Source organism: Myroides indicus, from assembly GCF_004364575.1.
In the GTDB taxonomy this organism is placed as follows: Bacteria; Bacteroidota; Bacteroidia; order Flavobacteriales; family Flavobacteriaceae; genus Flavobacterium; species Flavobacterium indicum_A.
The window spans coordinates 123,343-177,424 of the sequence record NZ_SOAG01000001.1; the positions used below are offsets into that span (position 1 = coordinate 123,343).

At 35.4% G+C, this 54,082-nt stretch carries 42 protein-coding genes; 24 read left to right on the plus strand and 18 right to left on the minus strand.

The window, feature by feature from the left end:
* The first annotated feature begins 863 nt into the window (after positions 1–863).
* The 4 genes from C8P70_RS00570 to C8P70_RS00585 are packed head-to-tail and all read left to right on the plus strand — an operon-like array spanning position 864 to position 8,675.
* On the plus strand, positions 864–3,863 hold the full coding sequence (locus C8P70_RS00570; protein ID WP_133711404.1) for a SusC/RagA family TonB-linked outer membrane protein: 3,000 nt from the start codon (positions 864–866) through the stop codon (positions 3,861–3,863).
* A 12-nt stretch (positions 3,864–3,875) separates the two neighbouring features.
* Complete coding sequence (locus tag C8P70_RS00575) at positions 3,876–5,255, plus strand: RagB/SusD family nutrient uptake outer membrane protein (RefSeq protein WP_133711405.1); 1,380 nt, start codon at positions 3,876–3,878, stop codon at positions 5,253–5,255.
* A gap of 12 nt (positions 5,256–5,267) precedes the next feature.
* Complete coding sequence (locus tag C8P70_RS00580) at positions 5,268–6,050, plus strand: hypothetical protein (protein WP_133711406.1); 783 nt, start codon at positions 5,268–5,270, stop codon at positions 6,048–6,050.
* A gap of 30 nt (positions 6,051–6,080) precedes the next feature.
* The gene (locus C8P70_RS00585; RefSeq protein ID WP_133711407.1) at positions 6,081–8,675 is read left to right on the plus strand and encodes an alpha/beta hydrolase family protein; all 2,595 of its coding nucleotides are present in this window, start codon (positions 6,081–6,083) and stop codon (positions 8,673–8,675) included.
* A 49-nt stretch (positions 8,676–8,724) separates the two neighbouring features.
* Here C8P70_RS00585 and C8P70_RS00590 read toward each other — a convergent pair whose 3' ends face one another.
* Entirely contained in the window at positions 8,725–9,057 is a 333-nt protein-coding gene (locus C8P70_RS00590) for a hypothetical protein (protein ID WP_133711408.1), read from the minus strand.
* 339 nt (positions 9,058–9,396) lie between these two features.
* Positions 9,397–10,233 (minus strand): helix-turn-helix domain-containing protein, encoded by an 837-nt coding sequence (locus tag C8P70_RS00595; protein WP_208293369.1) that lies wholly within the window; start codon positions 10,231–10,233, stop codon positions 9,397–9,399.
* A 325-nt stretch (positions 10,234–10,558) separates the two neighbouring features.
* Here C8P70_RS00595 and C8P70_RS00600 point away from each other — a divergent pair, with 325 nt between their 5' ends.
* From C8P70_RS00600 to C8P70_RS00620, 5 genes are all read left to right on the plus strand, one after another.
* Positions 10,559–11,101, plus strand: coding sequence for an NADPH-dependent FMN reductase (locus C8P70_RS00600; protein ID WP_133711410.1), 543 nt, complete (start codon positions 10,559–10,561; stop codon positions 11,099–11,101).
* Positions 11,102–11,235: 134 nt separating this feature from the next.
* Positions 11,236–12,606 (plus strand): serine hydrolase domain-containing protein, encoded by a 1,371-nt coding sequence (locus tag C8P70_RS00605; protein ID WP_133711411.1) that lies wholly within the window; start codon positions 11,236–11,238, stop codon positions 12,604–12,606.
* Positions 12,607–12,677: 71 nt separating this feature from the next.
* Positions 12,678–13,274, plus strand: a complete 597-nt coding sequence (locus C8P70_RS00610; RefSeq protein WP_133711412.1) for a glutathione peroxidase — start codon at positions 12,678–12,680, stop codon at positions 13,272–13,274.
* 59 nt (positions 13,275–13,333) lie between these two features.
* Positions 13,334–14,986: a 2-succinyl-5-enolpyruvyl-6-hydroxy-3-cyclohexene-1-carboxylic-acid synthase gene (menD, locus tag C8P70_RS00615; RefSeq protein WP_133711413.1), complete on the plus strand. Its 1,653-nt coding sequence runs from the start codon at positions 13,334–13,336 to the stop codon at positions 14,984–14,986.
* A gap of 70 nt (positions 14,987–15,056) precedes the next feature.
* Positions 15,057–15,398, plus strand: coding sequence for a DUF2853 family protein (locus C8P70_RS00620; protein WP_133711414.1), 342 nt, complete (start codon positions 15,057–15,059; stop codon positions 15,396–15,398).
* A 52-nt stretch (positions 15,399–15,450) separates the two neighbouring features.
* On the opposite strand, the gene bshA is transcribed toward C8P70_RS00620, so the two are convergent.
* The 7 genes from bshA to C8P70_RS00655 all read right to left on the minus strand — a co-directional run bounded on the left by bshA (position 15,451) and on the right by C8P70_RS00655 (position 24,481).
* Positions 15,451–16,593, minus strand: coding sequence for an N-acetyl-alpha-D-glucosaminyl L-malate synthase BshA (gene bshA / locus C8P70_RS00625; RefSeq protein ID WP_133711415.1), 1,143 nt, complete (start codon positions 16,591–16,593; stop codon positions 15,451–15,453).
* 109 nt (positions 16,594–16,702) lie between these two features.
* Positions 16,703–19,591, minus strand: a complete 2,889-nt coding sequence (locus tag C8P70_RS00630; protein WP_133711416.1) for a glycoside hydrolase family 3 N-terminal domain-containing protein — start codon at positions 19,589–19,591, stop codon at positions 16,703–16,705.
* Between the two features lie 82 nt (positions 19,592–19,673).
* On the minus strand, positions 19,674–20,159 hold the full coding sequence (locus tag C8P70_RS00635; protein WP_133711417.1) for an ABC transporter ATPase: 486 nt from the start codon (positions 20,157–20,159) through the stop codon (positions 19,674–19,676).
* 3 nt (positions 20,160–20,162) lie between these two features.
* Positions 20,163–20,954, minus strand: coding sequence for a (Fe-S)-binding protein (locus C8P70_RS00640; RefSeq protein WP_133711418.1), 792 nt, complete (start codon positions 20,952–20,954; stop codon positions 20,163–20,165).
* 55 nt (positions 20,955–21,009) lie between these two features.
* The gene (locus C8P70_RS00645) at positions 21,010–22,335 is read right to left on the minus strand and encodes a (Fe-S)-binding protein (RefSeq protein ID WP_133711419.1); all 1,326 of its coding nucleotides are present in this window, start codon (positions 22,333–22,335) and stop codon (positions 21,010–21,012) included.
* 57 nt (positions 22,336–22,392) lie between these two features.
* Positions 22,393–23,340, minus strand: a complete 948-nt coding sequence (locus C8P70_RS00650; RefSeq protein ID WP_133711420.1) for an MlaD family protein — start codon at positions 23,338–23,340, stop codon at positions 22,393–22,395.
* A gap of 55 nt (positions 23,341–23,395) precedes the next feature.
* On the minus strand, positions 23,396–24,481 hold the full coding sequence (locus tag C8P70_RS00655; RefSeq protein ID WP_133711421.1) for an N-acetylmuramoyl-L-alanine amidase family protein: 1,086 nt from the start codon (positions 24,479–24,481) through the stop codon (positions 23,396–23,398).
* A 165-nt stretch (positions 24,482–24,646) separates the two neighbouring features.
* Between C8P70_RS00655 and C8P70_RS00660 the strand changes: the two genes are divergently transcribed.
* The 5 genes from C8P70_RS00660 (at position 24,647) to C8P70_RS00680 (ending at position 31,035) form a co-directional block, all read left to right on the plus strand.
* Positions 24,647–27,316: a putative LPS assembly protein LptD gene (locus C8P70_RS00660; protein ID WP_394346283.1), complete on the plus strand. Its 2,670-nt coding sequence runs from the start codon at positions 24,647–24,649 to the stop codon at positions 27,314–27,316.
* Positions 27,317–27,351: 35 nt separating this feature from the next.
* Positions 27,352–27,738 carry a Rid family detoxifying hydrolase gene (locus tag C8P70_RS00665; RefSeq protein WP_133711423.1) on the plus strand — a complete coding sequence of 129 codons (387 nt, stop codon included), beginning with the start codon at positions 27,352–27,354 and terminating at the stop codon, positions 27,736–27,738.
* 219 nt (positions 27,739–27,957) lie between these two features.
* Positions 27,958–29,295, plus strand: a complete 1,338-nt coding sequence (locus C8P70_RS00670; protein ID WP_208293370.1) for a KamA family radical SAM protein — start codon at positions 27,958–27,960, stop codon at positions 29,293–29,295.
* Positions 29,296–29,449: 154 nt separating this feature from the next.
* Positions 29,450–30,136, plus strand: coding sequence for a cell division ATP-binding protein FtsE (locus C8P70_RS00675; RefSeq protein ID WP_133711424.1), 687 nt, complete (start codon positions 29,450–29,452; stop codon positions 30,134–30,136).
* Positions 30,136–31,035: a glycosyltransferase family 2 protein gene (locus tag C8P70_RS00680; protein WP_133711425.1), complete on the plus strand. Its 900-nt coding sequence runs from the start codon at positions 30,136–30,138 to the stop codon at positions 31,033–31,035. Before C8P70_RS00675 ends, C8P70_RS00680 begins: the two co-directional genes overlap by 1 nt.
* Here the strand turns inward: C8P70_RS00680 and C8P70_RS00685 are convergent.
* Positions 30,986–32,080: a glycosyltransferase gene (locus tag C8P70_RS00685; protein WP_133711426.1), complete on the minus strand. Its 1,095-nt coding sequence runs from the start codon at positions 32,078–32,080 to the stop codon at positions 30,986–30,988. The genes C8P70_RS00680 and C8P70_RS00685 overlap by 50 nt on opposite strands.
* Positions 32,081–32,168: 88 nt before the next feature.
* On the opposite strand from C8P70_RS00685, the gene C8P70_RS00690 reads away from it, so the two are divergent.
* Together C8P70_RS00690 and C8P70_RS00695 are read left to right on the plus strand one after the other, a co-directional pair.
* Entirely contained in the window at positions 32,169–33,275 is a 1,107-nt protein-coding gene (locus C8P70_RS00690; protein WP_133711427.1) for a glycosyltransferase, read from the plus strand.
* A gap of 2 nt (positions 33,276–33,277) precedes the next feature.
* On the plus strand, positions 33,278–34,168 hold the full coding sequence (locus tag C8P70_RS00695; protein WP_133711428.1) for a glycosyltransferase: 891 nt from the start codon (positions 33,278–33,280) through the stop codon (positions 34,166–34,168).
* 26 nt (positions 34,169–34,194) lie between these two features.
* Here the strand turns inward: C8P70_RS00695 and C8P70_RS00700 are convergent, their stop codons facing one another.
* The 6 genes from C8P70_RS00700 to C8P70_RS00725 all read right to left on the minus strand — a co-directional run bounded on the left by C8P70_RS00700 (position 34,195) and on the right by C8P70_RS00725 (position 39,997).
* Positions 34,195–34,605, minus strand: a complete 411-nt coding sequence (locus C8P70_RS00700; RefSeq protein WP_133711429.1) for a sugar 3,4-ketoisomerase — start codon at positions 34,603–34,605, stop codon at positions 34,195–34,197.
* Positions 34,606–34,625: 20 nt separating this feature from the next.
* Positions 34,626–35,915, minus strand: coding sequence for an O-antigen translocase (locus C8P70_RS00705; protein WP_133711430.1), 1,290 nt, complete (start codon positions 35,913–35,915; stop codon positions 34,626–34,628).
* Between the two features lie 14 nt (positions 35,916–35,929).
* On the minus strand, positions 35,930–37,033 hold the full coding sequence (locus C8P70_RS00710) for a DegT/DnrJ/EryC1/StrS family aminotransferase (protein ID WP_317128241.1): 1,104 nt from the start codon (positions 37,031–37,033) through the stop codon (positions 35,930–35,932).
* A complete protein-coding gene (locus C8P70_RS00715) occupies positions 37,024–38,001 on the minus strand; it encodes a GNAT family N-acetyltransferase (RefSeq protein WP_133711431.1) in 978 nt (325 codons plus the stop codon). The genes C8P70_RS00710 and C8P70_RS00715 overlap by 10 nt, the downstream gene beginning before the upstream one ends.
* Before the next feature lie 159 nt (positions 38,002–38,160).
* Positions 38,161–39,201, minus strand: coding sequence for a glycosyltransferase family 2 protein (locus C8P70_RS00720; protein WP_133711432.1), 1,041 nt, complete (start codon positions 39,199–39,201; stop codon positions 38,161–38,163).
* 22 nt (positions 39,202–39,223) lie between these two features.
* Positions 39,224–39,997, minus strand: coding sequence for a hypothetical protein (locus C8P70_RS00725; protein WP_133711433.1), 774 nt, complete (start codon positions 39,995–39,997; stop codon positions 39,224–39,226).
* Positions 39,998–40,178: 181 nt separating this feature from the next.
* Between C8P70_RS00725 and C8P70_RS00730 the strand changes: the two genes are divergently transcribed.
* A complete protein-coding gene (locus C8P70_RS00730; protein WP_133711434.1) occupies positions 40,179–41,663 on the plus strand; it encodes an aminotransferase-like domain-containing protein in 1,485 nt (494 codons plus the stop codon).
* A 387-nt stretch (positions 41,664–42,050) separates the two neighbouring features.
* Positions 42,051–43,532 (plus strand): catalase, encoded by a 1,482-nt coding sequence (locus tag C8P70_RS00735; RefSeq protein ID WP_133711435.1) that lies wholly within the window; start codon positions 42,051–42,053, stop codon positions 43,530–43,532.
* Between the two features lie 83 nt (positions 43,533–43,615).
* Here the strand turns inward: C8P70_RS00735 and C8P70_RS00740 are convergent, their stop codons facing one another.
* The gene (locus tag C8P70_RS00740) at positions 43,616–44,635 is read right to left on the minus strand and encodes a quinone-dependent dihydroorotate dehydrogenase (protein WP_133711436.1); all 1,020 of its coding nucleotides are present in this window, start codon (positions 44,633–44,635) and stop codon (positions 43,616–43,618) included.
* Between the two features lie 165 nt (positions 44,636–44,800).
* On the opposite strand from C8P70_RS00740, the gene C8P70_RS00745 reads away from it, so the two are divergent.
* On the plus strand, positions 44,801–47,626 hold the full coding sequence (locus C8P70_RS00745; protein WP_133711437.1) for an FAD-binding and (Fe-S)-binding domain-containing protein: 2,826 nt from the start codon (positions 44,801–44,803) through the stop codon (positions 47,624–47,626).
* 62 nt (positions 47,627–47,688) lie between these two features.
* On the opposite strand, the gene glmM is transcribed toward C8P70_RS00745, so the two are convergent.
* Positions 47,689–49,077 (minus strand): phosphoglucosamine mutase, encoded by a 1,389-nt coding sequence (gene glmM / locus C8P70_RS00750; protein ID WP_133711438.1) that lies wholly within the window; start codon positions 49,075–49,077, stop codon positions 47,689–47,691.
* Between the two features lie 99 nt (positions 49,078–49,176).
* Between glmM and C8P70_RS00755 the strand changes: the two genes are divergently transcribed.
* The 5 genes from C8P70_RS00755 (at position 49,177) to cysK (ending at position 53,958) form a co-directional block, all read left to right on the plus strand.
* Positions 49,177–49,782: an acyl carrier protein phosphodiesterase gene (locus tag C8P70_RS00755; RefSeq protein WP_133711439.1), complete on the plus strand. Its 606-nt coding sequence runs from the start codon at positions 49,177–49,179 to the stop codon at positions 49,780–49,782.
* 72 nt (positions 49,783–49,854) lie between these two features.
* Positions 49,855–51,669, plus strand: coding sequence for a chloride channel protein (locus C8P70_RS00760; RefSeq protein ID WP_133711440.1), 1,815 nt, complete (start codon positions 49,855–49,857; stop codon positions 51,667–51,669).
* A gap of 120 nt (positions 51,670–51,789) precedes the next feature.
* Complete coding sequence (locus tag C8P70_RS00765; RefSeq protein WP_133711441.1) at positions 51,790–52,164, plus strand: winged helix-turn-helix transcriptional regulator; 375 nt, start codon at positions 51,790–51,792, stop codon at positions 52,162–52,164.
* Between the two features lie 4 nt (positions 52,165–52,168).
* Positions 52,169–52,996, plus strand: coding sequence for a serine O-acetyltransferase (locus C8P70_RS00770; protein WP_133711442.1), 828 nt, complete (start codon positions 52,169–52,171; stop codon positions 52,994–52,996).
* A 29-nt stretch (positions 52,997–53,025) separates the two neighbouring features.
* Positions 53,026–53,958, plus strand: a complete 933-nt coding sequence (gene cysK / locus C8P70_RS00775) for a cysteine synthase A (protein WP_133711443.1) — start codon at positions 53,026–53,028, stop codon at positions 53,956–53,958.
* Positions 53,959–54,082: the final 124 nt, after the last annotated feature.

The following is a 54,082-nucleotide window of genomic DNA, read 5'->3' on the forward strand; positions in this document are numbered from 1 at the left end:
GAAGGCAGGTGGAGCGAGAGGGGGTTTTGATTCTTTTGTACCCCTTACAAAAGAATAAGAAAAGAGATTCCGAACCAAGTTCAGCAGGACAAGGTTTCTTTTCTTTTATCTTGATATAAAAGAAACTAAAAATGACGCGAAGTTAATATTTCAACACTAAGGAACGTCGAATCTTACGATTTCAAGACTGCATTTCTCCTATCCGTCTTTCTAAGGCTTGTTTTGCAAACTATATGACAGTGGCTTCGCCCATATAGTTTGATGCAAAACTGCACCTAGAAGACACTCGACAGAAAAATGAGGTCATTGGAAAGGCATTAAAGAACATTTTAAAGTAAAAACGAGAAATTATGATTTATAAACCCAAAGTAAACATCCGCACCAAACCGCCTCAGCTGACAAGCGAACGTCTTTAAGCCGAAATGAAGTGCTAAGAATACAAGCCGTAGGCAGTTTGTATTCGTGCCTGAAAAAGGCGTAAAAAGACCGCGTAGGCAGGTGGAGCGAGAGGGGGTTTTGATTCTTTTGTACCCCTTACAAAAGAATAAGAAAAGAGATTCCGAACCAAGTTCAGCAGGACAAGGTTTCTTTTCTTTTATCTTGATATAAAAGAAACAAAAGATCAAGACTGCATTTCTCCTATCCGTCTTTCTAAGGCTTGTTTTGCAAACTATATGACGGTGGCTTCGCCCATATAGTTTTATACAAAACTACACCAAGAAGACACTCGACAGAGAAATGAGGTCATTGGAAAGGCATTAAAGAATATTTTGAGTTAAAAGAAAAACCCCCTAAAAAGCGGCAGCTTTTTAAGGGGCTGAATAGAAAAACAAATGTTTAACTAACCATTTCATTACAAAATTATGAAAACCATTACACAACCCAAAAGCAAACACAGGTTTTACCTGCTGCTGCTTATCCTACTTTGCAGTTTACACTCCCCTGCTTTATTTGCACAACAGCAAATCCGAGTTACGGGAACCGTAAAAGACACGGACGCTCCCCTGCCCGGGGTCACCGTTTGGGAAAAAGACACAAACAACGGCACGCTAACCGACGAAAACGGAAAATATTCGTTACAGATTACCCCCGGCAGTATCGTAACCTTTAGCTTTATCGGCTACAAAACCCAAACTCACATTATTAGCGGAACCACGCTCAACATTACCCTCCAACCCGATGAAGCTGTATTGGACGAAGTTGTCATAAACGCAGGATATTACAGCGTTAAAGACCGGGAACGCACGGGGAGTATTGCACGAGTTACCGCAAAGGACATTGAGTTTCAGCCGGTAGTTAATCCCCTGCAAGCCATACAAGGACGCATGGCAGGCGTGAATATTACACAAGAATCTGGAACGCCTGGTGGTGGATTTGAAATACAAATAAGAGGAATAAACAGCTTACAAAGAACTGGAAATGTTCCTCTATATATAATTGATGGTGTACCTATAAATAATGATTATGTTACTGCTAGTTTATCTAAAAGTATATTAAACACCGGTATTTCTCCACTCAATTCTATTAACCCTTCGGATATTGAAAGTATTGAAATTTTAAAAGATGCCGATGCTACGGCAATTTACGGTTCGCGTGGGGCAAATGGCGTAATTCTGATTACCACCAAAAAAGGCAAAGCAGGCAAAACCCGTTTTACGGTGTCTTCTTCCACAGCGTTCAGCAAGGTAAACCGCTTTATGAAACTGATGAATACCGAACAGTTTAATCAAATGCGGGACGAAGCCTTTGCCAACGACGGCATGACCGAATATCCGCCAAACGCTTACGATATGAACGGGGCGTGGGACAGAAACCGCTATACCGACTGGCAAAAGGAGTTGATAGGCAGAACAGCTATGAGTAATAATCTATCCTTAGGCATATCGGGCGGAAATGAATATACCGGATTTATAGTTTCTCTTGCTCACCACCAAAGTACAACTGTTTTTCCTACCGATAAAGGCTATAAACGCAACTCGGCATCTATTGGTTTTAACCACCGCAGCAAGGACAATCGGTTTCAATTGGGAACGTCTACCGTATATTCCGTCCAAAGCAATGATCTTCCGGCTGTAGATCTGACCAATCCGGCTTTAACGCTCGCTCCAAATGCACCGGAGCTCTACAACGAAGACGGTACACTGAACTGGCAGGACGGAACTTTTCAAAACCCGCTGGCACAGCTCAACAAAACCTATGGAAACGAAACAAAAACCTTGGTATTAAATACAAATCTATCCTATAACCTGCTGTCTGATTTTTATCTGAAACTCAATGCCGGAATAACAAATAATTATTTTGACGAACAGGTGCTTACACCTCATACGATTGTAAATCCTGCTTTAGGACACACCAGCGAGCGTTCGCAATCGCAAAAATCTTATCGTTCTTTTAATTCTTACCTTATAGAGCCTCAACTGGAGTGGAACAAAAAAACAGGAGTACATTCTTTTAGCGTTTTGATGGGAAGTACCTATCAGGTCAGCAATAACAACGGCTACACCCTAACCGGTAAAAACTTTAGCTCTAATGCCTTAATCACCAATATATCTGCGGCTAAAGAGCGAATCATCAATCAGATGAACAGTTCAGAATATAAATATGCCGCTGTGTTTGCCCGGGTTAACTATAGCTATAATAACAAATACATTATTAACCTCACCGGACGGCGCGACGGATCGAGCCGTTTTGGCAATAACAACCGCTTTGGCAATTTTGGAGCTATAGGAGCAGCGTGGATTTTTTCCGAAGAAAACGTTTTAAAAAACAGTAGGTGGCTCAGCTTTGGAAAACTGCGGGCAAGTTACGGAACCACCGGAAGCGACAATGTAGGCGATTATGCCTATCTGGACACTTATACCGCCGGAGGGGGGTATTACAACTCTGTTTTCGGATTATATCCTACGCGTTTATTTAACCCTGATTATCACTGGGAAAAAACAACCAAACGAGAGGTATCTGCTGAATTGAATTTTTTTCACGACCGCATTCGCACCTCTACAGCGTATTACAACAATCGTTCGTCCAATCAGCTGATCGGTTTACAGTTGCCAAGCACCACAGGATTTAATAGCATCACTGCCAATTCTCCGGCAACGGTAGAAAACTCCGGGTGGGAATTTACGCTTAATGCTACACCTTTAAAAACCAAAGATTGGATGTGGGAATTCTCCTTTAATATCTCTTTTCCCAAAAACAAGCTGATTGCCTTTCCCGATTTGGAAGACTCTACCTATAAAAACACCTATGTTATCGGAAAATCCATCAATCTGGTAAAACTGTATCACTATGAGGGAATTGATCCGGAAACCGGATTGTACCAATTTACCGATTACAACGAAGACGGAAAATTTACTGTGGATGACAAACAAATTGTCAAAGAACTGGATCCCAAATACTACGGCGGATGGCAAAACACGTTGTCTTACAAAAACTTCACTTTTGATTTTCTGTTTCAGTTTGTCAAACAAGACAATTATAACCTCAATGCCAATTACAATGTTCCGGGCATTGCTTTGCAAAATGCCCCCGAAGTTATGACTAACCGCTGGTCGCCGGATAATCCGGATGCCCCATATGGTGCGGCAGCTACTACCAAAAATTCAGAAGCAATCAATCAAATGACACCTTTTAGACAGAGTGACCGCACCGTAAGCGATGCTTCGTTTATCCGGCTCAAAAACGCATCGCTTTCGTACGTTGTTAATCTTCCAAAAGCTAAAATTGAATCGCTCAGATTGTATATTCAAGGACAAAACCTGCTCACCTTTACCCATTATCTGGGAATGGATCCGGAGTTTATTAATCTGGGATACATCCCTCCTCTTCGAACTTATGCATTGGGAATGCAGCTCACTTTTTAAAAATTGATGACCATGAAAAATATAAATATCCTTTTTAAAGTATATCATCCTGTTTGGATTGTACTTTTTATGTTGACATTATGCAGTTGCGAACAACTGATAGAAACAGACCTCCCTGACAATCAGGTAACCCGAGAAGATGTATTTAAAGATATGGCTACTGCAGAAGCGGCTTTGACCAATTTGTACATCAATGTGAGAGAAAATCCGTTTTTAACCAAAAACACCAATGGCATAAGCTATAACCTCAGCCTCTATACAGATGAACTGGATTATTTTGCCAATAACCTCAACGATTTTTACACCAATACGGTAGAAGCAGATCACACGCTCAACGCCAGCTGGTGGGACTATGCCTACTCCGGTATATATGCGGCAAATGATTTTATAGAAGGGCTGTCGCAATCGGCATTTATAGCAGAAGCAGACAAAAAAGCATTTTTGGGAGAAGCTTATTTTATCCGTTCACTCTATTATCAGTATCTCTGTCAGTTATACGGAGATATTCCCTACACCCTCACTACAGATTATGTTTACAATACCGCCATTGCTAAAACCAGCTATGCCGAAGTGTTGATACAGATTGAGAAAGATTTAAAAACCGCCGTTGATTTGTTGGACGACTCGTATAGAAATCAACAGCGCATTTATCCCAATCAGTCAGCAGCAAAATTATTGCTTGCGCAAAACTACCTGTTGCAAAAAAAGTATGAAGAAGCAGAAAAAACATGTTTGGAGATTATAAATAACAATACGTACCAGCTGGAAAGCGATTTGGACAAAGTATTTAAAAAAGAGGCAAAAAGTACGCTCTGGCAGCTCAGCTCTAATTCTGACACAGACAATACTCCCGAGGCTTCTGCCTATATTTTTGTTTCCTTACCACCTCCTACTGTAGCGCTGAGTACGGAGTTGTTAAATATTTTTGACGCTTCGGACAAGCGGAAACAGCAATGGATAAAAGAAGTAACAGACGGCAATCTTTCCTTTTTTCATGCGTATAAATACAAAAACAAAGAAAACAATACCGACGAATACGCTGTCTTTTTCAGGGTTGAAGAAGTTTATTTTATGCTTGCCGAAGCTTTGACTTATCAGAATCGCACGGCAGAAGCCATCGGTTATATCAATATTATCCGCCAAAGAGCAGGACTAAATCCTTTGCCTGACAGCTTAAATCAAGATGAGTTTATCGATGAAATACTGAAAGAAAGTCAAAGAGAATTTTTCACAGAAAACGGGCATCGGTTTTTTGATCTGAAACGCAACGGAAAATTAGAGATATTAAGTATAGTAAAACCCAACTGGCAAAACAAACACCAGTTATTCCCGATTCCGGAACGTCAACTTCAGATTAATCCCAACCTCCAACCCAATAATAACGGTTATTAAAAAAGTATAAACATGAAACATTTACAAATATTAATACTCTTGTCACTGACAGCAATTGCCTGTAAAAATAAAGATTACAATCAAGCAAATCCCGATGGCTCGATAACCATTAGCGGAAAAGTAACGGTGGCAGAAACCGGAAAGCCCCCTTTGGGCATTACAACAATGAATGTAGCTAACGAATGGGTATGGCAAGATTCCGAATTAAACGCATACGGCGATAACAAAAAAGTGTACGTGGATAAACAAGGACAGTATTCCATCACCATACAGCCCGGAGATACCCTGATGCTGATTCCCAATGCTCTTATTTACGGTAGAAAAAACCGTTATCTGTACACCGGTTTTAAACATAATCAAACGCTGGATATACAGGTAAAAGAAGATGCAAAAAACTACGCCAAACTCCAAAAGGAACTTCCTGAGGCTTATGACAACCTACAGAAGCATATTCAGCAATCCGATCCGGAACAGCTGATTACGGTTTCGGGTACTGTAGTTAGCGAAACTACAAATCGCCCCGTCTATAGAACTATAGTTTCGGTCGGATTTGTAACCAACACAAAAGGAACGGGAACCTATCACTTAACAGATAAAGAAGGAAAGTTCTCTATTCAATTGCCGAAAGGCAATCTTCTAAGCATTAACGGATTAATGCCAAATTCTGTTCAGTTTTATCCTCAATCCGATACGGTTGTGCAGATTAAATTGCCCAAAATAGACGAAAACAAACTTGCCAAACCCAAGGCAAAGTTCCCGCAGGCACCAAAAAGTATTATCCCTGAATTTAATTAATTTTTTAACCGCAATAACAATAAAAACACGATGAAAGTACTTACGTATAAATACCTTATCACCTATTTATTAGTGTTGTTTCCGCTATATAGTTTTGCCGGAGAAATAAAAGACAGCATCCGGTTAGACACAAGATGGAATACGCTGATGCCTATGACTCTTTCTGATGATGGCAAGTGGCTATTTTATGATCAGTATTACACTAACGCTCCTGCTCAGGATAAAAGCTGGGCTATCAATACGCAAAACGGAAAACAAACAGAGTTAACCGGTGTAAGAGGAAGTAAAATACTCTTAAATGGAGATATATTGCCCTATGTAAAAGGAGATACGCTTGTTTTAAAAAATCTTTCTAACTCCGCTCAATCGGAATATATACCGCAAATTAAAAAGTTTGAGGTTTTTAAGCACAAAAATATACTTGCCCTTTTAAACAAGCAAAATCAACTTCGCATACTCAAATTTAGCTCTAACGGGTATAAAGTAGTGCTTGAAATTGATGGAGTAGAAAAGTTTGAGTCGAATCAGATAAGCCTCAACAAAGGAAAAAAGCACTATAATAACAAACATCCTTTGTATATCCTCTATCAAAAAGATACCTCAACAAAAAATTTGTACTCACTCAATCTAGAATCACTACAATCTGAAAAACTAGGAGAACCGGGCGAAAATACAGGAGCCCTTACGTGGAATAATCAACGGGATGTGTTCGCTATTAAAAACATAGATAACGAACTGATGATCGTCGATTTAAAAAACAAAAGCACGAAAACCGTTTCTCTTCCTGAAAAAAACTTGGAGCGTTTTACCTTTAAGTTTTACAATAACAATGATCTTTATATCAGTTATCAGTACAACAGCGAGCAAAAAATACCGGAAAGTGAGTATACAGATATATGGTATGGCAATTCTGCTCTGCTTTATCCGTCAAACTTCCAGCCTAAATACAATAAAGTATATCAGGCATTTGTTTTCCAATACAATACACAAAAACTTGTTCCGCTGGACAAAGCACAGGATATTGAATACCTCCCGCTGGATAGACCTAATTATATTATTAGCTTTAATCCCTTTGAATTTCAAGATTATACAGAATCCAGTAGTAAAATACGTTTTGTGCTTGAACAAATTGAGCCTCAACAGGTAATTACTGAATTATCCATCACTCCGTATAGGTATTTCTTTTTTCCTTCTCCCGACGACAATTATTTACTATACCCTACAGAGGATTACGAGATATGGGAGATCTATGACTTTAGAACCGGAGAAAAAAACACATTCAGAGCCGATGTTTATCCTGCAACTCGAATGCAACCCATTTGGAGTTCAGACTCTAGGCAGGTATTTTTTCAAAGAGACCACAATCTTTATGTCTATGATCTGCAAAGCAAAAAATTCGAACAATTGACGGATTTTAAACCGGGAACTTCCATTTGGATAACCAATACACAAAACTCGCAAGGGTATAATGCCAAAAATATAGAACAATCAATGCCTGTTATTTTTACGGCATCACAAACAGAAAAAGGCACAAGAGAAATCTACAGTTACAGTAAAGGAAAATTAAAAAAGCTGACAAACACAACAAGTAAGCGAATTGATACTAAAATGTTGGACAGACTCACCAGTTTAGACACTCAAACTTTGGTATATACGGAAGAGGATTACAATCAGCCGGCTGAAATAAAAATTTATAAACACGGCAAAACAAAAACATTGGTCAAAAGTGATATGCCAGAAGAACTATACAATTGGAGAAAACGAAAAGTTGTCCAATACACCGATAAACATGGTGTAACCTTAAATGGTGTTTTATTTTATCCGAAAGATTTTAACACAAGCAAGAAATATCCGATGATTACCTGGATTTATGAAAAGCAGGGAAACCTTCGCACTGTGTTTGACATCCCCACTTACTTGCTTCGTTCGGGGTATGCAGGATTTAATCAATCACTCTTTAATGAAAGCGGGTATTTTGTATTCTACCCCGACACTTACGTATCAGAAGAAGGAACAGGACTTTCTTCTTTGGAATGCGTAACCAAAGGTATAGATGCCATAACCAAAGAGGAACCTGCAATTGACAAAGCAAAACTGGGGTTAATCGGGCATTCATTCGGAGGATATCAGGCGGGATTTATAGCGACTCAAACCAAACTTTTTGCAGCTGTGGTAGCCGGAGCAGGTAACCACAACCTAATAGCTTCTTCTTATTCCTATAACTACAATTTACACAAACCCAATCATTGTAGAGTTGAAGGTCATCAATATTATATGGAGAACTCATATGGAGAAAATCCAGATAAATACTTATCTAATTCCAGTATCCTTTTTGCCCAACAAACCTATACTCCTGTACTTTTATGGACCGGTTTAAAGGATATCATTGTGCCCTGGGAACAAACTCGGCAATTCTTTGTTGCACTTAAACGATATCAAAAGCCGGTTATTGCTCTTTTTTACAAAGAGCCCGAGCATTCTATAAGCTCTACACTTCCAAAAGAACAAAAAGATTTAGCAAATAGGGTAATGGATTGGTTTGACTACTATTTAAAAAATAAAAAAGATATTTTATGGATAAAGAAAGGAATAGATTATAACGAGTATAGTTTAAAAGTATTGTAAAAAAGAACGCCACATACAAAGTGGCGTTACTTTTTAAAGTTAATAATAATTATTCTATCATTTGAAAAAGAGGAGCGTAGTCTGAAGTAGAAGGGTCAATTCCATAAAGATTCTCCCATATACCATCAACAGATCTCTGACACTCAGGCTGCCTATCATCGTCTAAAGTACAACTTCCATCTCCATTTCCTAAATAGACATAATCATTGATAGCAATATCAAAATAATAGACTGCTCCGTGATAAGGAGTCGTAGCCAAGGTACTTTGTTCCGATTGATTATCTTCTGTAACTATATTTCCGGCATTTACTGTAAATGCACCTGTCAAAGCCATAGTGAGTATAACTACGGGTAACCACAGGATTTTAATAAATTTATTCATGGTAAATTAATTTAAATGTATTAATAAATAACTTTGATATCTGGGGGTTGGATAATACACCCACAATAGAAGTCCCGGGGCTTCTGCTAACGGTTATACATTCTCTGCTCACAATCCTAACCTTTTTAAAAGTGAATTGATATTCTCTTCTTTTCCGGAAAAAAGAGAAAGCTCATTTTGGAATTCCAATATCAATATTGCATTATCAAAGTTCCGGTAAGTAAACCCAATAAAATATACACAAAGTGATTAATAGTATACCTGTAGTGTCAAAAACTATACATAAAGTGTAGAAAAATATACATAGAGTGTAAATGACAGTAATTATGTTGGAAGGGGTTAAAAAAAAGTTGTTCCAAAACGCAACACTTCTTTGGGCGTTTTTGAAAAGTTTTTTACAAAGGAACGATAGTAGCTGATATAATTTTCATAACCCGCATCATAGGCTATTTCTTTCAGACTTTTATTGGTAAACATGATTTCCGCTAAAGACAAGATTAATTTAATTTGGTGGTGGTAACTGCAAAAAGTAGTTCCGAAACATTGACGAAAACCATTCTGAAGCTGCCGGTAGTTTAATCCCTGTTCCCGGATAAAATCTTGCAGGTTCTGTTCCGGATTTCGAATATACAGCTCATATAATTGCCTCAGCTTTTCTTTATCTGCAATATAAACAGGAGGCTGCTTTAGAGAATCCGTGTATTTGTTGACAAGGGAAAACAAAACAAAAACCAGCCTGTCCGGTGTTTGAAAACGGCGTACCGTACCGGAAATATAGTGAACCTCATCCGCAGCATCAGTCAGATACACACTGATTACTTGCGGAGCATCCGTACGATGCAAAAGGTGTTGTGTATAGCATTCCAACCGGTTTAAGACATTTTGTTTATACTTTTTGCTAAGCTTGCTGGCTTCCACCCATTTCCAATGGTGAGAAAGCGGGTTATACTCTATGGCAAAACGATGTTTTATCAGGTCTTGCAACGTATAATTGTGTAAACGCAAAAAGTTGGCGGCAATACAAAACCGGAGCAACGCAGACAGCACACTGTCGGACTGTTTAAAATAAGAAGTGCGCACAGGAATGGAATATTTAGACGTAAAAGGCAGCCCGGCATAGCGATGCCAAAAATAGTCTATAACGCTGATTAACTCTTCAAACAACTCGGGTTCCATAGCAAAACAAAAATGTACTATATGTTCAGACAACTGCGCTTCAAACTTTTGACTTACAGTTACCTATACAAATCAATTTACTGATACTAAGTTAATTATTTATTTTAACATTTAAGTTTAAACGGCTCAGAGTACAAAAATGGCAATGGAAATCTTGCCGGATTACAATGCTAATTGCGGAAAGTAAACTCATAAAACAACTTAAAAAAGCATTCTCAATTTTAATTGTTTTTTTAATTGCTTTGGTTGATAATTGAGTATGATTAATCTCATTCGTTCTTTTTTGTCGTATATTTAGCGATTAAAATTTCAACAAATAATTTATATGAAAGCTTTGATTTTTAACGGTTCGCAGGACACCGAATCGTTTCGTACCTCTCGAAGAATCGCAGAATTTTACGCTAATCAGTTTATAAAAGCTAACATTGAAGTCAAACAGGTTCATCTGTCAGATTATAATATACCTATATTTCACGCCGGATTAATGGAAAATGTTACTCAGGATATTTTGAATTTTGTTAACGCTTTTCGCGATGCCGATGTGATGATATGGCTTAGTCCGCTGTATCACGGCAGTATGACAGGTGCTATGAAGAATGCAATTGACTGGCTGGAACTTACCGCACAGGATAAACCTGCCTATTTAACAGGTAAAATAATAGGCTATACCTGCTGGTCGGCAGGCAATCAGGCTATGCAGGGTATTCAAACAATGGACAATGTAGCAAAGGCACTGCGCGCGTGGTCTTTGCCCTACTCTATTCCTATTAGCAATTCTGATTTATACGTAAATAATGAACTTGCCGATGTGTATAAAAAAAAGATGGAAATGCTGACAGCTTTGCTGATTGAAAGCAAAATACAATGATTAAAAGGCTTCAACAAAATTGAAGCCTTTTTTATACGAAAAGGATATTTTTTGCGTTACCATTTGCAAATGCCTTACCTGCGGAATTTAAATTAATTTTTTTAATTTTAACGTTTCTGTTTAATCCTTTTGCCATGAAAATTATAAGATTTTTCTTTTGCTGTATAGCAGGACTGTTATCCTTTTCTTTAACGGGACAAAATATAGATACCCAAAAAATTGACCAATACATAGATGTTATAGAAAGAAATAACCGCGGTATCGGATCTATCGGTATCTATAAAAATGACAAAGCTGTATATAAGAGAAATTTTGGACAGAGCAAAGTGTTTGAAAAAACAACCGCTGACGGCGAATACCAATACCACATCGGCTCAATTACTAAGCTTTTTACGGCAGTTATGATTTTTCAACTCGTAGATGAAGGCAAATTACAGCTGAGCGATCGGTTAATCCGCTATTTTCCGGATGTTGATATTATGAACTTTTTTCAACTTTCTATTCGCGATGTTTTAGAACACAGCAGCGGTTTGGATGATTTTACCTGTCGAAACGACGATCCTTACTGGCTGGGCACCAAAACAGATGACGAAACGATTATGCAGGAGATAGAGTCGCAAGGCATTCCGCATTACGGCACGGGTAAAAAGAAAACTTTTTTTTATTCAAGTACGGGGTATTATTTTTTAGCCAAGTTAGTTGAGCAAAAGAGAAAAATGTCTTATAACGAAGCCGTTAAAAAGTATATTATCAATAAAATAAAGCTTAATAACACGTATTCATACGATGAAAATCCAAATGATAACTTAAAATCTTATCAACTGTTTGACCATTGGCAGCCGATTGATGAGTTTGATTTTAGCAATGTAATCGGCGTCGGCGATATGGTATCTACAACAGATGACTTAGCTAAGTTTATCTATACCCTTTTCCGGACCAATAAGCTTATTTTTCCGGAAAGCTTAAGTAAAATGATGCCTACCGTTCACAAAGAAAAATTTGGAAGAGGATTGATGTACTACCTCGATCACAAAAAAGCATTTTACGGACATACAGGAGGAACTTTCGGTACGTTTTCTGCCGTATATTACAATGACTCCGATAAATTGGCTATTGTTTACGCCATTAACGGCGCAGGTTTTTCATACTATCAGATGTTTGAATCTATTTTGTCTATCATTTACCACAGAAAATACCAGTTGCCCGAATTTAAAACCGTTGTGCCCCAAAAAGAAGATTTGGATAAATATGTAGGAACTTATTATTCCTCAGAATTTGATGTACACGTTGATTTTACTCAAAAAAATAACCGATTGTTTTTAAAACCCGCCGGATGCTATCCTATTACTGTATTGGATGCTTATGATAATCGCACGTTTAAATCTGCCGAAGGCTCTGTTACTTATGAGTTTCACCCCGACAAAAATGAAGTAACCGTACATCAGGTAAAAGGCAGTTTTATAATGGTAAAACAAACAGAATCAGAATCGGAAAAATTAGAATAAAGCGTTAAAATATAAGGTTTTCTAAAATTCAATTCGTAACTTCATCTCTTTAATTTTTTTATTTTAAAGCCATGAAAAAGATACTATTAGTTTTAAGTTTATGCATTGCCGCCCCTGCTGTTGCCGGTAATTTACCCTTTTTCACTAACCCAACTCCCCAAGCCATGAAAAATATTCCTCAAAACTCCCAAACCATTTATCAGTTTAAAGTTACCGATTTGTACGGTAATGAATTTGATTTTGCCTCTTTAAAAGGGAAAAAAGTTATGATTGTTAACACTGCCTCAGAATGTGGTTTAACCCCTCAATACAAACAACTTCAAAGTATGTATGAAGAATTTGGAGGCGATAATTTTGTTATTGTAGGGTTTCCTGCCAATAATTTTGGCGGACAAGAACCAGGAAACAATACTGAAATTGCCCAATTCTGTCAGGCAAATTACGGCGTTACCTTTCCGATGATGTCCAAAATATCTGTCAAGGGAAAAGACATGGCTCCTATTTATCAATTTTTAACTCAAAAAGATAAAAACGGATTGGCAGACAGTGAAGTGGAATGGAATTTTCAAAAATATCTGATTGACGAAAGCGGACATCTTGTAAAAGTTATTAGTCCGCGAACTTTGCCCAATGATCCCGAAATAAAAGCGTGGATAAAGGGAAAATAACTTTTTTTTACGTTTATCATGCTTGCATAGTTTGTATCTTTGAGGTTTAGTTTTAGATTATGATTTATCCGGAAATAAAGTTAGCCCAAGCTATTATCAAAATATGTAAAGCAAAAAATATTCAGCAGATTATAATATCTCCCGGATCGCGAAACGCTCCCCTAACTATAGGTTTTGCCAGTGATCCTTTTTTTAAGTGCTACAGTATAGCCGATGAACGATGTGCTGCTTTTTTTGGCATGGGAATCGCTCAGCAAACCCAAACGCCTACAGCGTTGGTTTGTACTTCCGGTTCGGCTTTACTCAATTATTATCCTGCTGTTGCAGAAGCTTTTTACAGTCAGATTCCACTGATTGTTATCTCGGCAGACAGACCTTTGTCCAAAATAGATATTGGAGACGGACAGACCATCCGACAACAAAATGTATATGAAAATCATATTTTGTACAGTGCCAATTTAACCGAAGAAGAAAGTCCTGCTAATGATGCCTTGATTAATAATGCCATCAATACGGCTATTGCCAAAAAAGGTCCCGTACACATCAACGCCCCTTTTGAAGAACCTCTATACAATACCGTACCCGATTCTACAGTAAATCCATCGGTTATACAAATTGAGAGTTTACCACAAGACAATATTGACTATATTGATTATATTCAAAAGTGGAACAGCACTTCCAAAAAATTAGTTTTAGTTGGGGTAAACAATCCCAATATATTCTCTCAGGATATTATTGATTTTCTGGGAAATGATACTTCTGTCGTGGTTATGACCGAGACAATGTCTAATCTGCATCATAAGAACTTTGCTGCTCACATAGACAGAATTATTACCACTTTTGACGAGAGTGATTTTAAAGACTTTCAACCGGAGATATTAATTACATTGGGCGGCATGGTCGTGAGTAAACGCATCAAAGCTTTTTTGCGCAAATACAAACCGGCACAACACTGGCATATCGATACGCTTCGCCATTACAACACTTATGATGCTTTATCTGATAAAATTTTTGATACGCCCCAAAATTTCTTTACTGTTTTAAAAGAAAACGCAGCTTCTCCCCTTTCCGATTACCAACCCCGGATGTTGGCTATTGTCAAAAAGCGCAAAGAAAAACACGCTGCTTTTATCAAAAGCATTCCATTTTCCGACTTAAAGGTATTCGATCGCATATTGCCTCAGCTGCCTCCATACACTCAATTACAAATCGGAAACAGTTCTGCAGTTCGCTATACCCAGTTAATTCCGATAGATGAAACCATAACTGTATTCTGTAATCGCGGAACCAGCGGAATTGACGGAAGCACATCAACAGCCATAGGGGCTGCTATAGGTTCTCAAAAAACAACGGTTTTAATTACCGGAGATGTCAGTTTTTTTTACGACAGCAATGCTTTGTGGAATAATTATATTCCGTCCAATTTTAAAATTATTCTCATCAATAATAACGGCGGAGGAATATTCAGGATTTTACCCGGACATCAGGAGAATCAGATTTTTAATACCTATTTTGAAACCAGTCATCAATACAATGCTCAACATCTGGCTAAAATGTATGGTTTTGAATATCTGTATGCAGATAACGAGCAGGATTTAGAAGCTTCTTTAAGCAAGCTGTGGAAGATAAACAATAGTCCGTCGATCTTGGAAATTAAAACTCCTTCCGTTACTAATGACACCGTTTTAAGTAATTATTTTAAGAATCTATAATTTTTAACATCCGATATATTTTTAATTGATTGTTTTTTATTATCTTGTTTGTACTAATAAAAAAAACATTATGAGTAAAAGAGATGAACTTATTGAAAAGTACGCTGCAGATTTAAAAGAAAAATGCGGCGTTACACCAAACATGGAACTGTTAAAAAAAGTAACTATCGGATGTGGTCCTTCAATTTACAACAAAGACTCGTCTACAATAGCGGCTTCTCAGCCATCTGAAATCAGTACAGTAAAAAATAATTTTTTAATCAAAAAATTAGGACTAAAAGACGGTCCGAAACTGGATGAAGCAATTGATGCAGTTATGGATCAATACGGGAAATCCAACAAGAATAAATACCGCGCGGTTATTTACTATTTGCTTACGGTACACTTTAAAAAAGAAAGTGTTTATTCTTAATGAAAAATAAAATTGCCCTGTGTTCCAAAGAATATCAGGGCAATTTGTAATATTACATTCCTTTCTTTTTTAATTCAATTGCCTGTTGGTATAAATCTTCGTACAAAGGAAGTACTTTTTCTATACTAAATTTTTCCGCTACTTTTTTAGCGTTTTCTTTATATTTAAGCAGAGTATCTTTGTCTTTTAATACAATTAAAGCATTCTCTGTCATATTTTTAACATCGCCCACATCGCTTAAAAAACCTGATACTCCATTTTCATTCACCTCTGAAAGTCCTCCGGCATTACTTGATATAACCGGTACTCCGGATGCCATAGCCTCTAAAGCGGCTAAACCAAAACTCTCTGTCTCGGAAGGCAATAAAAACAAATCGGAATAGGATAAAATCTGTTCAATTTCTGTGCTGTTTCCAAAAAATATAATCTTGTCATAAATTCCCAATTCCATTGCCAAACGCTCTGCTCTCTCCTTTTCAGGTCCGTCTCCGACCATCAGTAGTTTTGTCGGAATCTGTTTTTGAATTCCATAAAAAATAGAAATTACATCCTCAATTCTCTTGACTTTTCTAAAATTACTGATATGCGTAACAATGTATTCTCCTTTACTGGCTATCGCACTTCTTTTACACGGCGTATCGTTAAACTCTGTATTTTCTTTAATCTCTATAAAATTAGGAATAACACAAATATTTTTCTTAATATCAAATAAATCGTACGTTGATTGTTTTAGCGAGCTTGAAACTGAAGTAACAAAATCTGAGTTGTTAATACTAAAACTCACTGCCGTTTTATAATTGGGATGGTTACCTACCAATGTAATATCCGTACCGTGCAGCGTGGTAATCATAGGCAGATCTATCCCCTGTTCTTTCAGCATTTGTTTTGCCATATACCCTGCATATGCGTGCGGAATGGCATAATGAACGTGTAAAACATCTATATCAAACTGTTTTACCATATCTACCAATTTACTGGACAAAGCCAGTTCATAGGGCTGATAGTGAAATAAGGGATATTCGGGAACATTTACTTCATGATAATAAATATTTGGATTTAATAACGCCAGGCGAACAGGCTGGCTATAGGTAATAAAATGGACTTCATGATTTCTTTTGGCCAGCTCAACTCCAAGTTCTGTGGCTACAACTCCGCTACCACCAAAGGTGGGGTAGCATACTATGGCTATTTTCATATATAATGCAAACTAATTTCGAAAGCTTAAATATAAACCGAATATTCAACAAAAAGAGCCACGAGGGCTCTTTTCTTCTATTTCTTATTTATTATTTAACATTTAGCTTCTACTCTGAACCGATGGAATTATAGATAACGGTTTGGATGTTTTCTCTTACATTTTCCTGAGATAATCTGTTTTTACCGCTATCAGGATAAGTGCGGTTAGACAAAAAAACATACACCAATTCTTGTTCAGGATCTGCCCAAGCCATAGTTCCGGTGAAGCCCGTATGTCCGAAACTTTGTGAAGATGTACAGTTACAGGTTGGTCCGGGGTTGCCTTTTAATTGAGGCTTGTCGAACCCTATTCCTCTGCGATTACCGTTTTTACAGTAGACACAATCGTTAAACGTTTTAAAGGTCTGTTTAGAAAAAAAATGCTCTCCTCCATATTCTCCTTCATTCAAATACATCTGCATCATCTTTGCCACGTCTAAAGCGGTTCCGAATAACCCTGCATGCCCCGAAACTCCACCCTGCATAGCCGCCGTCATATCGTGCACATACCCTTTTACAGTTGTATATCTGAAATACTGATCTTCTTCTGTCGGAGGTATTTCGCCAATATCGTACTTTCTCAATGGAAGATAAGTCAGTCTAGTTGTTCCCATTTTACTGTAAAATGCATTTTCTACAGCAACATCCATGGATTGATGGTAACTGTTTTCAATCCACTCTTTTAAAGCTATAAATCCTAAATCGCTGTATTTGTATTCTTTTTTCTTTGCCAGTTTGGACTCTGCAATATCTCTCAAAATCTGCTGGTTATAATTCGCTTTGAGAAACAGGTTTTCAGAAACCTGTATCGGATATTGCTGTGAATATACATAGCTGTAAAGCTCGTGTTTAGGCTTTCCGCTTTCGTCCAATGTTTTTTTGTAAAAAGGGATCCAAGCTGGGAGCCCCGATTGATGGGTCAGTAAATCTTCAAAAGTAATAGAAGCTTTATCTGAGTTTTTTAATTCGGGAACCAAGTCTCCTAATTTAGAATTCATATTGATCTTCCCCTCATCGTATTTTTTCATCAAAAGAGGTAAGGAACCCAAAATTTTCGTCAGTGAAGCCAAGTCGTATAAATCTGTATCTTTTACCGGATAATCCTCATTGTAGGTGTGATTGCCAAAGGATTTCTGGTAAACAACATTTCCGTGCCTCGCTATTACGATCTGAATACCCGGTGTTAACTGATCGGCAACTGCCTTTTGAGCGATACTGTCAATTTGCCGTAAAACAGAAGGATTCATTCCTTCATTTGCGGGAGTAGAAAATCCCAGCCGATGAACAGATTTTGTCTTTATTCCTTTTCCTGCTTCAAACTTGTCTTCAATCGTTACCGGAAGCTCTCCTTTGGCACCAATAGCACCAAAAATAACTTGTGCGGCAGCGCTTTGTGCAAATGCATTATTCTGGTATGCCTGCAATAGTCCGGATATATTGTCTATATTGCTTTTATCCAAACTCATCAAAGCATAAGCTTTAGAAAACGGCACTAAAATGACTTTAGTTTCCTTATTTAGTTTGCGGATGATATTTAATTCTTCTAATGAGAAATTGTGATTTCGCCATGGATTGTCTACTTTGTGATAGCCTACAACCATTACAGTATACCGCCCGGCACTACTTAAATCATCTGCTTTTACTTCGTCTACATCTGCATATTTTCTCAACATCTCTAAAAAATAAGTCCCGTCATCGTCACCTAATCTTAGATATCCTATTTTTTGTTTTTCTAAATGTTTTAAAGGGATGAGTTTATCTTCATTTTTAAGCAAAGTCATAGCATCTTTATACAGCTTAAGGTTTAAATCATCATATTCCTCTGCATTTAGATCTTGCACTAAATTATCTAAATTCACAAAATTTGATGTTATAAGTCCGGCTTCAAATTTATAAGCTAAAACCTTTTTAACCGAATAAGCCAGTCTTTTTTCGGAAATCTCCCGATTGGTATAAGCTTTCTTTATCATTTCAACCGCCGTAGGAACATCTTCGGGAAAAAGCAACAGATCATTTCCGGCTTTAAAAGCCGCTAATTCCACCTCTCCGGGTTTGAGATAATTTGCTGCTGCCTTCATATTTAATGCATCAGTAAAAATAAGCCCTTCATACCCCATTTCTTCACGCAATAATTTGGTAACAATATTGTATGACAACGAACTCGGTACATTTGTATCCGGTTCATAAGCGGGTACATTTAAATGGGCTACCATAATACTGGCGATATTCTCACCTATTAACTTCCGATACGGATAAAGCTCGGTTTTGTGCAATCTGTTTTTATCAAAATCAATTAAAGGTAATTTATAATGCGAATCTGTCGATGTATCTCCGTGTCCCGGAAAGTGTTTTGCCGTAGCAAAAATGTGGCTGTTTTGGTATCCTCGAGTAAAAGCAATTGCTCTTTCAGTAACCATTTCACGCGTTTCGCCAAAAGAGCGCACACCGATAATAGGATTATCAGGATTTGTATTAATATCTACAACCGGTCCAAAGTTAAACTGCATTCCCATCCTTTTTGTCTGTTTTGCCATTGCTTTGCCCAAATCTTCTATTAGATCCATATCCTGAACGGCTCCCAACGTCATATTGTACGGAAACTTATAAGTAGAGTCCAACCGCATACTCAGCCCCCACTCGCCGTCAATTCCAACAAGCATAGGAAGTTTACTTAGACTCTGCAGCCTGTTGTGAATTTTTGCCTGCCTAACCGGACCGCCTTGAAAAAAAATAAGTCCTCCTATATGCTGTTCCTGTACAAGTTTTTCTAAGCTTTGAATATGTTTTTCATCTTTGTTGGAATATGCGGCAACCATAAAAAGCTGTCCAATCTTTTCTTCCAACGTCATAGCATTGTAAACACTATCTATCCATCGCCTCTGTTGCTCTGTATTCTTTATTTTTTGCCCCCAAACTGATGAACCTATCATCAATAGCAACAATATTGTTTTCTTCATTTTTAGTTTTTATTTATAAAAAAATCACCACCAAAAAAATTGATGATGATTTTTTGACAGGTATAAAATTAATCATTCCTGATTATTTAAAAAAGCGACTGTGCCAACTTTCGGCAGCAGGAACTTCCCAAAAATCTTTAAATTCGCCTACACTGTTTACCAAATTATTGAAAACGATTGTATTAGCCGATACTGCTTTTTCTTTTACCATTTGTTTAAACTCCAACAAAGTTTTAAAAGCAATAAAATCGCCTGTTTTATAGGTCACGTTCATTTTGTCTAACAAATCAACATTATATTTCTGCTCAATATCCTGAATTACACGTACAGAAGCATCAATAGAACAACCGGAAGCCGAGTGGTAATCCTGATCTACTGCCAAAACTATAAACCTATTGTACTTTATTGTGAAAGAAGCATCTAATGGTGTAGCATGAGCTGCCCAATTGGTTGTAAAATCCAATAATGTTTTTTCTATTTCCTGTAATTCTTCATCTGTAAACTTACGATTGGACTGATAGATCCAAATTCGAGAGTTATCCGACATTTCTTCAAACGGTTTATACATATCTTATAAATCTTCTGCATTTGCAATTAATTCGGCTACATCCAGTACTTTAACTTCGCCTTCTTTTTCTTTAAATTTAACGCCGTCAGTCAGCATCGTATTACAAAACGGACAAGCAGCGGCAATAATATCGGGTTGCGTTTCCATAGCATCGTCTGTACGTTCTACATTTACGTCTTTATTGCCTTTTTCAGGTTCTTTAAACATCTGTGCTCCGCCGGCTCCACAACAAAGTCCGTTCTTCCGAGATCGCTTCATTTCTACGAGTTCCGCATCCAGTTTTTCAATTAATTGACGGGGCGCCTCATAAACCTGATTAGCTCTGCCTAAATAACACGGATCGTGGTAAGTAATTCTTTTTCCTTTAAATTGTCCTCCTTCAATTCTCAGTTTGCCTTCATCCAACAGAGATTTTAAAAATTGGGTATGATGAACTACTTCATATTTTCCGCCCAACTCAGGATATTCATTTTTAAGGGTATTAAAACAATGCGGACAGGCTGTTACTATTTTTTTGATCTCATATCCGTTTAATACCTCAATATTCATCATTGCCTGCATTTGAAAGGCAAATTCGTTTCCTGCTCTTTTTGCCGGATCTCCTGTACAGCTCTCCTCAGTTCCCAATACAGCAAAAGAGACGTTTGCTTTATTTAATAATTTTACAAATGCCTTTGTAATTCTTTTTGCTCTGTCGTCAAAACTTCCCGAACAACCAACCCAAAATAAAACATCGGGCTGTTCTCCTCTGGCCATCATTTCTGCCATGGTTGGCACTACTAAATTTGCTGACATACTTTTTTATATTTTGATAATCTGTACGTAAAGTAAGATTAATGAAGTTAGTAAATTAATTTTCGTCTTTCCAGTTTAATCGATCCATTTGATTGTACTGCCAAGGTGCTCCGTTATTTTCGATATTCTGCATCATATTGTTCAGTTCAACAGGCGCTGCACTTTGCTCCATTACCAGATAACGTCTCATATCCATGATAATTGACAACGGGCTTATTTCAATCGGACACTCTTCTACGCACGCATTACAGGTATTACAAGCCCATAATTCTTCCGCTGTAATATAATCATTCAGTAGCGTTTTTCCGTCATCTACAAATTTTCCTCCGTTTGCATCCATAATTTTGCTTACATCTTCCAACCTGTCTCGAGTGGACATCATAATCTTACGAGGCGACAAGGCTTTTCCGGTAATATTTTGAGGGCAGGCAGAAGTACATCTTCCGCACTCTGTACAAGAATAAGCATTCAAAAGCTGTACCCAGTTTAAATCCATCACATCCTGAGCTCCGAATTTTTCAGGTTCTCCCTGTGGTTCTGCAGGTGCTGCAAACGGATCGGCATTTGGATCCATCATCAATTGAACTTCCTTAGTTACGGATTCCAGATTATCAAACTGTCCTTGCGGATTTAAATCAGCATAATACGTATTTGGAAAAGCTAAAAATATATGTAAATGCTTGGAATAATACAGGTAATTCATAAAAAACATTACTCCTATAATGTGTCCCCACCAACAAATACGCTCAATTAATGCAACGGTTTCTAAATTTAAACCGTTAAAAATAGGACTGATAAGATTTGAAACCGGAAAAGAACCTGCTAATACATAATGAGAATAGCCTTGTGACTGCAAGTAATAGTCAGCAGCATTCATCACTAAAAAGAAGCACATTAAAATTGTTTCAATATAAATAATAGTATTGGCGTCTTTTTTAGGCCAACCATCCATTTCGGGCTGATTAAAACGCTTTAATTTGATTATATTTCTTCTGATCCAGAATACAACTACTCCAAAAACGACTAAAAAGGCAAGAATTTCAAAGAAACCGATTAAAAAATCATATCCGCCTCCCAAAAATTTAAATACCCGGTGGGTTCCAAACAATCCATCGATTATAATTTCCAACATTTCAATGTTGATGATTATAAATCCTACATACACAAAAATGTGTAAAATAGCCGGAATCGGACGTTTTACCATTTTTGACTGTCCTAAAGCCACCCGAATCATATTTTTCCAACGAGCTTTAGGATTATCCGTTCTATCAATATCTCTACCCAATTTGATATTGCGAATGAGTTTTTTTACATTTTTTATAAAAAAACCAAACCCCACAATTAATAGTAGTAGAAATAATGCTTGAGCTAAATAATGCATAATTGTAATAGTTGTTTCAATGAATTGTTAGTTTATTTTGTTTAGCTGATAGTTTGTTTATTGTTGTTGTGAATTTGTTGTATTGTCTGATTCAGGTTCCTGATAAGGCTGTGCTTTTTTTCCGAATAGAGAAAAATGTACATACCGCTTTGGATTTTCTTTTAAATCTCTCAGCAATTGTTCTAATTCTTTAGAAGCTCCTGCCAGATTATTGTACATTTGGTCATCCTTCAAAAGCTTGCCTATTGTTCCTTTTCCACTGTCAACGTCAGACATAATTTTATCTAAGCTGCCAGTGGCGTTGTCTAATTTAGCAAAAGTAGATTTAATATCCAAAGAATTCAACTCTAGCGACAATTCTGAAAAATTTGAACTCACGGTATTTAAATTGTCCATTGTTTTGTCCAGCTTCGGTGTTGTTGTTGCTATAAGCCGGTTGGCGCCTGCCAATGTTGCGTCTAATTCTGCTATTGCACTTTTTAAATTAACCTGCGTTTTATTGTCAATTATATTGTTAATTGCCAACATCATTTGATTGGCATTTTTTAATAATTCTTCTACTTTTTGTTGTAAAGGTTCTAACTGCCCCCCTAGTTTTTCAGTAATATCTAATTGAACTTCACCTTTCAAGTAATCGCCTGAACTGGCATAATCCGTATCTCCAAACTTTGGATCTATTGAAATTCCTTTTCCGCTAATCAGACCCGGCGAATAAATCGTTGCTATACTTGATTTTGATATATTCATTGATTTATTCATCGTAAGCTCTACAAGCAGTTTTCCGTTTTGCTGATTAATGTCAATATTAGACACCTTCCCCACAACAAGTCCATTGATCGTAACGTTAGAAGACATAGTTAGTCCCTCAACATTACTGTACTCCACATAATATTTAGTGCTATTATCAAAAAGGTTTTTCCCTTTTATAAAAGAATATCCCCAAATGAGGAGCAATATCGCCGTCAGTACTAAAACAGCTGTTTTAATTTCTCTTGATATTTTCAAAACTCAATAATTTATACGTGCAAAAATAAACTTTTATTTTGATAAAATAAGTTTCCTATTTCAGAGCTTCTTCTAAAGGAATCTGCTTTCCGTTTTTGTAGGCTACAATAAATGAAGAGGAATGTCCCTTTGCTTTTGCTTCTGCCAGTCTTTGTTTTGCCTCTGTATAATCAGAGGTTTCAGAATAAAAATACTTGTTTATTTTTTTCCCTTTTTCCATCGTAACATTGCTTAACCCCTTAAAGTTTTGAGGCTTTAAAGCTAAAACTCTTGAACTTGCCGCTATTTGAATTTTAAATGTTACACCTTTTACTGCTGATTTTGTATTGGCTTGAGGTTCGTTCACGTTTGTTTCTGTGTGAGCGATGCCATTGTTGTAATAAGCATTTTTATAGCTTATGATTCCTTGAGCAATAGACTTTGCAAGTTCCTTTTGTCCTTTTGACGAACTTAAATAAGCACCTTCTTCTTTATTAGATACAAATCCGAGCTCTATTAATATACTTGGCATAAAAGCACCGTGCAGTACCCAAAACGGACCTTGTTTTACTCCTCTGTTTTTTCTTTTCAAATCATATGTAAAACCATCCTGAACTCTACTGGCTAAATCAATGCTCTGCTGTACGTAATCTTCCTGAATCAACATTAATCCGATAATAGATTCCGGTGCAGAAGGATTAAATCCGGCATATTGTGTTTTATAGTCATCTTCCATCAAAATAACAGAGTTTTCTTGTTTCGCTACTTCGAGGTTTGACTTGTTTTTACTTAAACCCATTACGTAGGTTTCTGTTCCAGAAGGAGAGCTAGAAGCCACTCCGTTGCAATGAATCGACACAAAAACATTTCCTTTTGCCTCATTTGCCATAACAGATCTTTCCTTTACCGGAACAAATACATCTTTACTCCGGGTATAAAAAACCTCAATATCCGACTCTTTATTTAAAATTTTCCCCACCTCTAAAGCAACCGCTAATACAATATCTTTTTCAACATTTTTTAAATGATTAGTTCCGGTATCCTTTCCGCCATGACCGGGATCTAAAACTACTTTAAACTTTTGTTTGTTTTGTGCAGACATTGTCAAAGTCAACAAAACAAGAGTCATCAGAGTTAGCCATTTTGCTCGGTTGCGATTCATAAAAAAGATATTTATAATTGTGTATAATATTGAATTAAATTATATTTTTCAGAAAAAATATATGTAAGTTTGACACGTTAAAATAACGAGCTTGATTTTACAAAAATAGCATATATTATAGATTTGCGTACAAATATTTTTAATATCGTTTTAGTTTTATCTTTTATTTGTGTTTTATCATTCCAAAAGATATTGGCACAAGAATTTGATAAACAACCCACAACGCTAAAAACAACTCTGCCGAACGACAGTATAGTTTCTCCTCAGGATTCTATCCGTCCCGCTATGGAATCAGTTGTGCAAGACAGCACGCAATTAAAAAATGACAGCATTGCAAACCCCGCTAAAAAACCCATTTTAGAAGCTATTGTATATCGCAAAGCGAAAGATTACGAAAAACTCGATCAAAAAAAGAAAGAACTTACACTGTATAACGAAGCCGAAATCAAATATCAGGATTTTGAATTAAAATCTGGGATTATTGTCTTTAATTATGACACCAATGAAATATATGCCGGAAGAATAAAAGACAGTTTAGGAAATTTATCTCAGCCTCCTGTTTTTACGCAAGGTTCACAAGTAGTAGAACCAGATTCTATCCGATACAATACCAAAACCCAAAAAGCTCTGGTATGGCAGTCTAGAACTTCTCAAGGCGAATTCCGCATAAAGTCAGAGGTCACCAAAAAAGAAAATGATTCGGTCTACTTTATGAAAGACGTTATTTTTACTACTGCCAAAGATTTAGACGATCCGGAATATTACTTTAAAACGCGAAAAGTAAAATTTGTTCCCAACAAAAAAGTGGTTGTAGGAGTTACCAATATGGTTATTGCCGATGTTCCCACACCGTTAGGACTTCCTTTTGCTTTTTTTCCGATGTCCGAACAAGCAGAATCCGGCTTCATCATTCCCAGCGTGGGAGACACTAATGAGCAAGGGTATTACCTGCAAAACGGAGGGTACTATTTTGCTATAAGCGATCAGCTGGATTTGACAGTTCAGGGAGACTATTATACCAACGGCAGCTGGGCGTTAAGGGGAAATAGTAACTATGCAAAACGATACAAATACAATGGTCGAGTCTTAGTCCGGTACGAAAACAATATTTTTAGTGAAAAAGGATTGCCGGATTACCAGTCTTCCAAACTATACAATATTCAATGGAACCACAATCAGGATCCTAAATCGAACCCCAGTTCAAGATTTTCTGCATCGGTAAACTTAGGAAGCAGCCAGTATTTCAGACAATCCAATAACTCTTATAACGTAGGGGCTTCGTTAAACAATACGATGAGTTCTTCAATCAGTTACTCAAAAACATTTGAGAGCACTCCTCAAGTCAACCTCTCACTAACCGCTACACACTCTCAATCAACCAATACACAGGATATCAACATGACTTTGCCCACCCTGCAGTTAAGTGTAGACAATATGTTTCCGTTTGCTCCTAAAAACGGAATTAAAAAGGGAATTATAAAAAATCTAAAATTTTCATACAACCTGAGAGGTGAAAACAGGGCAAGAACAAAAGAAGAATTTTTCTTTAAAAAAGAAATGTTTGATAGTTTAAACACAGGATTTCAACACAGCATTCCTATCTCTACCAACTTTAAAGTATTTAAATACTTTTCAGTAACTGCAGGAGGAAATTATAATGAAGTATGGTACTTTGACACTACCAAAAAAGAATATAATCCTGAAAAAAACAAGGTTGAAGATATTCGTGTTAACGGATTTGACAGCTTTAGAACCTATAATTTTACAGCCAGTGTAGGAACAACTATTTACGGTACATTTAACTTTAACAAAGACGCAAGAATACAAGCCATCAGGCACGTTATGCGTCCGAATATCGGATATTCATATACACCTAGTTTTGAGCAGTATTACGATACGTATGCCATTGATGCCACCGGACAGACTATGCAGGATTACACGCGATTTCAAGGCGGATTATTCGGAGCTCCGGGCAAAATGAATTCCAATATGCTGAACATGAGTTTAAGCAACACCTTTGAAGCCAAAATAAGAGATGATGAAAGCGAAACCGGCGAACCAAAGAAACTCATGCTCTTGAATAACCTAAACTTTTCAACCAGTTATAACATTTCTGCCGATTCATTAAAATGGGCACCAGTCAGAATGAGCGCAGGAACTGCTATTCTAAAAGATAAAATGCAGATTAACCTCGGAGCTACATTAGACCCGTATGCTCTTGATAACAATAACCGACGAATAGATGTTTACAATATTAACAACGGAGGTAGCTTGTTCAGACTTACCAGTGCGAACTTAACCGTGAACTGGTCTATGTCCAGCAATGACCCTTTATTCGGCAACAGCGATACTCCCAATCAAAATTCTATCGACAACGGAGGACGAGGAGATGATTTATTCGGACAATCTATGAACCTCGGAGATAATAGAGACAGTATGTTTGGCAATGAGGATGATGATGCAGAAAGGCCTTTTGAAGGGTTTTATAATGCCAAACTCCCATGGGACTTAACGTTTGCCTATTCCTTAACATACAATAATTCGCAAAGGCAAAACGAAATTGTCAATAACTCCGTAATGGTTTCGGGTAATATCGAACTAAGTCCACGATGGAAAGTAGGCTTTTCATCTGGTTATGATTTTGTTCAAAAAGGAGTTACCTTTACCCAGCTGCGATTTGAAAGGGATTTATTAAGCTGGCGAATGGACTTTACCTGGGTACCCATCGGAACATATACCAGTTGGGGATTCTTCATCGGAATCAAGTCTTCTATGTTGAGCGACATCAAATGGGAAAAGAGGAAATCTCCTGACAAGCGCTTTTTCGCAAGGTAAAATCCACGAATAATTAACCCAAAAATAAAAAACACATGAAAAAAATTATAAATTCTCCTGCTGCCCCTGCCCCAATAGGTCCTTATAACCATTCTGTTATGGTTGGTGACTTGCTTTTTATATCGGGACAAATTCCGTTTAACCAGGCCAAGGAAATACTGATTACATCAGGAATCGAAGACGAAACCAAACAGGTTATGACAAATCTGGAGGCAATTTTAAACGAAGCAGGAATGACCTTTGAAAATGTGGTTAAATCGACCATTTTTTTAATCAATATGGACAATTTTTCCACAATAAATGAAATCTATGGTCAACATTTCAACAAAGAAACTGCACCGGCAAGAGAATGCGTACAGGTTGCTAAACTTCCACGCAATGTAAATATCGAAATTTCGATGATTGCTGCAAAAAAAGGTTAATTCTCTGAATTTCTATGTTCTGATACAAACCCACAAAACATTTTATTTGTGGGTTATTTTTTAATTTAACTTTCCTCCTTATTTTACGGCCTCAGCAATATTTTATTTTATTTTTTAGTTATTTTTTTATATATTGCATTTTTGTCACAATTTATTTTTGTTTTTATCTGCAATTTGTGACTTTATCTTTATTATCTATAAAATAAAACAACCTTTATTATGAACATGGAACCAATGAAGTACAAGGCTTATTTATTGAGTAATTTTAAAACTATTCCTCAATTAGAAAAAATGAATGCTGAAGATATTGAAGCAATTGAAGTAGTAGGAAATGTCTTGCCTTTTAAAGTTAACAATTATGTTATCAATGAACTAATTGACTGGGATAACTACAAAACAGATCCTATTTTTAGATTAACTTTTCCGCAAAAAGAAATGCTTTCTCATACAGATTATGAGTTAATGAGAAAAACACTACAAAACACGCAGGATAAGGCTAAATTAAAAGAAATAGCTAATAAAATTCGCTACAAACTCAATCCTCATCCGGCTGGTCAAATGGAATTAAATGTTCCAAGTGTAGGCGAACACAAATTACCGGGCGTACAGCACAAATACGATCAGACGGCTTTATTTTTCCCCAGTTCGGGACAAACTTGCCACAGCTATTGTACCTTTTGCTTTAGATGGGCACAATTTGTAGGGATGGACGACATGAAATTTGCCATGAGAGAAACCGACTTGCTTGTTCAATACCTGGAAGAACATCAAGAAGTAACCGATTTATTATTTACCGGAGGAGACCCCATGATTATGAGCTATAAAGTTTTTAGCCAGTATATTACTCCTTTTTTGTCACAAGACAACAAAACCAATATTCAAACCATCCGGATAGGCACTAAGTCATTAGGTTTCTGGCCTTACAAATTCCTTACCGATGCTGATGCTGATGATTTTATTGCTTTGTTTAAAAAAATTGTTGACAGCGGTATTAATCTTTCTATAATGGCTCATTTTAATCACCCGAATGAATTGAAGACCCAAGCAGTTCAGGAAGCCGTAAAAGTCATTTTGGCTACAGGAGCTCAAATCAGGACACAGTCCCCTCTTATAAAAGGGATAAACAACTCCGCTGATGTATGGGCTCATATGTGGAGAGAACAGGTAAATATGGGAATGATTCCATACTACATGTTTGTAGAAAGAGATACCGGCGCTCAACATTATTTTGAAGTTCCTTTAGAACAGGCATGGTATATTTTCAGAAAAGCATATCAGCAAGTCAGCGGTATTTGCAGAACAGTCAGAGGACCAAGTATGTCCTGTACCCCCGGAAAGGTTCAAATTTTAGGTGTAACAGAAATAGAAAAAAACGGAAAAATGCAAAAAGCTTTTGCCTTAAGAATGATACAAGGTAGAAATCCAAACTGGGTGGGTAAAGTTTTCTTTGCTAAATACGATTCAAAAGCTAGCTGGATGGATGACTTACAGCCTTTTTATGGCAACGAATTCTTTTTCAATGAAGAATTAAGAGAAATGATTCAGAATGCAGGATAAGGTAAAAATACACATGATTTGATTAAACATCAAACATGTGTATTCTTTAATATTTAAAATAATAGAAATTATAATATTATTAGTTTCTCTTGAATATAAATTGATAAGAAAATCTTGTAAACTTTCACTATTTTTACCCAAAATTTGGTTTGTCATGTCTAAAACAGTTTTATCATTACAAGGAGTGGATATCTATCAGAACAATCATAAAGTATTGTCTAATTTGAATCTTGAGGTAAAAAATGGAGAATTTATTTACATCATCGGCAAAACCGGTGCGGGAAAAAGCAGTTTTATGAAAACACTTTATGCCGACTTACCTCTTTTGACTGGACAGGGCAATATTGTTGATTATGATTTAGGTAAGCTCAAAGAAAAGGATATCCCTTACTTAAGAAGATCTCTGGGGGTTGTTTTCCAAGACTTTAAGCTTTTGCCGGATAGAACTATTTATGGAAATTTACACTTTGCATTAAGAGCGACAGGATGGGCTGAAAAAAAAGCGATGGATAGAAAGATTGAAGAAGTTCTTGATAAAGTAAGTATGCTGCCACACATTCAAAAAATGCCTCATCAACTTTCCGGGGGAGAGCAGCAACGCGTAGCTATAGCACGTGCCTTGCTCAATGATCCGGATTTAATACTAGCAGACGAACCAACGGGAAATCTCGACCCGCAAACTAGTGCAGAAGTAATGGAACTGTTACTCAAAATCAATGAAAGCGGAAGAACTATTATTATGGTTACGCACGATTATGCTCTCCTGCTAAAGTATCCGGCAAAAACACTGAAATGTGATGATGGAACTATTTTTGAAGTTGTCCACAGAACTGCTCAGTAATGCTTTCTGTCCTCATTCCTGTATATAATTATGATATTTTTCCACTCGTCACAAGATTATATGATGAATTAATAACTCTTACAACAGATTTTGAAATTCTGGTGCAAGACGATTGTTCCCATCATCATTACAACAATAATCATATTAATAACTTAGAAAATTGTCATTATGAAATAAATACCCAGAATATTCAACTGGCAAAAAACAGAAATTTACTCATTGATAAAGCAAAATATGACTGGGTATTATTGTTAGATGCCGATGTTTATCCACAAAAAAAAGATTTCATAGCGCATTATCTAAACTCCATACCACAGCATTTATTTATTCAAGGTGGATTATTATACAAAAATCAAAAACCTGCAGAAAATCAATTATTGCGATGGAAATACGGACATTCACGAGAAGCAGCAATTTTCTCAAAGAGAATTAAAAATCCCCATGGATTTATAAGTTGTATGAATATTTTATTCAATAAAAAAGTGATTAAGATTCGTTTTAACCCTACTATTACACAATATGGGTTTGAAGATTTTTTATTTTATAAAGATGTAAAACAAAGCAACATTAATATTCATGTTATTGATAACCCTATATATCATATAAGTGGAGAAAGCTCTAAACTATTTTTGACAAAAACAAAAACAGCGATGACTAATCTGGTCAATCTTCTCAATAAAAATATTTTAGAAAAAAAGGACACTAAAATTACACGCTTTTACTTTTTTACGGAATCCTTCAAGTGTACTTGGGCAGTTGAACTAGTGGATGCATTATTGTTTAACATAATAACAAAAAATCTGCTAGGTAAAAATCCAAATCTAAAGCTTTTTGATTTGTATAAGCTCATTATTTTTCACCGCAATTGGACTGCTCTACAAAAAAGGAAAACCACATAGCTATTATTTCCTCTTTGCAAAATCTATCTGTATTTTGAATTGCTTTCCTGCTCATTTTCTGTAGTAACTCATTATTTGACATTAATTTAATTACTTTTTTTTCAAATTGCTGTACATTGCCTTTTGGAATTAAAAAACCATTTTCTCCATTTCTAATAATATCGGCGGGGCCAAAATCAACGTCAAAAGCAATAACCGGTTTTCCTAAAGCCATAGCTTCCAAAAAGACCATTGGCATACCTTCCAGATGACTAGTATGAATTAAAAAATCGGCCTGACTGATCGCTTTCTTTAGTTTTTCCTGACTTAATAACCCTTTCCAAATAACGTGAGAATAATTTGTATTCCGATTCAGTTCATTCCAATAAAGTTCCTCCCCTGCTCCATATATTTCCAAAGTCCAATCGGGTTGCTGAATTGAAACTTTTCTCCAAATTTGTAGCATTTGCTGATAGTTTTTTTCTGACGAAAGACGTCCAATAGCAATTACTTTTTTATTGAACTCAAAGATTTTGTTTTCACTTTTCGAAATATCAATAAAATTGGGAATAACAAGCGTTTGTCTTTGTTTCCATTCCTTTTGCATATGAGAATTCAACAAAATTATACCGTCAAACTTTATACTTAAAAGACGAGTTATCCGAAGAATAAACCAGTCTTTCAGCTTATTCTGACAATTCAAAACGAGATTATTTCGACTGCCATGTACCTCAAAATAAATCGGTCTGTTTTTTAAAAAACATGGGGCAAAATAAGCTTTAATCCCATTATCGGTTACTAAAATTATATCCGGATTAAATTCGAAAGCTACTTTTTGTACAAACTGATAATAGCGTTTTAACTGTATAAAAGAACTTATCTTCTTTTCGTAAAACTCAAATTTAACTTTATTATCAAAACTATAAAAAGTTTCCGTTTCAGAATCATTAGTGCTTACAATACACACGTCTATAGCCCTTTGAACAAAAATATTTACTTTATCAGCAACAATTTTTGCCACCCCACCCGATTCCGTTATAAAAGTTGCCAGATATAATATTTTCATTTTATTTCAGCCTCTATTTGTCAGCATATTCTGCATTATTTTTTGTTACCTTCGCAAATATTCACTTCAAAAATAGACCAATATTCTTATGCCACAAAAAAAAATAAAAATTGCTCTGATTGGAGACAGCTTAAAAGGAGGAGGTGCTGAAAAAGTACACGTTTTGCTGGCATCTTATTTTATTGGACATGATATGGAAGTTCATACTATCTTAAATTTAAACGAAATAGATTATCCAATTGAAGGAACAGTTTTAAACTTAGGATTATTAAAAACAAAAGGAATACCAATCTTCCAACGGATTAAGCGTTTTTTAAAACTACAAAATTATATAAAACTACAAAAATTTGATTTCATTATAGATTTTCGTTGTCATAATAAACCACTGACAGAGTGGTATCTCACTCAAACTCTATTTAAAAGAAATTATATTCCTACCATCCACAGCAGCAAGACAGAATGGTATTTTACCTCTAGTGTTTTCTGGGCGAAGAAACTTTACAAAAAAAGCTATAAAATTATAACTGTCAGCCAATATATTGCAGATGAAGTAACAAAAAGGTATGATTATCACAACGTACAAACCATCTACAATCCTATCAATTTAAAAATGATAAATCGTTTAAAAGAAGAAGATTGCCCGTTTTTAAATTTAAAATATATTGCAGCAACAGGTAGTATGGAGAGTGATATTAAACAATTTGACAAACTTATTGACTATTACTCTCAAAGCCATTTGCCTAAACAAAACATCAAACTGATTATTGCCGGCGAAGGCAATTTAAAATCTGCTTTGTTACAACAAATACAAAATCTTAATTTAGAAGAGCATATTATATTAACCGGATTTTTAAAAAATCCCTATACGCTGATGCGCAACGCCCTTCTCAGCGTTTTATGCAGTAAAAATGAAGGATTTCCAAATGTAATTATCGAATCGCTAGCTTGCTCCACTCCTGTTGTCAGTTTTGACTGCGTTTCAGGTCCGAACGAAATTATTGAAAATAATAAAAATGGTCTGTTAATTAAAAATCAAGATTTTAAAGCTTTAATTTACGCTGTTGAAAATTTGGTAAACAATCAAACCTTGCTTTTGCATATGCGCAAAAATGCGCAAAAAAGCATTGAACACTTAACACTCGAAAATATAGGAAAACAATGGCTAGATTTACTCCGTTTTAAACCAAATTTATAGTCATGCTACAACCCCTTGTATCTGTTATCTGCACTTGTTTTAATCACGAAAAATACGTGATTAAAACACTTGATTCTGTTTACAATCAGGCTTATCCTTTTGTTCAGATAATCATTATAGATGATTGTAGTACAGATAATTCTGTAATAAAAATAAACCAATGGATACAAAATAAAAAAGAAGTTGTTTTTATTGTTAACGATAAAAATATAGGAATTACCAAAAGCTTTAATAAAGCTGCAAAATATGCCAAAGGAGACTTTTTACTCGATTTATCTTGTGATGATATACTGTTTCCCCATTCAGTTGAAAAACAGGTTTCTGCCTTTTTAAAATGCGACCTGAATCAGACTGCTTTAGTCTTTAGTAATGCTGAACTGATTGACCAGAACAATCATTTTTTGGGATATTATTTTGATGTTAATCAGCATAAAAAAGTAATATATCAGATTCCCACCCAAGATTTATATACTTATATCTTACAAGGAGAAAAAAACTGTATTTGTTCTGTTTCTGCTCTAATAAACAAACGTGTTTTTGACCGTTTACAAGGTTATGATGAAAACCTGTTTTTTGAAGATTTGGACTTTTGGATACGAGCTTCCAGAAGCTACAGAATAGTTTATTTTGAAGATTTCTGGGTGCAGAAACGCATTCTGAAAGATTCTCTCAGCTTTATGTTCAACCGCAACAAAAAACACACTGCAGCTTTGCATGGCACAATGTATAAAATTTTCGAAAAAGTGTACGACCTCAATCAAAACAAAGAAGAGGACAACGCTATAGTAAAGAGAATCAATACTACTTTGATGAATAATTTAAAAATGGGAAGATTTTTATTTGTTTATAAATTACTTAAGCTAAAAGTTCAATTTAAAAAAAGAAAATTTTAGTTCTCAATATTTTATATTTTTAAATATTATTTTTTAGATAATTTAAATTTTTCAAAATCGCGAATGTAGTCTTCTTCTGAAAATTCATCTGAAGTAACCACCAGACATACCGAACCTGAAGAAAATTTTTTGATTTCACGCCAAATTCCCTGAGGTAAAAGCACTCCAATATCGGGTCTGTTCAAGTGAACTGTCTTTTTTTTTTCTCCATCATCCAGTGTCACTTCAAAACTACCCGATAAAGCAAACAGCGCGCTTTTTTGTTGTTTGTGTGCATGTCCGCCCCTTTCTGCGCCAGATGGAACATCGTACAAAAAATAAACTCTTTTAATAGCAAACGGCACAATATTTTTTTCAATGACTGACAGATTTCCTCTCGGATCTTCTATTTTAGGCAAAACAATTTCAATACAGTCTTCAACTCTGGTATTTTTCATCACACGGTATTTTTACAAATTTACAATTTATCCGGCTGTGGAAAATGTTTATTGAAATATCTCGAAAAATAAATTAGTAAAATAATGCTATAAACCAAATATACCACGCTATGTGCTTTAGTTACCCCGGTTATTCCTTCACTACTTATCCAGTAAAAAGACAATCCGTAAAACAGCAAAAATGATATTGATTCAGTTATCAAATAAGGTATGACCAAACGGTATGAGTAAAACATAATACCGTAAATCAGAGCAAAAGCTTTTAGAAAATCTCCAATCAGCTGCCAAAATAAATAATCAGACAAAGGCAAAAAACTACGGTCGAGAAACAACGTTGTAGTCTGATTTCTAAAAATGTAAAAAACTACAATTCCTATTGCAAAAACAGGTAAAATAAACTGCTGATAGATTTTTATGTATTGTTTCGCTTCATTTCCCGACCGACAAGCCGACAGCTTTGGCAAAAAATAAATACTGATTAAAGTAGAAATAAAAAGCATATAAAAACCAGACAATCGCTGCATAGCTTCCCAATAACCTGCTTGTTCTAATCCACAATATTGAATTATCAGCCTGCGAACGTAAAAATAAACCGCAGGAGTGCACAGTGTTGTAAAAAGTGCCATAATCGAAAAGGAAAACAGCGGATATAGCCACTGTTTATCTACTGTTTTCAACTCAAATTTCACTTCTTTTTTGACCCAATACCACGACAAAAAAAACAATAATGCCGGCGAGATTACCATTCCCAATAGTGCTCCTCTCAGCTCGGCAACCAATAAAAGCAATACCGTTGCCGTAACACCTAAAACATTTCCGGCAATATTGAGATAAATCACTTTTTTAAAATACCCCAATCCGTTAAGCACTGCTACAAAAATTCCGTTTAGTACCTGGAGTGGAAAAGCGAATGCCATAACAACAAACAAGAACGAAAATGAAAACTGGTCCCCAAAAATATAATGATTCAGCCACTGACTGAAAAAAGCAAACAATAAAACCGCAAAGATCAAGATTGCGCTGACAAAGATTAACACAGTAGAAAACAAACTGTTTATCTTTTTATGGTCTTCCTTATATTCCGATACATACTTTACAATTCCGTTTGGAAACCCAAAAGAAGCAATCCCCTCTATCGAAGCCATTACATTACGGAAATTTCCCATGAGTGCCATTCCGGAAGGACCGATAAAAACAGCAATTGCCTTTGCTGATAAAATACCCGTAAACAGGCGAATCAGAATTCCAAAACTATTTAGAATTCCGATTTTAAAAACCGTCTGATACTTTATTTTATTTACAATTTTCAATCGTTTATTCTGGTTTAATACTTGTTAATAACGTCAATGATATATGAAACTTCATTTTCGCTCAAAACCGGAGAAATCGGAATACTGACAACCTCTTCATGGATTAATTCAGTTACCTGTAAAGACAAATAACTGAATTCCGACAACGCTTTTTGTTTATGTGACGGTATAGGATAATGAATCATAGTTTGAATTCCTTTTTCAAGCAGATAATTCTGAAAATGAGTTCTGTCTGCAACACGGATAACAAATAAGTGAAAGTTATGCGCCTTGCTGCTTTTGACTTTAGGAAGAATTATTTTGTAATTATCTATTTCTGATAGATACCGATGAGCAATTTGCCTTCGCCTGTCATTTTCTGCATCCAGATTCGGTAATTTGAAGTTTAAGATAGCAGCCTGTAATTCATCCAATCTACTGTTAAATCCGCGGTATTTATTCTGGTATTTGATATGAGAGCCGTAATTGCGGAGTGCGCGGATAACTTCTGCCAGTTCTGCACTATGCGTTGTCACTGCTCCCCCATCTCCAAAACAACCCAGGTTTTTAGCAGGATAAAAACTAAATGCCGCTGCATCTCCTATTGCGCCGGCTTTTCCGTTATCAGATACTGAACCATGAGCTTGTGCGGCATCTTCTATAAGCAAAATACCTCTCTCTTGTGTATATTGGCGGATTTCCTGCATTTCAGAAAGCTGACCGTATAAATGCACAACCAACACAGCCTGCGTATGAGAAGTAATAGCCTCTTTAAGTGACGCCAACGATAAATTATAAGTATCTATATCAGGTTCTGCCAAAATCGGGTTCAAACCGCATTGTAACAACGCCAAAATAGTAGCAATATATGTATTTGCCGGTACAATAACATCAGCTCCTCCTGTTAGCTTACCAGTTTGAATAAGTCCCATAAAAATTAGTTTCAAAGCATCTAGTCCGTTTCCTACACCTACGCTATACTGAACTCCGCAATACTCAGAAAAGCTTTTTTCAAATGCCAATAGCTCATCTCCTAGAATATAGGAGCCTTTTTCAAGTATTTCAGAAGTCTTTTGTAAATAAAGTTTTTCATAAGGTTTGTTTATCTTATGTAAATCTAAAAACGAAATCATTTCCATACCTTATCCAATTTAGCAAAACTTGAGGTTTTAAAAGCGTAAAAATCCTGAATAACAGTTCTAGCACCAAAACCTTCTTTCCAATGTAAAAGTCCTTTATTTAGTGTTTTTCCGTTATCTTCATTACTGATGCCAAAATCAAAAAAATCTTTATCGGCAAAAATATCTTCGATTATTTTTTTTTGCAAAAAATCCAGTGCGCCGTCTTTATTTCCCTGTTCTTTTCCTGCAATATATTGTAAATGTGCTACTTTTTGTGTTTCAAAAACAGTAACTCCGCCAACTATTTCACATTGAGTATTATACACGTTAAACTGTCTTATCTGATTGGGAAAGCACTGTTTTAAAAGTTCAATTTCATTGAGAGTATGAACCGGATTAACATTGTATTTTTCTTTCAGCCTGGGAATCAAAATTGAATTCCAAAAAGATGAAAAATCGGCAGTTTCACTTACAAAATACTTTTTAGAGGAAGCCTTTCGGCACATTCTTCTGCGATTTTCGGAAAAAGGTAATTTTCTTTTTAAATCAATAACACTCAGCACGTCCCTTCTGTACAAATGCGCATTTAATAAAAATGCTATATAACTGATTTCTTCACTAAAAACGCACGAATAAATTGGTGGAATATCTTTTATCAAAATCTCCTCAATATCCAGATTACTGTAATACTTCAGCAATAATTTAAAATATTGAATATAATTTTCAAGATTAATTCCCATATCGCAAATCAAACCACCATAAGTCAATCCCTGGTGAGAAATTACCGTACTTCCATCCCGATTGGCAGGAAAAATTGCTTTTATGGTATTGTTGTCAACAATTAGTATGGACATTTCTTCAAACCGATGCTGATGATATTCCATAAAACCGCGTTCAAACAAAAACGTACCATTTTTTGCTCGACTCTGAACAAAATAATCCCACTCTTTTCGGTAACAGGCGGTATAAGGTATAATTTGCAACATCTAGAATTCTTTGCAGTTGTTTACTCTTTTATTTTTCAATAATACTACTTTAAAATAAATTTACGGCAAAAATACATTAAAGATTAAAGCTATAAAAAATGATTGTAAGTAAGGACTTTACAGCTATTTTTATTTTTAAGTAATGCTACTAAAGTCAAATTACTGCAAAAAATTATTCTTATACTTAAAAAAATTTAATTTACAATTATTTTTTATATAGTATATACTATATAGCATAGTCATAATAATGTTAAACTTTTTTACCTTGTTCTGTTTAAATAAACTATACATTTTTTGTTTAAAAATAGAGTTGAATTGATAGTCTTTAAAATTTTCAATCGCTTCATTGGGAATTGAACATAAAAAATCTATGCTATTTAAATTTTCCGGTTTACTTTTATAAAAGCTGACTAATGAATTCTTTAATAATCTATTCATATACGTTTTGTAACAAACCAAGAACTGAATATTTGGATTTTCTGCTTTATATAGTTTATAGAATTTTAAAAACTCTAAATAAGTTTTATAAACAGAGGTAAATTCAAAGTCTTTCTTTGAAAGAGATTTTTTTGTATTTACATAGTTATATTTCTCAATTGAATTGAGATATACTTTTTTACAGTATTGTAAATATGTTAATACAAATACAGTATCCTCGTGAAGCACTATTTCTTCATCAAATTTAATATCATTTTGTTTTATAATTGTATTAAGGTATAATTTTGAAAATACATATCCATTTTTATAAATTTTATATGTTTTAAAAAGTGTATAAAATTCTTTTCTTTCCAATATTTTAGGAATATAATGAGGTATAGTAATTTTTTTGGGATCATATCCAATTGCATTAAATCTGTGAATTATTAAATCTGCTGATGTTTTATGATAGTCATTTATCATTTTTTCTAAATAACCAATTGATAGAAAATCATCACTATCTACAAAAGCAACAAAAAAACCTTTAGCAACTTGCATTCCCGAATTTCGAGCGGCTGATACACCGCCATTGGCTTTATTAACAACCAAAATTCGTTTATCTATGCGTTTAAATTTTTTGCATATTACTTTTGTATCATCCTGTGATCCATCATTAACAATAATCAATTCAAAATTACAATAAGTTTGATTCAAGATGCTAATACATCTTTTTATAGTTTTGCCAGCATTATACGCCGGCAAAATCACAGATACTAGAAACATCTAACTCTTAACTAATCAAATTTTAAAATCTATAAGCTATACTCAATCCCATTCGCAAACCCGCCCAAGGCATTTTTCCTTTGAGCTTAATACCCTTATCACTGATTTCATAATCAATATTGTCAAAGCTGTCTTTTAAATCTTCCGCAAAATCTTGTAATTCTGCCTGTTCTTCTGCCGATAAGTTTTTGCTGGCAGTGATATCGATATTTGCTGAGCCGTAATTTCCGCCTATAATCTGCCAGTCCAGATAAATATTTTTGCCCAAATGCCACTGCGCACCAAAATAAATTCCACCGGAAAAAGCTTTGATATTACCAGTCAGCGGAAGATTAGGATCTTCTCCCAATAATATCAATTCATCAAACCTGTAATCATAATTTATTTTAGTGGTTTCAATCTTAGCAAAAGCAGCGATATAAAATCCGTTAAAAGCTCCTTTTTTACCTAGATAAAGTTTGATTTCCGGCGCAAAGGAAAAGTTTGAATACTTTAGTTTATCAATTTCAAAAGACGCATCATCTCCACTTTCATCACTTTCAAACATTTTCTGTAAAGTACTTTTAAACGGTGCTCCGCTTTGTGGACGGTAATTTACAGTTGCTCCCGCAATCAACCTGCCTACTACCTTTCGCTCATAAGTTAAAGATCCTGTTCCCCACGATAGAGGAACAATATTAAATTTTACCAGATTTTTCTTTACGGGTAAAACACTGTCTGCTGTCATTGGCTCAAGATTCTGACCACATAAAATGGAACAGCACAATAGTGCAAATAAAACAAAATAAGATTTCATGATATGGTGTTTTTATGTTTTGTTAATACAAAGTTAAGAGTCAAAGAAATACTAAAAAATACCCATTTATAGGTATTTTTGATAAGCTGTATCAATATTTAAATTTTTAAATATTAATCCTATAATACATCAAAGTTTAAACGTAAATTTCCGGCATGTTTAAAATCTAAAAAAGAATACCATGAGTAGTCCGGTTAAAATTCCTTACAACAGTTTTATTAAGATTGACCGTCAATCATCTACTCCTGTATATCTTCAGATAACCAATCAGTTCAGCAATGCCATTCAGCGGAATTTTTTGCCTAAAGGAACCAAGCTCCCCGGCACGCGAATGATGGCAGTTCTGCTGAGTGTAAACAGAAATACGATTGTTTCTGCATTTGAAGAACTCGCAGAACAGGGTTGGATTGAAGTAAAACCTAATAAAGGTACTTTCGTGATCGAAAAAACACTTCAGAAACCGCAAAAAATACAAACCGACCCTAAAAAATACCAATATCAATATCCTGTCCAAACCGGCTTTTCCTTTATACAATCAAATCTGATGGACAATCCGTTTGAGAAAACGCGATGTACTTACATTTTTAATGATGGAACGCCTGACTTTCGTCTCTCGCAAATAGAACAGTTGTCTTCTTTTTACAGTGCCTGTTTACGAAGAAAACATATAGGCAAAAAATGGCATGACAGCAATCATACAGAAAACGATTCTTTTAAGCGTAATTTAGTTAACTACCTTAACCTTTCCCGTGGATTGCACATTGATATTTCAAACTTACTAACTACACGAAGTTCGGAAATGAGTATCTACCTGGTGTCTCAGATTTTATTAAACATAAATGACACTGTTGCAGTAGCAGATCTAAGCTATTTTACCTCCAATATGGCATTTCAGAAAGCAGGAGCAAGAATCATAACGATTCCGACCGACAAACAAGGAATTGACGTGGATTATCTGGAAAAAATATGCAAAAAACAATCACTCAGAATGCTGTATATCACTCCGCACTACCACTACCCTACCACTGTAACACTCAGCGCGCAGCGAAGAGTAAAACTACTGCATCTGGCGGCAAAATATGGTTTTATTATTCTGGAAGATGATTATGATTATGATTTTCACTACGATAAAAGTCCTGTTTTACCACTAACCAGCGTTGACGGTAATGGAATGGTAGTTTATATTGGTACATTTGGTAAGGCACTGCCATCGGGCTTCAGAACTGGTTTTGTTGTTGCCCCACAAAATCTGATAGCTGAATTACAACAACATCTGACATTGATAGACCATCGTCGCGATACTGTTATGGAACAGGTTTTAAGTGAACTGATTAAAGAAGGAGAAATACATCGATTTCAAAAAAAACACCTGCAAATATATCAATCTCGAAGAGACTTTTTCTGCCGACAGTTAGAAACCTTTTTTGGAAACAGCCTTACTTTTGAAAAGCCCTCAGGGGGTTTAGCAGTTTGGATGGAATGGAATACACCCGTTAATCTTTTAAGATTAAAAAAAATAGCAGAAAAATCCGATTTGTTTATTCCCAAAACGCTTTTATATCAAAATAAAAGTACAACAGCAATGCGAGTTGGATTTGGACATCTTAACGAAAAAGAAATAGAGCACAGTTTGTCCATTATATGGAAGTCTATTTCAAAATTATAACTTCTTTTTTTTAATATAAGCACAGAAAATTTATTGTTCTCATAAAAAATATCCTAACCTAAAAAACTTACACCAATAATCTTTATTTTAAAGATAGGTCGTTAAGAATACTTCTCTTCTTATTTTTCTTATTTTTTTCAATCCCTGTAGTTTCTAATTAATCGGGGATGCCTCTTATTTTACAACATTGTAAAAACAAGATAATTATTATACCTCACCATACAAACAGTTGCAATACAAAAAATTAATTAGTAAAAACTATTTAAAAATACATTAATAATAGATTTTATTTATAACTAAATTAGTAAACGATATGAAAAACCCTGATTTACAATAAGATATATTTTTATGTTTGCAATAGAAATTAAGAATATAAAATAAGTTATTATGAAAAAAGACAAACTTACTACCGCATCAGGGCGTCCTTACGCTTATCACGAAGATTCCTTAACTGCAGGCCCCAGAGGTCCTGTTTTATTGCAAGATTATATTCTGCATGAAAAAATGGCACATTTTAACCGCGAACGTATACCTGAGAGAGTGGTACACGCCAAAGGCTCAGGAGCCTATGGAACATTTACAGTGACGCACGATATTACTCAATACACCAAAGCTAAGTTGTTTAACGAAATAGGAAAACAAACTCCTGTTTTCCTTAGATTTTCAACTGTTGGAGGAGAAAAAGGATCTGCAGATACCGAACGAGATCCAAGAGGTTTCGCATTAAAATTCTATACTGAAGATGGCAATTGGGATTTAGTAGGAAATAATACTCCGGTATTTTTTATTAAAGATGCTAAAAAATTCAGCGACTTTATTCATACTCAAAAAAGAGAGCCTCGAACAAATTTAAAATCAGCTACAATGGTTTGGGATTTTTGGTCTTTGAACCCTGAAAGCCTTCACCAGGTAATGATACTAATGACCGACCGTGGAACACCTTATGGATACAGGCACATGAATGGATACGGAAGCCACACTTTTTCCATGATAAATAAAGAAAATGAACGTTTTTTTGTGAAATTCCACTTTAAAACGGCACAAGGCATCAAAAATTTTACCGGAAAAGAAGCCGATCAAATGAGAGCCGAAGATATGGATTTTGCTCAGCGCGATTTGTATGAAAATATAGAAAAAGGTAACTTCCCTAAATGGAATTTAAAAATACAGGTAATGACGGAACAAGAAGTTAAAAACGCTGTGGTCAATCCTTTTGACGTAACCAAGGTTTGGCCTCACAAAGATTATCCATTGATTGATGTAGGGGTTTTAGAGCTTAACAAAAATCCGGAAAATTATTTTCAAGATGTAGAACAAGCCGCTTTTTCTCCCGCTCATATTGTGGACGGTATTGGGTTTTCTCCTGATAAAATGTTACAAGGAAGAATTTTATCTTATTCCGATGCCCAACGTTACCGATTAGGTGCTAATTATGAACAGATTCCGGTTAACCGCTGTCCGTTTATGGCTATTAATAATTATCAACGAGATGGTTTAATGAGAATTGATGGTAATGGCGGAAGTAAACCTAACTATTATCCAAACAGCTTTGACAATATTGAAGCAGACCAAAATTATGCAGAACCGGCTTTTGAGATTGAAAGTACAATAGCAGATCATTTTGACCGAAATGCGGAAGGTGAAAATGATCACTTTAGCCAACCGGGAAACTTATATAGATTATTATCTCAACAAGACAAAGAAAATACTATTAGTAATATTATTAATTCAATGAATGCAATTGATGGAGAAAAAAGAGAAGAAATTATTCTTCGTCAATTATGCCACTGGTTTAGAGCTGATACCGAATTAGGAATGCATATTGCCAAAGGATTAAATATCGACATAAGTAAGCATTTTAATATGTAAAGCAAAGTAATATATATTAAAAACACAAAAACCTGCACAACATTCAATTTGTGCAGGTTTCTTTTATCTCATTGTAAACTTAATTAATACTTTGAAAGTATCTCTTTATTTATTTTTTTGATTAACTGAGGACCTTCATAAATAAATCCGGTGTATAACTGAATTAAACTCGCTCCTGCTTCCAATTTTTCAATTGCGTCTTTTGCGGTGTGGATTCCCCCTACTCCTATTATCGGAAAAGCTTTGTTGCTTTTTTCCGACAAAAACCGGATTACCTCTGTACTTCGTTTTGTTAACGGTTTTCCGCTTAAACCGCCTATTTCTTTTTGATTTCCAGACTGTAAACCTTTACGTTCAATAGTCGTATTAGTTGCAATTACACCAGCAATTTTAGTTTCAGTAACTATTTCTATAATATCCAGTAATTGCTCATCTGTTAAATCTGGAGCTATTTTTAATAAAACAGGCTTGCTTTTCGCTTTTGCTTTATTTTTTTCCTGTAAAGTATTCAACAGTTTTTTTAAAGGTTCTTTTTCTTGCAGCTCCCTAAGATTAGGCGTATTAGGAGAACTCACATTTACCACAAAATAATCTACGTACGGATAAAGTGCATCAAAACAAATCACATAATCATCAACAGCATTTTCATTTGGTGTAACTTTGTTTTTCCCTATATTTCCACCAATCAATGTACCTTTATTCTTTTTTAAACGTTCTACAGCAGCTTCAACACCACCGTTATTAAACCCCATACGGTTGATAAGTCCGCCGTCTTCTTTTAAACGAAATAATCTCTTTTTAGGATTTCCCGGCTGCGGTTTAGGCGTAAGCGTCCCGATTTCAATAAAACCAAAGCCGAAATTCTCTAATTCACTATACAATTTTGCATCTTTGTCCAAACCTGCCGCTAAACCAACGGGATTTTTAAACTTAAGCCCAAAAATCTCTCGCTCTAACCTTGGATCAGAAACCTGAAACTGAGAGCGGATAAAAGCCGAAATACCCGGAATTTTATTAATTACTTTCAGTGTCTTAAATGTCAGATGATGTGCTTTTTCGGGATCAAGCCTAAACAAAAGAGGCTTTACAACGCTTTTGTACATGTTGCAAAATTTGTGTTGTTATTAAGTATCGCAAAATTAGTCTTTTTTATCAGATTTCACAGTATACGGTGAGTAGTTTTATCTTATTCCTAAACACATAAATTATTCAGAAAAGAAACTTTTTTGCTATGTTTTGCTTAAATTGCTGTATCAAAAGTTATGCTTATGCTTCCTGACAACTATTTACAATTTAAAACAGCTTTATCCCGCACAATTCTCGAAGGTCAGCTTATTACCAATCCGCTTTTACTCTTAGCTTATGGTACGGATGCAAGTTTTTACCAGCTGATACCCAAAATGGTCGTACAGGTTCACAATGAAAATGAAGCTGTTACTGTTATTAAAAATGCACATAAATACCATATCCCAGTAACGTATCGTGCTGCCGGAACCAGTTTGTCAGGGCAAGCAGTTACCGATTCCGTTTTGATGGTTGCCACACATCATTGGAAAAATTACGAGATATTCGACAACGGATTAAAGGCAAAATTCCAACCCGGAATCATAGGCGGCAGAGCCAATATATTACTGGCTCCCTACGGCAGAAAAATAGGTCCGGATCCCGGTTCAATAAATGCTGCCATGATTGGTGGGATTGCCGCTAACAATGCGAGTGGAATGTGTTGCGGAACCGCGCAAAATTCCTATAACACCCTTGCTGATATTCGGCTGGTTTTTTACGATGGAACTGTTTTAGATACTTCAGATGAAAAAAGCAAACAAAACTTTTTGGTAAAACATCCCGAAATCATTCAAAAAATAGAGACTATCCGCAATAAAATTCAAAACAACCAGGTTTTACTGAACCGAATCAAACGCAAATTTAAAATCAAAAATACAACAGGATACAGCCTGAATGCTTTTGTCGATTATCACAATCCATTTGATATTATAAAACACCTGATGATTGGCTCGGAAGGCACACTTGCTTTTATTTCAGATATCACTTATAATACTGTTATCAATTACAAATACAAAGCCTGTACATTGATGGTTTTTGAAACAATTGAAAAAGCCTGCTCTGCCGTTCCATTTTTAAAAGAAAGTCCGGTAGCAGCTGTAGAGCTGTTAGACAGAAATAGCATCCGATCTATCGAAAACGATGAACAAGCTCCGGATTATTTCAAAACCCTTCCCGAGTCAAGCTGTATTCTTTTAGTGGAATGTCAGGCAAACAATGTACAAGAAATGGTTGAAAAACAGCAAAAAATAATAGTGTCTGTTGCTGCCATTCCTACTTATAAACCATTTGAATTTACATCCGAACCCAAACAATACGCTTTTAATTGGAAGACCCGCAATGGACTTTTACCGAGTACGGGCGCATTGCGGAAAACCGGAACTACTTGTATTATTGAAGATGTTGCTTTCCCTGTTGACAGATTGGCCGAGGCAAGCATAGCCTTGAAAAATCTGTTTGCCGAACTGCAATACCAAGATGCCGTTCTGTTTGGACATGCTTTGGAAGGGAACCTTCATCTGGTATTTTTACAGGATTTTTCAACTGCAAAAGAAGTACAGCGCTATGCTACATTAATGGACAGGCTGACTGACCTTGTGGTTAACCAGTTTCAAGGTTCGCTGAAAGCCGAGCACGGTACAGGCAGAAATATGGCTCCTTTTGTTGAAAAAGAATGGGGTGAGCAAGCATATCAAATTATGATAGAAATTAAACAATTATTTGATCCTAATAACCTCGTTAATCCTGGAGTGATTATCAACAAAAATCCAAAAATCCATCTGGAAAACCTAAAACCATCGCCACCAACACATGAAATTATAGACAAGTGCATTGAATGCGGTTTTTGCGAATCACATTGTGTATCGGAAGGATTGACGTTATCTCCGAGACAGCGCATTGTGGTAGGAAGAGAAATTTCTCGCCTGAAAAAATCAGGAAAAAATACTGAACGTTTAAAATTGTTGCGCCAACAAGCTGAATATTATTCTGATCAAACCTGTGCTACGGATGGATTGTGTGCCTTGGTTTGTCCGGTCAAAATCGATACCGGAAAATATATCAAAGCTGTCAGACGTTCCAAAATTTCATCAAAAAACAGGAAAAGAGCACAATACCTCGCTAAAAACTTAGACAAGGTTACTAAAGCCGGACGATTGGGGGTGAAATCCATTCATTTCTTTCAAACTTTACTGGGAAATAAAACCTTGTATTCTGTTTCCAAAGTATTCCGAAAAATATCAGGCAATAAAATACCTCAATGGAACAGCGCGATGCCAACAGCAACTCAAACCAAAGTAGAAACATCTGTTCTTTATCCTGAAAACGAGCTAAAAGTAGTCTATTTTCCGTCTTGTATCAACCGTACGATGGGAAAATCTGCGGATTATCCCAAAACAGATGTTGACTTAATCGTTCAAACAGAAATCCTTTTAAAGCGAGCAGGGTATTCGATTATATATCCTGAAAAAATTAACAATTTGTGCTGTGGCATGCCTTTTAGCAGCAAAGGATATAAAAGAGCAGGTCTTCAAAAAGAAGCTGAACTGGAACAACATTTGCTACAAGCTTCTGAAAATGGAAAATATCCCGTTTTGTTTGACATGAGTCCCTGTTTTTACACATTTATGGAAACGCGTCAAAACAGCAATCTGAAAATATATGATCCGATTGAATTTGTCTTGGATTTTGTATTGCCCAAACTGCCGGTTAAAAGTCCGCGAAAAGAAATCACTTTATTTCCGGTTTGTTCTATAAAAAAAATAGGATTGGAAGAAAAATTAATGGAAATAGGAAAACGATGTGCTGAAAAAGTTCATTATATTGATAGTAACTGCTGTGGTTTTGCTGGAGACAGAGGTTTTACACATCCCGAATTAAACCAATACGGAAACAGGCATTTAAAAGAGCAGATTCCGAGTACATGCAAAGATGCGTTTTCTACAAGTCGAACCTGTGAAATAGGGTTATCTGAGCACAGCAACGTCAATTTTAAATCTGTTTTTTATTTAATTGACGAAGTTACACGTTAAATAATATTAGCTGAATTACATAAAACCAAAGCTTTGAAATTCCCAAAACTTTGGTTTATAATTTACATTCCGGCAATTACTCTTAATTCTTCCATCATTCGCATCGCCAAATTGTCAGCTTCTTCCTGAGTGGATGCTTCGGTATAAATGCGAATAATAGGTTCTGTATTGGACTTTCTCAAGTGTGCCCAACTGGTGGGAAAATCTATTTTTACGCCGTCTATTGTTGTTACTTTTTGATTGCTGTAATTAAAAGCTATTTGTTCCAGAATAAGGTCAACGTTTAATCGCGGAGTAAGCTCTATTTTATTTTTACTCATATAATATTGTGGATAACCAGCTCTGAGTTCGGATACAGTTTTATCTTGTTGTGCCAAATATGTCAGAAAAAGGGCAATGCCGACTAAAGCATCTCTTCCGTAGTGAATTTCAGGATAAATAATTCCACCATTTCCTTCGCCTCCCAAAACAGCATTTGTTTTTTTCATCAGTTCTACTACGTTTACTTCTCCTACGGCAGACGCTTCGTACTTTCCTCCTCTTTGTTCGGTTATATCTCTTAATGCCCGTGACGACGAAAGATTAGAAACTGTATTGCCCGGTGTTTTACTAAGTACATAATCCGCTACGGCTACTAACGTATATTCTTCTCCAAACATTTCTCCTTCGTTGGTAATAAAAGCCAAACGATCCACATCGGGATCGACTACAATTCCGAAATCGGCTTTTTCTTTTCTAACTAACTCACAAATGTCTCCCAAATGTTCTTTTAAAGGTTCGGGATTATGCGGGAAATGTCCGTTTGGATCGCAGTAAAGTTCCACTACTTCAACACCCATTTTTTTCAACAAAGCAGGAATTACAATTCCGCCAGAAGAATTTACGGCATCTACAACTACTTTGAAATTTTTCTTTTTTACGACTTCCACATCTACTAATTTCAGTTTTAAAACTTCATCAATGTGAATATCCATATAATCTGATTTTGGAGTAACAACTCCCAAACTATCTACATCGGCAAAGACATAAGCATCTTTCTCAGCAATCTCCAATATTTTAGCACCTTCTTCTCCATTCAAAAACTCTCCTTTGTTATTTAACAGTTTTAAGGCATTCCACTGCTTTGGATTATGAGAAGCAGTTAAAATAATTCCTCCATCGGCTTTTTCTAACGGCACAGCCACCTCAACGGTAGGCGTTGTCGAAAGTCCTAAATCAATAACATTAATTCCTAAACCAACTAAAGTATGAACCACTAAATTGTGAATCATCGGACCCGAAATGCGTGCATCTCTTCCTATAACTACGGTTAATTGTTTTTTATCTGAATTATTTTTTAAAAATGTTCCGTATGCAGAGGCAAATTTTACAGTATCAACAGGAGTAAGATTATATCCTACTTTTCCGCCAATCGTACCTCGAATGCCCGAAATAGATTTGATTAAGGTCATAACTTTATTTTTTTCGATGTACGACAAAGATAAAAGAAATGAAAATGTTTTATCGATTTATCTTAGTCAAATGTTTAATTTTATGCTTAAATTGTCAATATGAATTTTTTAGCACATATATATTTATCAGGGGAAGATAAACTTTTAAAAATAGGTAATTTTGCTGCCGACAGCATCCGAGGAAAAGAATATTTGACTTATCCTTTAAAAATACAGCAAGGTGTAATTTTACACAGAGAAATAGATACTTATACCGATACTCACCCTATTTGGCGGCAAAGTAAAAAAATCATTGTTTCTCAATATAATCACTATGCTGCAGTCATTATAGATATGTATTATGACCATTTTTTGGCAAAAAACTGGAATCAATACAGCCAAGTTCCTTTAGAACAATACGCTGACGAATTTTATCAATCTTTAATTGAGAATTATGAAATTCTTCCATCTAAAATAAAAAACTTTTTGCACATTATGGTTGCCGAAAACTGGCTGGTTTTATACCAGACTACTGAAGGACTGGAGTATATTCTGTCACAAATGGACAAACGTTCTAAAGGAATTTCAAAAATGAGATTTGCAACAAAAGAATTAATAGAAAACTACACTGATTTTGAAACTCAGTTTACAGCTTTTTTTGAAGATTTAAAAGAACATATTATACGCTTTATAAAAACCGATCGCTTTTTACTAAAATCCTACTAATCCCATTCGATAATATAAAAATATTTTTAATGCTAGTAATGTTTAATTACTTTTGCAGTCTATTGCTGCAGGATGAAATTTTTGAATAGAAAAAAAATAAGGTCTTTTTTTCATCAGGTATTCAGATATGCTGAAGGGATTTTGTTTTTTTTGAAATCAATACTTTCAAAAAAACAGTTTCTATATTTATCTTGCGTATTTGTAGGTGCCTCTTCTGCTGTTGCTGTCATTATTTTAAAATATTTTGCACATTCTGTTTTTTTATTTGCCTCTTATATTGACAGCCTTTCTCATTTGCCCTATTTAAACAGTATTTTACCCATTATAGGTATTTTACTAACTGTATTTATAATTAAAAAATTCCTAAACGGCAACATTGAAAAAGGAACTTACCAAATTATGATTTCTGTTGCCAAGCGTTCGGGAATTATGCCCCGAAAACAAATGTATGCCCAGATTGTTACCAGCTCATTGACAGTGGGTATGGGAGGATCTTTAGGGCTAGAATCTCCTATTGCTATTACAGGAGCTGCATTTGGATCTAACTATGCTCAAAACTATAGATTAAATCATAAAGATCGAATTTTACTGCTTGCTTGTGGTGTTGCTGCTGGAATTTCAGCTGCTTTTAACGCTCCAATTGCAGGGGTTTTATTTGCGATTGAGATTATTTTAGCAGATGTTGCTGTATCGGCTTTTATTCCTATCATGATTGCATCTGCAACTGGTACAATTGTTTCAAACCTAATCATAAAAGAAGATATTTTACTCTCCTTTAAACAACAACTTACATTTGATTCAGACAACACGCCTTATTATGTTTTATTGGGGATATTATCTGGAATATTTTGTGTTTACCACGCGCGAATGTTTAGAAAAACTGAGCATTTTATTTCCAGCTTTAAAAAGGGCATCTATAAAAAAGCAATTATTGGCTCATCCATGCTTGCTGGATTAATCTTTTTATTTCCAACTTTGTTTGGTGAAGGATATGAAAGTATTAAAGTATTAGCCGGAGAAAACCCGCAAGAAATTTTAAGTAATACCATTTTAAGCAAACATATAGACAACCAATGGGTTTTATTATTATTTGTTTCTGGTGCTGCTCTGATGAAAGCTTTGGCAGCAGGACTTACCATGGGAAGTGGCGGAAATGGCGGAAATTTTGCTCCTTCTTTATTTGTAGGTTCATATTTAGGTTTTGCTTTATCACATCTGTTAACTCTATTAGGATTAAAGGAAATTCCTATTCACAATTTTACCGTAGTGGGAATGGCTGGCGTTTTAAGCGGATTGTTCCATGCTCCTCTTACAGCAATATTTTTAATTGCCGAAATTACGGGAGGTTATGGGTTAGTTGTTCCTCTTTTAATTGTGTCTTCTATAAGTTTTGCTATCTCTAAACGTATGGAAAAATATTCGATGGATATTAAATCGATTGCTAAAACCGGAATGGTATTTACTTCTGATAAAGATTTCAATATCCTTTCAACAATATCCATAAAAAATTATATACAAAAAGATTTGCGGGTTCTTACTTTACTTAATACCACACAGGACGCTTTTGAAATTTTTTCACAAACCACTCAATCTTTTATACCTGTTGTAAACCAAGAAAATGAAATCGTTGGTAGCGTAGAATTAGATAAGGTGAGACCTATTATATTCAATAACTTTCAAACAAAATTTACTTTACTAAAAGATATTATCGTACCTCCCCCTATAGCCTTATCTACAGATTCCGCAAAAACTGTAACGGATCTTTTTGAACATTACCACTCTAATTATCTTTTAATCCAAAAAGATGGAAAGTTTTTAGGTTCTCTCTTTAAATATGATATCCTAGAAGCTTACAGACGAAACCATAAGTACTTGTTATTGGATTAAGAAAAGGGAATTTTTCAATCATGTTATTTAAAATGTGTTAAAACCACTTTTGTTAATAATTATTTTTATATTTTTACATTAAGTTTAAAAAAGAAAACAACTTTCAAAAAGGAAAGCTTAATGGATAAATATTCGTTAGACATTGATGCGATTAACCAAGCATTGGTCATCCTACAAGGAAAATGGAAAATACAAATTATTAGTACATTAAGTAATAAAAAATCATATCGCTTTAATGAACTAATGAAAGCAATAGATGGAATTGGAACAAAAATGCTTTCAAGTGATTTAAAAATACTGGAAAATAACAAAATCATTGAAAGGCATGTCTTAGATTCTCATCCAGTAATTATAGAGTACTCTTTGTCTTTGTATGGGCAAACACTTAGCAAATTACTGTACGAAATGTCAGAATGGGGAATCACACACCGAAATAAGCAAAAAGGATATAATCCGAATAGTCATATAAACCACTTCTTAACTATAGATATTTAAAGAAATGATTAACAATTTTATACAAGAGCTTTTGTCAAAGAATAAAAGTTCTCAATCATTTTTAGACAAACAAAGAATTGAGCACTTTACAGATACTCTGTTTCACTTTTTATTTCAGTTAGAAGATAAAAAATATTTATCAGAACAGGCAATTCAAATCCGTTTAACAAGTTTAAAAAACGAATTAATTTCAATTCTATTCAATATAAACAATAATGCTGCCCGATCACAAAAAATAGCAGATGACTTTTTTGAATCTGTACCTAATATCTACAATATTCTAAATACAGATGCTCAAGCTATTTATGACAACGATCCTGCAGCTACATCCTTACAGGAAGTACACATTGCTTATCCTGGTTTTTACGCTATTGCCATATACCGCTTTGCAAATCAGTTACAAAAACAAAAAGTAAGCCTTCTACCTCGTATTTGGACAGAGTATGCTCATAGTAAAACAGGTATAGACATACACCCCTCAGCAACAATAGGTTCTCATTTCTGTATTGATCACGGTACGGGAATCGTAATTGGCGAAACCTGCATTATTGGAAATAATGTAAAAATTTATCAGGGTGTAACCCTCGGTGCTATTTCAGTATCCAAAAGTAAAGCCAACACAAGACGTCATCCATATATTCAGGACAATGTTATTATTTATTCCGGCGCTACTATTCTGGGTGGAGAAACGGTTATCGGACACGATGCCGTTATAGGCGGAAATGTCTGGCTCACAAAAAGTGTAAAGCCAAATGCTGTTATTTATAGTAAAAGTAAAAGTTATTATAAAGATCATACAGAATATCCGGAACCAATCAACTTTATAATTTAAATAATTAATTAACCTTAAAAAAAATAGCAATGAAAGTAAACAGTATTTTAGATACAATAGGAAATACTCCTCATGTAAAAATTAATAATATTTTTACAAATCACAACGTTTGGATTAAACTTGAAAAACAAAATCCGGGGGGAAGCTTAAAGGATCGTATTGCTTTAGCAATGATTGAAGATGCAGAAAAACAAGGTCTGATAAATAAAAGCACTACCATCATTGAACCCACCTCGGGTAATACAGGAGTAGGTCTGGCAATGGTATGTGCAGTAAAAGGATACAAATTAATACTAGTTATGCCGGAGTCTATGAGTATTGAAAGGCGAAAATTAATGGCTGCATATGGAGCTAAATTTGTACTTACCCCAAAAGAGTTAGGAACGGCAGGTGCAGTCGCTAAAGCAGGAGAACTTGCCGATGAAATAGATAATTCATGGATCCCTCAACAATTTAATAATCTGTCTAACCCAGAGATACATAGACAAACAACAGCACAGGAAATCTTGAATGATTTTCCGGAAGGCATTGACTTTTTAATTACCGGTGTTGGAACTGGCGGACATATTAGTGGAGTTGCTGAAATTTTAAAACCTAAATTTCCTCATTTAAAAGTTTTCGCTGTAGAACCCGAAAATTCGCCGGTTTTAAGTGGAGGAAAGCCAGGCCCCCATCCTCTTCAAGGGATAGGTGCAGGATTTATTCCAAAAGTAACTAACACTTCTATTTTTGACGGAATCATTACTGTCGGACAAAATGAAGCTTTTGACTACACTAATCAGATTTCTCAAAAAGAGGGCATTTTAGCCGGAATTTCTACTGGAACTTCATTAGCTGCCATTGCTAAAAAATTACCTGAAATAAAAAGTGGAGCCACCATCTTAACTTTTAATTATGATACAGGCGAAAGATATTGGTCTGTTGATAATTTATTTGATGAAAAAGCTGCAGAAATAAAATAACATAAGAAGTAAAAAGTGAGCTTAAACAGTAGTCATGGTCGGAAGATTAATCTTCCGACTTTTTTTGTTTAAAAAAGTAAGGTAATGTATACATTTGGCTGCAGAAACTAAAGTATATGAATAC

Coding starts and splice junctions, on each gene's coding strand:
- C8P70_RS00695 (WP_133711428.1), top strand. CDS start 33,278: ATGCTACAACCCCTTGTATCTGTTATCTGCACTTGTTTTAATCACGAA.
- C8P70_RS00720 (WP_133711432.1), bottom strand. CDS start 39,201: ATGTTTCTAGTATCTGTGATTTTGCCGGCGTATAATGCTGGCAAAACT.
- C8P70_RS00670 (WP_208293370.1), top strand. CDS start 27,958: ATGAACATGGAACCAATGAAGTACAAGGCTTATTTATTGAGTAATTTT.
- C8P70_RS00760 (WP_133711440.1), top strand. CDS start 49,855: ATGAAATTTTTGAATAGAAAAAAAATAAGGTCTTTTTTTCATCAGGTA.
- C8P70_RS00715 (WP_133711431.1), bottom strand. CDS start 38,001: ATGTTGCAAATTATACCTTATACCGCCTGTTACCGAAAAGAGTGGGAT.
- C8P70_RS00635 (WP_133711417.1), bottom strand. CDS start 20,159: ATGTATAAACCGTTTGAAGAAATGTCGGATAACTCTCGAATTTGGATC.
- C8P70_RS00590 (WP_133711408.1), bottom strand. CDS start 9,057: ATGAATAAATTTATTAAAATCCTGTGGTTACCCGTAGTTATACTCACT.
- glmM (WP_133711438.1), bottom strand. CDS start 49,077: ATGACCTTAATCAAATCTATTTCGGGCATTCGAGGTACGATTGGCGGA.
- C8P70_RS00765 (WP_133711441.1), top strand. CDS start 51,790: ATGGATAAATATTCGTTAGACATTGATGCGATTAACCAAGCATTGGTC.
- C8P70_RS00730 (WP_133711434.1), top strand. CDS start 40,179: ATGAGTAGTCCGGTTAAAATTCCTTACAACAGTTTTATTAAGATTGAC.
- C8P70_RS00745 (WP_133711437.1), top strand. CDS start 44,801: ATGCTTCCTGACAACTATTTACAATTTAAAACAGCTTTATCCCGCACA.
- C8P70_RS00600 (WP_133711410.1), top strand. CDS start 10,559: ATGAAAGCTTTGATTTTTAACGGTTCGCAGGACACCGAATCGTTTCGT.
- C8P70_RS00575 (WP_133711405.1), top strand. CDS start 3,876: ATGAAAAATATAAATATCCTTTTTAAAGTATATCATCCTGTTTGGATT.
- C8P70_RS00570 (WP_133711404.1), top strand. CDS start 864: ATGAAAACCATTACACAACCCAAAAGCAAACACAGGTTTTACCTGCTG.
- C8P70_RS00675 (WP_133711424.1), top strand. CDS start 29,450: ATGTCTAAAACAGTTTTATCATTACAAGGAGTGGATATCTATCAGAAC.
- C8P70_RS00655 (WP_133711421.1), bottom strand. CDS start 24,481: ATGAATCGCAACCGAGCAAAATGGCTAACTCTGATGACTCTTGTTTTG.
- C8P70_RS00630 (WP_133711416.1), bottom strand. CDS start 19,591: ATGAAGAAAACAATATTGTTGCTATTGATGATAGGTTCATCAGTTTGG.
- cysK (WP_133711443.1), top strand. CDS start 53,026: ATGAAAGTAAACAGTATTTTAGATACAATAGGAAATACTCCTCATGTA.
- C8P70_RS00585 (WP_133711407.1), top strand. CDS start 6,081: ATGAAAGTACTTACGTATAAATACCTTATCACCTATTTATTAGTGTTG.
- menD (WP_133711413.1), top strand. CDS start 13,334: ATGATTTATCCGGAAATAAAGTTAGCCCAAGCTATTATCAAAATATGT.
- C8P70_RS00735 (WP_133711435.1), top strand. CDS start 42,051: ATGAAAAAAGACAAACTTACTACCGCATCAGGGCGTCCTTACGCTTAT.
- bshA (WP_133711415.1), bottom strand. CDS start 16,593: ATGAAAATAGCCATAGTATGCTACCCCACCTTTGGTGGTAGCGGAGTT.
- C8P70_RS00605 (WP_133711411.1), top strand. CDS start 11,236: ATGAAAATTATAAGATTTTTCTTTTGCTGTATAGCAGGACTGTTATCC.
- C8P70_RS00700 (WP_133711429.1), bottom strand. CDS start 34,605: ATGAAAAATACCAGAGTTGAAGACTGTATTGAAATTGTTTTGCCTAAA.
- C8P70_RS00595 (WP_208293369.1), bottom strand. CDS start 10,233: ATGGAACCCGAGTTGTTTGAAGAGTTAATCAGCGTTATAGACTATTTT.
- C8P70_RS00580 (WP_133711406.1), top strand. CDS start 5,268: ATGAAACATTTACAAATATTAATACTCTTGTCACTGACAGCAATTGCC.
- C8P70_RS00755 (WP_133711439.1), top strand. CDS start 49,177: ATGAATTTTTTAGCACATATATATTTATCAGGGGAAGATAAACTTTTA.
- C8P70_RS00740 (WP_133711436.1), bottom strand. CDS start 44,635: ATGTACAAAAGCGTTGTAAAGCCTCTTTTGTTTAGGCTTGATCCCGAA.
- C8P70_RS00770 (WP_133711442.1), top strand. CDS start 52,169: ATGATTAACAATTTTATACAAGAGCTTTTGTCAAAGAATAAAAGTTCT.
- C8P70_RS00725 (WP_133711433.1), bottom strand. CDS start 39,997: ATGAAATCTTATTTTGTTTTATTTGCACTATTGTGCTGTTCCATTTTA.
- C8P70_RS00610 (WP_133711412.1), top strand. CDS start 12,678: ATGAAAAAGATACTATTAGTTTTAAGTTTATGCATTGCCGCCCCTGCT.
- C8P70_RS00680 (WP_133711425.1), top strand. CDS start 30,136: ATGCTTTCTGTCCTCATTCCTGTATATAATTATGATATTTTTCCACTC.
- C8P70_RS00645 (WP_133711419.1), bottom strand. CDS start 22,335: ATGCATTATTTAGCTCAAGCATTATTTCTACTACTATTAATTGTGGGG.
- C8P70_RS00640 (WP_133711418.1), bottom strand. CDS start 20,954: ATGTCAGCAAATTTAGTAGTGCCAACCATGGCAGAAATGATGGCCAGA.
- C8P70_RS00665 (WP_133711423.1), top strand. CDS start 27,352: ATGAAAAAAATTATAAATTCTCCTGCTGCCCCTGCCCCAATAGGTCCT.
- C8P70_RS00710 (WP_317128241.1), bottom strand. CDS start 37,033: ATGGAAATGATTTCGTTTTTAGATTTACATAAGATAAACAAACCTTAT.
- C8P70_RS00620 (WP_133711414.1), top strand. CDS start 15,057: ATGAGTAAAAGAGATGAACTTATTGAAAAGTACGCTGCAGATTTAAAA.
- C8P70_RS00690 (WP_133711427.1), top strand. CDS start 32,169: ATGCCACAAAAAAAAATAAAAATTGCTCTGATTGGAGACAGCTTAAAA.
- C8P70_RS00685 (WP_133711426.1), bottom strand. CDS start 32,080: ATGAAAATATTATATCTGGCAACTTTTATAACGGAATCGGGTGGGGTG.